This window comes from Paenibacillus nuruki (assembly GCF_001721045.1).
GTDB classification, from domain to species: domain Bacteria; phylum Bacillota; class Bacilli; order Paenibacillales; family Paenibacillaceae; genus Saccharibacillus; species Saccharibacillus nuruki.
The window spans coordinates 1-57,671 of the sequence record NZ_MDER01000045.1; the positions used below are offsets into that span (position 1 = coordinate 1).

A 57,671-nucleotide genomic window follows, 5' to 3' on the forward strand; every position below is an offset into this window, starting at 1 on the left:
AATAATTTAATAACTGATATAAACTTTGATACATATAAATAATAAATTTTTAAATTGTATGTGCAGAAAGTATTTGCATATATAAATCCGTTTACATGGCTGTCGTATATGCTAAAATTGATATATTGAATACATAACTGATAATAATGGTAAAATGGTTTATCATAGTTAAAAACAATGATAAAAGTTGAAAAAAATAATCATTTTACTTCTCATTCTGAGATTTAGGAAAGGAATACGTATGGAAATTAGACAACTTGAATATTTTGTAGCCGTATGCGAGGAGTTACATTTTACCAAAGCCGCTGAGCGTTTAGGTATTACTCAACCTACACTCAGTATTCAGATTCGTACCATGGAAGAAGAAGTGGGAACATTGCTTTTTGATCGTATAGGTAAAAAGATCACTCTGACCGAAGCGGGATTCATTTTGTTACGTCAAGCTCGAAGTATTTTGTTGAAGTTACAAGATGCGTTTGATGAGATTAATGGGTTACGCGAGTATACAGGCGGTAATTTGGTCGTTGGAGTGATGGCGGCAGAGCTGGATTATCGGATTACACCGATTTTAATTGATTTCCATCATCAATTCCCTAATATCCATTTAAAAATCTCGTCAGCGATCGAAGTCGCAGAGATGGTGATCAATAATGTAGTAGATATTGGAATTACGTTGATCGAATTTACTGATCCTAGACTGGTGACCACTCCACTATATACAGAAGAGTTTGTACTTGTCGTTTCTGAAAATCATGAACTGGCAGATCAGCAATCGATTTCCCTAGAGGCATTACCTTCTATTCCGCTGGTTCTTTATCCTAAAGGATTCAAAGGACGTGAATTGATAGAACGTCACTGTAAAGAACATGGCTTGAACTTGAATATTATTATCGAGACTTCTACAGCTTCTTCTTTATATGGATTTGTAAAATCGAATGTAGCCGCTTGTATTCAACCTTATTCGTTATCAGCTTCTCTCAACGATCCCACTCTTCGTTTGATTAAAATAGCTGACTTCCCACCTACCCGTCAGATTGGTATTATGCATCGTACCGATAAGTATCTTGGTGTGGCGGCTTTAGAATTTATGAAAATGCTTGAGAAGCATTTAAAAATGTAAGATTATAGACAAAAAGAAGGAGCAGCATGAGGATATGCTCTCCTTCTTTTTTATTTCTATTTTACTTTTTTACAATTTATGTTGAGGACTTACTAACGTTATACTGCCATGCTTCTTCAAGCAATTCACTATTGATACTGATTCCAGCCATAGAACCTGAAGCTGCCGCAGCAACGACCTGATATTTTCGTGAAGCCGAATCGCCTGCGCTGTATACACCTGGTATATTGGTTTTACCAAACTCGTCTACAATGATCATGCCTGTATCAGCAGATTCGCATCCTAACATTTGTGGAACATCTGATCCAGTGACAAGTTCTGGTGTGAAAAAGATCCCTGTACATAAAAGAGAATGACCATCTTCAAATTGAATATGTTCTACGATCCCCGATGCTGAGTGTATATGTTGAATAGGTGAATCGATGATTGAGATCTGGTGGTTTATAAGTTCCTCGTGTTCTTCTGCTGTCCAATCATTCATGCCATTGGTGCAGATAGTGAAATGAGAAGTCCACCCTGAGACCGTCTTAGCTAAATGCAGTGCTGTTGCTCCACTAACGATTAATGCTAACTTCTGATCTCGAAGTTCCCACCCATCACAGTAAGGGCAGACAAATGCGCTTTTTCCATAGACTTCTTGTAGACCGGAGATAGCAAGTGGACGATCTTTCATTCCTACTGTAAATAGTATTTTTTTGCTAGTATACGTATGTCCTTGAGAGGTAACCACTTCAAATTGACCATCACTACCATTGGCACCGATAACGGTATCTGTGGCAAATTGAACAGTAGGATACCTACTAATCTGTTCTCTAGCGATTTGGCGAAAATCAGCAGGTGTAATGCCATCTCGAGTTAAAAATCCATGCGATTCTTGAGTGACTCGATTCCGTGGAAGTTCTTCATCTATAATCAGTACATGTTTACGTGCTCTTCCCAAAATAAGCGCAGCACTTAAGCCAGCAGGCCCTCCACCAACGATGATTGCATCTTGTAATTGTTCCATATGATCAGTACTCCTTTAATGTATATTTTTAAGCAAGTTCTATATTGTTATATCTTTTGCTTTGGAAAAAATAACGTTAGATATCGATGATTGTTTTCGATATTTTATTTCGAAACTATAACTATTGGACAAATGAAGCTGATATATTTTGAATAGCAATTTGATCTATTCTTCTCTATTCCTCCCTTAATAATAAAAGACTTTAAAGACTACCATTATCTATGATTGTTATAAAAAAATACGTAATACAGTAAAATTTAAGATTATAACTTAATTGTAGACTTTGTTTATCTATAATATACTTAATTATGATCAGAAGTCAACAGACCAACTGATTTCTCCTTTTCGTAAACTAGAAATAAATACGAATGTAGCTAATGATTCGATATTTTTATACCGTTTGAGTGTAAATACATATTCTTCTATAATTTTATATAATTGCCTATTTCTTTTTTGTAAGCGCTATCTTATAATAAGTTGCGTAAACGTTTGCACAAACTATAGGCACAGGAGGAATGGTTATATTGATATCGGGTAAACCACATTTTAAAAAGATGATTTTGATTGTATTCGGGGTATTGCTTTTATTTCCTTTGCTGTTCAGTGGTTCGTATACAACCACTCATGCAGCAGATAATTCAGTAACCGTGTATTACAAAAAAGGGTTCACAACACCTTATATTCATTACCGTCAAGCGGATGGTAATTGGACAGCTGCTCCGGGTACCAAAATGGCAGATTCTGAAGTCAGTGGATATACCAAAATTACTGTCAATATCGGTTCTGCTGCTCAATTAGAAGCTGTCTTCAACAATGGTAACGGCACATGGGATAATAACAATTCCAAAAATTACTTATTCAATCCCGGTACATCGACCTTTACACCGAATACTAGTAATACCGTAGGTACGATTACAACTGGTGCGCCGGGTGGTACAACACCTACGAATCCTACACCTGCTCCCGATAATTTCGGTCCAGTTGATTGGAGTAAACGTAGTATTTATTTCATCATGACCGATCGATTCAGTGATGGGGATACTAGCAATAATAACTATGGCGGCTTTGCTTCTAACAAAAGTAATCCTTCTCAATGGCACGGTGGAGATTTCCAGGGGATTATCAACAACTTGGATTATATCAAAAACCTTGGATTTACAGCGATCTGGATTACACCTGTAACGATGCAAAAAAGTGTAAATGCTTATCATGGTTATCATACGTATGACTTTTATTCTGTAGACGGTCATTTGGGCACAATGGCGAAATTTCAAGAGTTGGTGAAAACAGCACATAGCAAAAACATCGCAGTGATGCTAGATGTTGTTGTCAATCACACAGGTGACTTCCGTCCAACCAATGGAACCGCCAAAGCTCCTTTTGATAATGCAGATTGGTATCATAATGTTGGCGATATTACGCAAAACGATTACAACAGCAATAATCAATCTCGTATTGAAAATGGTGATGTAGCAAGTCTTGATGATCTCAAACAAGAAAATGCGGCGGTTGCTACAGAGTTGAAAAACTGGGGTAAATGGATTATTGCTCAATCTGGCGTAGATGGTCTACGTGTAGATACAGCCAAGCACGTACCCAAATGGTTCCTTAAAGATTTCGATACCGCAGTTAATACATTTACTATCGGTGAAGTCTTTAACGGTGACCCTGCTTATGTTGCTGATTATTCTAATTACTCTGATGCTGTACTTGATTTCCCGATGTATTACACGATTCAAAATGTATTTGGTCATGATGGTTCAATGAATCAGATCAAAGAACGTTATAGCCAGGATTACCGTTACAAAAATACGAACTTGAATGGAACATTTTTAGATAATCATGATGTCAAACGTTTCTTAAATGATGCTTCTGGTAAACCTGGAAACGCATCAGACAAATGGCCACAATTAAAAGCAGCCCTTGGATTTATGCTAACTTCTCGTGGTATCCCGATTGTCTATCAAGGAACAGAACAAGGCTTTAGTGGTGGGGATGATCCTGCTAACCGTGAAGACATGACATTCAATACGAATAATGAACTGTACAAGTATATTGCTAAAGTGAACGCTATTCGTAATAGTCACCCTGCTTTACAAAATGGAACGCAAAAAGAGAAATGGGTAGATACTAATTTCTATGGATTCCAACGTTCCAATAGTGGTGACGAAGCGGTGGTATTGATTAACAACTCATGGGAAAGCCAAACACGTACCATTCCAAATTTAGATAATTTCTCTAACGGTACAGTGTTGCGCAATCAAATGGGTACAGATTCGGTAACGGTTAATGGTGGTTCGATTACAATCACACTAGCTCCTAAAGAAGTGAAGATTTTGACAAAATAACAGCAGTTTATGAAATCGTTATCAATATAAAATCATTGTACAAGTAAAGCGCCTCAAAGCAGTCTGCTTTCTTTTGAAAAGATCAGATTGCTTTGAGGTTATACATATGAGTCTGTAATGGCACTATTTAGCCTTTACTGTGATACTGAGCCATAAAAGGTTCTGCTAAACGGGATGGTTGTAACTTAGCACCTAATCCAAAAAGCTCACAGTAATTCATAATCAATGGATGCCATTTTTCAGGATCGATATAATCTTGATCAGGATGAAGCAAAATACTTTCTTCTACATGTACACGTATCATCCGTAGTTCTATAGCTGCAATTGTACCTGTTTCACTAAACGTGGAGATCTGTTCAACTTGAGCTTCTAATTGAATCGGACATTCTTGCACTAAAGGGGCTTGGACAAGATCTGCTGGAATAGCTGTTAGCCCTGCACATTCAAATTTATTAGGTTCATAGGTATAACCCATAGTGGCTTTGTACATTGGAATATCTTCTTTTCCAGTTGTTAACGCTAATCGATCGACATGATTGACTAACTGAGCAGAAGGCAGATTAAGTACACAACTTTTTTCTCGTATTAGATTCTGTACGGTCTGGGATTGATAGCTCATGCCTAACATACAGGATTGATTAACCCACCATGCCGAAGACATCGGTGCTAGATTAGGAGAACCATCTGGATTGATAGTACTAATAAGAACGACAGGTGTTCCGAAGTAAAATACTTTAGGCTGTACAATTTTGTGCATACGTCACTTCCTTTATAGAATTAGAGATCCAGAATGATGAATAGGATCAGGCGGTGTCCTTATTATAAAAGAAGCCTATAGACAAAACTTTCGCTTTATTGCGCTCTTATTCGAATCTAATGTTCATTATGTAGTAGATGATGTATAACCTAGCATCGATAATGTAAAATGGATAACAAAAATAAAGCAAGAAATAATCTGCATCCATCACAGACTATTTCTTGCGTATTGATTGGATGTGACTTGCTCTTTATCATACATATTTCGTATATATCTTTTAACATTACGATTGCAACTATGCCTCATCTATCTCAATAACATGTTTGCTATCGACTTAAGAATGTAGACTTTGAGCTAGCTCTGTAAAAATAACACCAAGTGCATGTGCACCTGCATCAGGATATCCGATACTACGTTCTCCTACAGCTCCTGCACGTCCCATGCGAGCGACAATATCTTTTGTACGTTCTGCACCTTGCACTGCGGCAACCGCACCTTTATTCAATGCTGTATGCATATCATCGCCGGCTTGCGCACTTTCTGTCCACGCATCTGCGCAAGGTACAAGGGCATCAATTAATGTTTTATCGCCGACAACTGCGCCACGTCCAAAGGAACGTTCGCCTGTCGCTTGAATCCCTTTAACAGCAGATTGCATCATTTCAGCAAATTCGGCTACAGTGATTTCTTTTTGCTCACCTACACTTTTTCCTGCTGCGCGGAAAGCAGATCCCCAGATAGGACCGGATGCTCCACCACAAGATTCCATAATAACCAGTGATGACTGATCCAAAAAGCTACCGATCGTAAGATCCGGTTCAGCTAGAATTCGGCTCCATTCATGTTTTAATTCACGGAAACCTTTAGCAATACTCATTCCGAAATCCCCATCACCTGCATGAGAATCGAGATCACAGAAAGGAACTTCATTTTCAATAATCACTTCACTCATTTTATCGATCAAATAAATCATATTATTTAATGTTAATGTATCGCCTTGAAGTTGGGCATATTTAGGATCGGTTTGTACTTTGTACGATACTGGTGCGTCTGGCACTTCTTCAACTGTCGCCGCTTCATAATGCACAGGTGCTACAGCTCCCGATACTTTAAAAGCAGGTGTATCGCTTTCTTGAGAAAGTAATGTTTTGAGTTCTTCATCTAATTTCATTATCGTTACTGAAATACCGTCCATATCAATACTGGTCATATAGTTACCGACAAATTCACGATTGATCTGGATACGACGCTGTGCCAGTTCACGAGTAACTGCATGATTGAACAAATACAATTCTTGTAAAGGTGTTCCTCCGAATCCATTAATCAATAATGCAATCTCACCTTCATGTCCATCTTCAATCTTCATATCTCGCATCAGATCATCGACCATACGTTTGGCAAGTGTATCTGCTGAGGCCATTTGTTCACGCTTGATGCCCGGTTCACCATGAATACCGACACCATATTCAATCTCATTCTCACCAAGTTCAAAAGTCGGACTTCCTTTAGCAGGTACGGTACAAGAAGTTAGAGCGAATCCAAGACTTCGTACATTTGCCGCCGCTTTCTCCGCAACAGCTTTGACACCTTGTAGATCACGACCTTCTTCTGCTGCCGCTCCTGCAATTTTATGTACCAATACCGTTCCTGCAACTCCGCGTCGTCCTACCGTATATAGACTATCTTCGACCGCAATATCATCTTCCACCCGTACATAGTCTACTTCAATACCATCTTCTTCACATAGATACGCAGCATTTTTGAAATTCATCATATCGCCACTGTAGTTTTTGATAATTAGCAATGTTCCTTTTTCCCCGGCGGTTGCTTTGATTGCTTGATAGATCTGAATCTGAGAAGGTGATGCAAAAATATCTCCACAAACAGCGGCATCTAGCATGCCTTTACCTATATATCCTGCATGAGCCGGTTCATGCCCACTACCACCGCCACTGATTAAAGACACTTTTTGTGGGTTTAATTCTTTCTTTTTAATGACTTTATATTTAGAAATGAGTTCAAGTTCAGGATGAGCAAGCACCATACCTTTAGCCATTTCCAACACCATATCTTCTGCTTTATTCATTACTTTTTTCATTGTATTGACCTCCTGCTCTTTCGATTTGTTCTTTTTTCTCCATCTTACGTTATTACCCGAAACGGATGAATTCAAAAAAAGCCATACAGATTGTAAGTTCTGCATGGCTTTTGATTACTTGAATAATCGCTGAAATAATGATTTCTTAGCTACTATGACTCCATCCAACATACTGTCCGGACGATCTACAAATTCATTCAGTAGACTATACATATTTCATTTTCCGCTAAAATGAGGATTCATCCCGATACATTCATTTTTCTTATTTACTTATACCCAGAAACGTTAAATCCAATCGATGTCATATGATTAACCATCATTTTCTCTCCCTACTTTTTCAAAAATCTATTTTTATAATGCTACATCTAACGATAGAGCAACATAATAAATGTATTACAAACTTCTAGCCTAATCGGTTTCTTCCTCTTGCAAAGCCATCTCTATAAATTCAAAAAGACTTGTAGCTTCGACAGAACGATACTCCCAATCATGCCAAAAATATAACACTTGTCCGACTGTGCCTTCTTCCGCAGGATCGGTATCGATACATAAGTAATCTCCTCCACCATTAGAGGCGATCGGAATCCATTTGGCATTCCATGCGAAAGGTTTGACTCCCGATTGAGCATCTACTTCTAGATCTTCAGGATCGAACTCTTCTTGTAAAAACGTCCAATTTTCTATAATTTCTGTAATTGAAGATAAGGTTAAGTTACGCAAAAAACAGGTGTTTGCTTTATTTTCTTGTTGCCCATTATGTATCCGATAAAATGATTGAAGCTGTGCAGGAACTTGAACGCCAAGTGTATGTTCTAATGTAGCAAAACCTTCTCCTGTAGCCCCTTCATACAAATAAAGTTTCTCTTCAAATAATGGATTACGTTCTAATCCTTTGGCTATAATACGATTCCATAATTGTTGTGCTTGAGTATCCATTACCATTCTCCTCGTCTATAAACTCAGTTATGATGACACAGGTAAGTAAATACGATCTAATTCCTTATAATATAAGTGCTTATCAAATATGAGTGGTGGTATATGTTCGAACCATTCCACAGTATGACCGATGTTGTGATAACTTCGTTTAATATCACTTTGATCGACACCGATTCGGTTCCACCATATTTCATTTTGTTTTTGAATTACTTCTGCAACGATAACTGTACACCAAAGATCACAGTCATCCGGACACATCAATATAGGTAAGACAACTACGTCTTGTCTATCTGTATAACGTTTAATAACTAATTGTTGTTCAACTTCAGTATCCATCCAATCTGTAATACAAGGAATAAGTCCAAGATAATTATGATTAGCATACAACTGATCTAACCAACTATCTAATTCTACTCTATCAATAAAGATACAGGGATGATCTACATCAGTATGTATACTTTGCTTTACTTCAACTTTTAATTGGTTCATCTATCATTGCCCCTTCCATTTACAACATAATACATTTTATAATAAGCTAAATAATCTCAATCATACATTTACAGAATTAGTCACCGACCGAATCCCTAATATAATCGTTCTCGATATGGTCTTATTTTGTATAGTAATCATTATATCCGTATTTATGATTTCGAACGCAAAGATAAATATAATGCACAAATATATAAAATAAAGTCACCTTACTCTATACAAATCATTGATGATCTATATGCACATCAATAAGATACGATTTATAAAAAAAGCCAACACAGTTTTAATTTAGTGTGTTGGCTTTTTATTTTGTTATCTAGAACAGATAGCTTTTTGTTATTTAAATACTAAATACCTCGTACACAACGCCATCCCCGATCCCCAGCATATTCAGATAATTTTCACCGATATATGACCAGATTTCTATCGTGTGTCCGTTTTCTTTGGTAATCGTCTTTTTATCAGGTTTGCCCCATGATAGTAATGCTTGTTGTGTATTCATCCCTTCCACAACTTCTGCATTAATAATTCGGTTCCATGCTGCTTGTGACCAATTATATTTGCTCCGAATATCATAATTGAAGAATTGTTCTTTATCTGATAATAAGGCAGTAATTTCTGAAGCTGTTAATCGATCCGACAAATACTCTGTACCTTTCTTATCACGAAATTGAACTACGAATCTCATTCTGTTATAAGGATCTTTTTCTGCATAAATGTCTTTGATATTTACTTTGCTGAATCGCTCGCCAGCTTTATGATAGTAATTCACCCAATAGGATTTACCAAGTAATCTTGTTAAATTTCCAATTTCTTCTTGCTTCATCAATTTTAATGTTTTGTCAGATTGAATGGTGATGTTGGAACCATTAACTTGTATAATTGCCTGTTGATATTTAGAATCCCAAGTGACTTTGGCATCTTTCGAAATGCTAGATAATAAGGTAGCTGGAAATACAGTCTGACTTCCAGAAGTTCGTACTTTACCTTTCATCGTAACTGGTTGATTATTCATTTGAGCTACTGCACTATTTTTATTTAATTGAATAGTTTGAGTTCCCCAATTGATTTGAAATTGATTACCATTTACCAGAATAGTTCCACCCATAGCTTTAAATACAGTCTGTACTGGCAAATACACAGAACCTTCTATTAGAACCGCACCTGTCAAAGCTTCTTCTGTTGTGCCATTCAATGGAGATTGGGTCGTTAATGTATCTGTAGTCAAAGTAATCGTTGCATTACCGATAGCTTTAACTTTAATCGTACCATCACTTAGTATTTCTGCAATTTGAGAAAGATCAACTTTCAATTCATTGGCACTAGCCGGGCGTGTATGGATAGAACCATTAGAGTATATCTCTTGAATTTTTGCATTGATTTTATCGCCAACTACAGCATTTGTTTTAGATAAGATTAATTTCAAACTTGTTATTGAAGGTACTTGAAGCGGACTCACTATTTTGTCGGTATCTTGTACCCAAGAACCATCTTTATGTTGAGCATATATACCTGTAGGTGAATATACCACTTGTACAATATCTGTGAGTTCACTTAATACTTGAGGAGCGAATCCAGTAGAACGGCTATGTGACCATACAGATCCGTCCTTTTTGACGACTAGCAAAGTTCGTTTAGATCCTTGCCATGCTATCGCTACAGCATCATTAGCAATGACTTGAGGAATATCACCGGATAATAAGTCAAGTAAAGTTACAGTACCGTCGCTACGAAGAACAGCTATCGCAACTCCATCTTGCTTGATTGATATAGCATCTGGATAAGAACCGATTTTGCGTCCTAGACCATTTTGATAATCTTTATAGTATAAAATATCTCCTGACTGCTTCAATATTGCATAAGAATCTTCGAATCCATCAATTAGTTTCACACTGTTAGGTAATGTATCTGGCTTACCCGAGCCGATAACATCTACTTTGCCATCTGTATGTAGAACAATACCATCACCTGAAATATGAGCAACATTATTCATTCCCGGAATAACATGAATCTCTTCGGTTATATTGTCCCAACTCATTGCCTGTCCAGTGGTAGTCCAGCCATAATATTGATTGTTGGAACCTGCTGTTATACCTGCAAATTGATATTCTGAATGCCATGCCCCTTTCATCGATTTTGCCCACATAGAACCATCGGATAATAAATAGTTGTCTTGATCAATTACACTTACGATTTGAAGTCCAGAAGTATTCGCTTCTGCTGATACTGTCAACATAGATGCAAATGGCGAAACTGTACTTCCCAGAAAAATTCCTGTTGCTAATACTGATGATATTACCAATGGATTAAACCAAGCTTTTTTTTCGAACATGTAATAACCCCTTTAGGTATGTATAGTCACTCATTGATCAGCTTATATACATATAAGCCCTTCTTTATATCGGTATATTGACCTATAAATTGTAATCATATACGTAGAAATTTCTATTTGACAAAAGGGTTTAGATTTTTATAATTTTCTTTTTATAGATTTTAGTTTTATTATTGTGAATTTTTCATATGTTGAAATTTTAATTTTAATGATTATAGCGTTGTAAAAAGGGAACGATTTGAGAAGTGCTTCTCCTCCTATTTTTAACGCAAAAAAAGGATCATACATTGATCCTTTTTCGTATTTTACAGCTATTCTGTTACAAAAACAGCGCTTTGGTGATACGTATCTTGCTGAAGTTGTTGGATCATAAAATCAGCCAAGTTGGCACGAGATAGCTTTTTTTTACTAGATATGCCTTTATTGATGTGTTGTTCATGTATATAGTTCCCCGTCTTTGCACCTGAAGTTAGAATCGGCGGTTGGACAGCGACCCAATTCAGTCCACTATTTGCGAGTACTGCTTCTTTTTCTCGATGATCCGCGATAAGATTCTTCATGACTACAGGTGCAATATATTTATACAACATGCCAAGTGTACTGGATTCTTTGCGAACTCCTATAAAGGAGACATGGATAAACTTATCAATATGATTTTCAGCTGCGGCTTGAATAATATTTTTTGTAGCTTTAGTCAGGATAGGTTCTCGTTGAAAGGGTGTTTTGGCTCCTAATGCTGAGAAAACAGCATCATATGGTTGTGCTTTTACTATCGTAGTCACATCGGTGTAATTCGTTAAGTGCCCCTGCTCAATCGTTAAATGAGGATGGGTTATTGTCATCTTCGTTGGATTACGCACAACCGCAGTCACTTTGTAGCCTTTCTCTAGCGACTGTGTAACTAATTCATGACCTGTCTTGCCTGTTGCTCCAAAGATTATAATGTTCATATTCTTCACTCCTTTATAATTCCAATATTCTAATACTTATTTTTCATTTTCTGTTGTGAATTTTTCATGTATTGAAATATTTTTAAAATTTCTATATCTGGCTGTAATGATTGGCTCTATCTTTTTATAATTCTCTAAAGAATCTTGAACATGGTATTCACTAGGTAAGTGTTTGGTGAAACAATCAATATAATCTTTTAGATAGAGGTTATCATCCTTATTAAGATATTTATATGCAAAAGCGTTCCCTTCTTCAGATAAAGCGTTTGAACTCAATGTACCATCAAGATATATTTCAAAAAATTTAGCGCCACTCATTGTACCCTGCTTTACTGAATCAATACTGGAACTATAGTTTTCTATATATTGAGCAGATATCAAATTATTTAGGATAGCCCAAGTGATAAACATTCCAGTATGTATATAAGCTTGAAAATCATCTAAATGTTTAGGATAGTCATTATCATAGTGCCATTTAGCTTTGTCATAGACATAACTTTTCTTTCTTGTTCTCAAGTAAGCATATTGAATATCTGCCTCTTCCAAAAATTTAACATTTTGCTGGCTAAAGCCTTGATCTATCAATTGTTGAATCAGTTCATCTACACGAATTTTACTGTCTTCAACGTTATTATAATGCTCACTTGTTTCTCTTTCTGTTCTCATTAATTCAAGTAATCGTCCTTTAACAATATAAAGTATCCTCTGATCAGATAATTTTTCTAATTTAAAATACATATATTGCGTAGATTTTTCGCCAGTTTTGGTAAAAAATTTTTCGAGTTCTACCTCATATCCCATAAGTCTAATGACTCCTTAGTGTATTTTTATATAGCATACTCCTTTTATCCTTTTTTCACATCTTCACGCCTTCTCTTCTAAACTTACAAATCTCGAACCAAATAAAAAACCTAGACTAACTACCAGTGTATTAGACACCAATAATCACTCTAGGTTTTCCCATCATCAACCTATTAATCCCAAGCTGTAGCAATTTCTTGTTTTCGTTCTTCTAGTAGCTTTTCTTTGTCATCCCGGTAAAAGAGGTTGTACGTATCAAATGGAATAATACGTCCATCTGGATGTACGATGTGCACACAAGATTTTTTTACAGAACGAACATCAAAGTTATAGGCATCTAAAAATTGCATAATAATGACGCGGAATACATTATCGTAGTTGATTTCTTTCGGTACAGCTGCAAGTGGTAGACAACAAAGTAAGCTTTTTAGCGATAATGCAGATGAAATCGGTGAATGACCGGTCGATAAAAGTTCAAATAATTTACCACGAATAACAGGGTCTTGTTCAAATACAATTGTATTGCTATCTCCTTCTAACAAGATCGAAGGCTCAATCATACGAGTTAAAGGTAGAACTTCACGTCCTAATTTCAAAGCATATCCCATCGCTAGGCAATCGGGATGACAAGGAACTGGTAAAATATCATCTTCCTGAAAGACTTCGGATTGATCAATAATCATTTGTCTCACTTCACTTACTGTTAAGCGATCTGTCGCTGGATCGTACCCTTCCAATCGCCCTGCGGCTTGAATCGGTTGAATCGTTACCCCACGAACCGCTTTTTGCTTGAGACCATATTGAATAATTTTACCGATTTCTGTATCATTCAAGCCTTTTTTTAAAGTAACTACAAGTGTAGTGGATAAATTATATTTATTAAGATGTCGAATTGCATCTTCACGGATACGTCTTAGATCAGCACCCCGTAACTCTTTTAATACATCGGCTTCAAAACTATCGAATTGTAAATAAATTTCAAAGCCTGGCATATAGGAAGCTAATCGTTTGGTAAATTCACGATCTTGCGCAATCCGAATGCCATTAGTATTTAGCATAATATGTTGAATCGGACGGCTTTTACACATGTCTAAAATTTCAAAAAATTGCGGATGAGTTGTTGGTTCTCCTCCACTAATCTGCACAATGTCCGGCTCTCCTTCATTTTCTACAATCCGATCTAACATAAAAGCAATCTGTTCTAACGAACGATAAGAAGTGCGATGTGGAGAGGATTCTGCAAAACAAATCGGACACTGTAGATTACAGTGATCGGTAATTTCCAAAAGTGTGAGACAGCTATGTTGCTCATGATCTGGACATAATCCACAATCGTAAGGACAACCGTACTTTATCGGTGTATTCCAGACTAACGGCATTTCTGAAGGCTTAATAAATTCGCGTGTACGATGATAATAATCGACATCTGTAGAGATCAATACTTTCTCAGGGCCATGTACAAGACAGCGCTTGACCATATAAATACGTCCATCTTCTTCGATAATCTTGGCTTCGACTTTGCGATAACATGTTGTACAGATACTGTTAGTCAATTCATGATATAGATACGGTCGATTTTTCGGCATAATATAACTCCTTTTATAGTGAATATCTCAACTGCCTATTCACTTATTGGGTATAGATGCTGTTGCTTGGTCGATGGTATAGCCCTATGTAGCCTAATATCCAAAACAAACTTCTCGAAGTGTGTAACCAGACACTATTGCATCTAGCGATTCAGATAGTAAATCCTATCCTATGGCTTTGATAGAAGATGAAGCCTTTCTGCCTCTGCCCCACATGATCCAACTGTAATAGACCAAGCCTGCCAGACAAGCTAACTGAATATTATTGTGGCCCCAATAAGGATGTAATGTAGGCTTAATATATTCAATCAGAAAGCGAAATAAAAGATAACTCGCCATAAACCATTGGAACATTCGACCGGATACATACGAAGTATACGGTGCCTTAGACTGAACTTCAGTAGATAAGACAGACATCAATCGACTTTGACGATATAACGGAATCAAGCAGATCGCGAGTATCATAAGAAAAGCAATCTCGTAGAGCTGAGTCGGATGACGCATAATCCCATCCCCAAAATCAATGCCGGTAATCCATGTGGTTGCTGTTCCATACGTATGATCATCTAGTCCAGTCAGAAAGCATCCAATACGTCCCAAGCCTAGTCCTAACATCAAAGGATAGACGAAATCGTCTCCTGTCGAGCTTTTCCAACCGATCCAGCGTTTGGTGAGTTCGACTCCTATCAGTCCACCTAATAGTCCGCCTACAATCGTTTTTCCACCCCATAGAAAATGAAACTGACGCAATTGCTCCCAAGTTGCTAGCGGATTCTCGAACCAGAATAATAACTTGGCTCCTAATGCTGCACCTAGAATAGTACCTGCTAATATTTGCAGACTCATTAGCTTGGTCATCTCACTAGGACGACGTGTCCATAAATAGAGTCGGAACCCTAGAAAATATCCCAGCGATTCAAATAATACATGCGGATGAATACGCCATGATCCTAAATAAAGATACACAGGAAACTCCATTCAAGCACTCCTTTAATAAGAATAAATCATCGCTCCACATATAGCGGCTAACAATAATGCCAATGCGCCTACAATAGCTAACAGTGCCACAATCACTTGCCAGAATGTGTTTTTAGGTCGAGGATCAAGTGTTGGTTTTGTAGAAAGAGTATTACAATACTGACGACAAGTCTGTGTTTCAGGATTGTAGCATTCGTCACATAAAGGCTTACCGCAACGAGTACATTGATGAACAGCTTGGCGATCTGGATGGTTTATACAATGAAACTCTTCCATTTCAGCACCTCTCTTGTCATTTATTTCTATTGTAAGCGTTGATACTTAATTGATCTACCAAAAACCTTATAGACTCACCACATTTCTAATTTGTAATGATTTGGTGTAGTATTAATATATATTTGAAAATGGATGTAAACGATTCATTTCTAACAAAATGATTGTCTATACAGCTGATAGGGTAAAATGGTAATGAGACTATTTCAAGGAGGAACCATCGTTATGTCTATTTCACTAAAAAAATTAAAAGATCAAGTTATCGTAATTACAGGTGCTTCAAGCAAAGTGGGTATCGCTACAGCTAAAATGGCAGCAGCTAAAGGCGCAAAAGTTCTACTAACTTCTAAAAATGAAGATGCGCTCCTCCAATTAGCGACAGAACTTCGTTCAAAAGGATATCCAGCTACATGGGTTCCCGCAGATATTGGAAGAGAAGAAGATGTTCATAAAATTGCAGAAGCGGCTATTCGTACATTTGGACGTTTTGATACATGGGTAAATAGTTCGGATGTATCGTTGCTTGGTGAATCGACAGAAGCGACTCAAGACGATATTAAGCGTATGTTCAATATGAATTATCGTGGAATTATTTATAGTTCTCAAATCGCTATTAAGCATTTCAAAGAAAGAGGCGTTCCTGGTGCACTGATCAATATGAGTGCTGTCTGGAGTGATCGTGGTACTGTCATTCCTGTACCTTCGTCTGCTTCTAACTTCTCTGTCAAAGAATGGACAGATAATCTAAGAGCTGATATTGCTAAAGACAAATTACCTGTATCGATTACTCTTCTACATCCGGGTAAAGCTGTGACTCCATATAACGAAACCATGAAAAAACATAAAGTGATGGTATATCCAGCAGGTTCTGTAGCTGAAAATATTATCTATGCAGCTCAACATCCGAAAGAAGATATCCATGTTTATGTGAAAGAAAGTAAACATCCAATCCTGTCTTCTCTTGCTGTTGCAGGTTTAGGTGTTATTGTATATGCTTCAATTAAGCAAAAAGATCAAACACCTACACCCAAAAATTGATCCTACTGGATCTATACTTATTTCACAATCATCCTGACAGATACTTATGATATTCAAAAGGCGATCTTATTCTGTAGATCGTCTTTTTTGATACAGAAAGGAATAGCCTATGAATTCTACACGTTCAAATGATCTCAAACTATACAAAAAGAAAATCAAAATCTTGCAAAAGTTATATCATTATCAAAATGGTAATTATGATGCTACCCGTCATGTGAGTATCTATCAAGAAGATGTATTAACAACGGAAGAACGTCAACAATTAGAACAAGACCAATGGAAAATTAATGACATCCTAGCTGTCGATCATAATTCTCTTATACAATCGATTAGAGTCTGGGGACAACATGAGGCATTATCGTTAGAACGTGCAACCGCTGAATTTGTAGCTGCTGTTGGTGGCAGTTATCCTCGTGGAATGACTACCTTACATAGCACACTTTTTGCACATCATGTACCTGATCATACCTATGAATCGGCTCGTCGACTGCTTGCATGTGGAATTTGCGGTTTTTCGGGAAATAAAGCCTCAGCAGATGATGAGAATTGGGAAAATATCGCTTCGATCCGTTATTCGTTATATCAAGGACGGCTGTATAACAACGTTATTGGAGTTTACACTGATTTGGAAGAACGTATCCATTTACCAGCGATATCACCTACCGAAGAAGATATCACTATTTTTCGCAATCTATTACAACACTTAGATCAAGCCGATGAAGATATGACTCCTGGTTCTTATGAGAAAAGTCTGACAGGAAGCAAATTAATTAAAGGCAATGCGGGTATTCGGCGTGATATTCTACAATCGTTGTCACTTGTAGGTATTCTACCTAATTCACAAATTCAATTGGATCACACTGCATGGACTGCATTTGAAGATATTATCGATCCTGAAGTGAATTTGAATAATACAAAAGGTCGTTCCGATATGGAAATGCCGTGGGCTGGATGGGAAGGAAAATTAGGCGTAGATTGGGAAAAAGCGCATCAATTATTCGGGGTTTATTTGTAAACGATGATATCAAAAAACGAACCTGCCACTATAGAAGTGTGCAGGTTCGTTGCTGATGAAGATGATCCTTATAATCCATAAAAAAGTTATATCCTATTGGTGTTTATCATGTTCTTTTTCCATGCGAATTTTATCGGGTGTAACATCATTTCCTAATTCATCCACAACAGTCAAACCTGAGAAAGTACTCAGTACCTGTCCACGGATTTCGCTTAAATATTCTTTACGCAAGACTTGCTGTTCAGCTTTCTCTTCAGCAGTCAGACCTTCTTCACGCTGTTTTTTAGCTAATTCATTGATACGACTCAAACTTACAATCATCTGTACTCTCTCCTTTCACTTCCTCATTCCTATTATACACAAACATACACTGTATGCGAAGTTGTATATAGATTAGGAATATCTGTTTCTCTTTATATATCTTAATATTAAGATAATTAAAATATACTATATATTCCTGATAAATACAAGTCTTTGTTCTATTCTACTAAAAAAAGCATACGCTATCTGTGAAAGATAACGCATGCTTTGTATCTACTCTATTCTTTTATTCTACAACGGTTCGATCTACTTCTATCGCTTGTTCCTCTTCTTGTTCACGCTTTTTGAATGCCAGAGGATAGGCAATTAGGGCGATCAATAAGCTGATTAGCCCAATAAGACAAAGTGCTAATAGATCAGGTACAATCGCTACCATGCCCTGTCCTTTTAACGTAATCGCTCGTACTGCATCTAAATAATAAGTTAAAGGTAATGCTTTGGCGACCATTTGTAAAAAATTAGGCATCGCTTCTAGTGGCCACGTATAACCGGATAGCATAAATGAAGGCACAGCAATTAACATTAATGTTTGCGTAGCATCAACTTTGGTACGTGAGAATAGACTAAACAAAAACCCGAGTCCACACAAGGCTAAGTTAAATGCTATCGCTAGCAGAATAAAAGGTAACAATTGCCCTTTAAACGGAATATGAAAAGCAAAGGCTGCGATACTAAATACAGTCAATACATTAACCATCCCTGCTAAGAAGTAAGGGGTTAGCTTCGCGATCGCCAGTCTCCACGGTGTATGCCGCCATTGGTAAAAGCGACTCCATGTGCCCTGCTCTTTGTCTCTTGTGCAAGACAACGCAATACCTAACAACAGACACTGCTGAAGCGCTGTTGAAATTACACCAATCGGCATAAATAATTTGTAATTATACACTGGATTGTATAATACACGTGAGCGGAAAGGAATGGTACTGAATACAGAATTAGCTTGATCGCTATTCATACCTTTTTGCTCTAATGCTTTCATAGATGCTCCTGCGCTAACACTACTAATGACCTGGTTCGCAATTCGGCTTGCACTATTGGAGTACATAAGATTGCTACCATCAATCACTGTCAAAATCGGTACATTTTCCCCATGCTTGAGTGATGCTGAAAAATCATTCGGAATAATTAGCCCTACTTTAAATTGTCCTTCTTCCACTTGCTGAACAATATCATCTTGATTCCAGCTTTGTTTGGTTACAGCAAACGTATCTGTAGCATCGAACGCCTGAATAATTTGCCGGCTTAATTGCGAATTATCACCATCGTACACAACGACTGGAATTTCTGTTATCCGTTCATGGGAGTATAGAAAGCCAAACAATACAGAATACAAGATAGGTGTAATCAGCAAAATAATAATTAACTTCTTATCTCTAAGCATCAAGCCAAGTTCTTCGCGGAATACCTTTCCTATAGTAAGCCGCTGCATATTACTGAACTCCTTTGCCATGGAAAATCACGGTTGAACCTGTAGGAATGGTATTCGGTAAATCTAGCAACTCCACTTTGACTCCAAATGAACGAATATCCGTATCGCCAGAAGTCTGACTTGGTTTTTGAATCGCAAAATCAGCGGCGGCATCGATCACACTCACTTTTCCTTTGACCGTAGTATTTCCGGATAATAAAGTGACTTGAACAGGATCGCCTACTTTTAATCCATTGAGTTCAGTTTCTGTAACATAAAATTTAGCCCAGCGCTGACTGGTTGTCTCTAACGCATAGACCGGGAAGCCTGCACTTGCCATTTCACCGATATTCAGTGATTTGGACTGGATCAATCCATCCACAGAAGCTCGTAATACAGTATAACTGAAATAAGTTTGTGCTTCTTGCAAAGCCGCTTTGGCTTGACTGACTTGAGAACGTGCTGCTTTGACTTTGGATTTGGCTTGTTTCAGTGTCGCTGTCGCTTGCTCAATCGCTCCGTCTGCTTGAGCCACAGCGCCCTGCGCCTGCGCTACTGCACCTTGTGCTTGATCGATCCCTGCGGAAGCGGCTTTGACTCCTTCTTGTTGCAAAGCAACTTGACCTTGTCCGGCTTGCGCTTCTTTGACACTTGCTAATGCTTGTTGGTACAAGGCTTCAGCCGCATCTATTTCTTGTTGACGACTTCCCTTTTGTACCAATTGTAACTGTTGCACAGCGGCATCGTATTTCGCTTGAGCTTGCTTTTGTTCAATCGTTGCCTGATCAAGTGCCGCTTCGGTCGCCAGACCGTTCGTATGTAATAGCTGCACACGTTTCAGACTTTTATTTACAGTAGCCAATGCTTCTTTGGTAATCTGCATATTCACTTTGGCTTGTTGAATTTCTTCCGGTCTTGCTCCACTTTTCAGTGCTTCCCACTTTGCTTTAGCTGCTTTGGCGGCGGCTTGTGCTTCTTCTATTTTGCTAGAAGCGGTATTGGCTGTAACATCGACTGTCATTTCGCCCTGACTTTTTTTGACTTGTGCTGCATTAACAGCCGCTTGCGCTTCAGTCACACTTGCACTGGCTTGTACTTTGCCTGCTTGTGCTTGAGTCACACCAGCTTGCGCCTGAGCCACACCTGCTTCAGCTTGAGCGACATTCGCATTAGCTGTTTCGACAGCGGCTTTAGCTTGAGCGACTTTATTTTGTAATTCTTTACTTTCCAGACGCGCAATCATCTGCCCTTTTTTCACTTGTTGTCCTTCTTGAACTACCATTTGATCCACTCTTCCGGCTACTTTAAAGCTAGCATTAATCACATCAGATTCTACATAAGCTGTCGGTGTAGAGCTTGATGCTTTGGCGTTTAGTAAATGCCCTTGTCTCCCCCATGTAAATACCGCATAAAAGCAAAGTACGATTGCTACTACAATCACACTATATATTGCGTATTTTTTGACTTTCATAATAACACTCCTCCTGTAGATCATAATCGTCATATACAGTAACCCATAAATAAACCAACCTGTTTACGCATAGGTTGGTTGTAATTATTCGCTTAGCTGGTAATAAGATCTAAGTGAATAATGAAAGAATAGCTATGTAGTTTCAATATAACATATACTTGTAGTACACTATATCTACCATAAGTAGACTTGTGTAACCTTTTAGTCAACTATAGATTTTGCAGATATAAATGATCTAGTTATTAGAAGAAGAAAGTAGGAAAAACACCTATGAATATAGAGCAATTGGAATATATTATTGAAGTCGCCAAATGCGGATCGTTAACCAAAGCGGCTGAGAATTGCCATATTACTGTAACGGGAGTCAGTCGAGCGATCTCTTTATTTGAACAAGAAATTGGAATGCGGATATTTATTCGCTCTCGCTCTGGTACAACGGTTACGCCTGAAGGACAAAGTATTATTACCAAAGCCAGTCGTATTCTCAAACAGATCGAAGAACTAAAGTCTGAAGCACAGAGCTATGGAGAAATGAATAATGCCAAACTGCGTATTTCGACCATTCCAGGTCCAATCTCCTTACTGATCGACGTAATTACTGAACTGAAAAAAGAATTTCCAAATAGCCGTATTGAGATCAAAGAAAATAGCACCGATGCTGTCATTGATGATGTGATGAACGAACGAAGTGATATCGGCTTCTTTCTATTAAGAGATATTCATTTACCATCTACACCTAAGCTTAAATTTGAACCGTTAATGAAAGATAATATGGTGTTAGGGGTTAGCATGCATTCTCCTCTGGCGACTAAAACATCTGTCACTTTACAAGATTTGAAAGACTATCCATTTGTGTTATACAACGATCCTTATATTGTGGCATTTGTGAATACGTTAGATAAACCGGATATTTTATTCCAAAGTAACAATGTGGAAGCTATTCTCAAAGCGGTGAAAGAAGATATTGCAGTGACGATCGGTACCGATTATTCTTTTCGTGGATATACCATGTATCAGAATCGGGGAATCGTAACCATTCCTTTTGAAATTGTATCGGAAGAACCTTCGTATCTCTGGTCTGTAACGTCGAGCAACAATACAGTGTCAGAAGCAGAACAACTTTTCGTCAAACGTGTCAAAAATCTATTATTGATTTAACCTTTCTGATCTCAAAAAAAGTAGAACAGCTGTTAAAAGACACTGTTCTACTTTTTATATCATATGAGTATAAGGCTTATATGATGCGAATATAGGATGCTTATTCATCATCTATGGGTGTGATTAAGACGATGTGCTTGTAGCTCATTCTTTTGTATACATGCGTTGATCTTGTAGTCGAATCAATACTTTACCAAAACGTCCACCTTGCTCCATCGTAACCGTACCTGAAGGATACTGCCGATCTAGATAATTGGAAATCACTTGTTCCGCATTCGGGCGTATATCCACTTGATGTAAGCCAAGCATCATGATCACGTGTTCTAAGGCATCCTGCTTAGACATTTCAACTGTTTTCATTTCATGTGTAATGATCGACTCATAGGCATACCCTTTAAGATATAATAGATGAAGTAAATAGCCCATATCTGAACTTTGATGTCGAATTTGAGGTTTGATCGGTTGATTGTGATCACTAACCAGCGGTAGTACTTCATTCATCAAACTGTGTTCTCTTGGTCCTGCTGTGGAGCTAATATAGCAGAATTGACGAGCACAACTTAGAATTTTCTCAACACTAGCCCAATCGACAAGCACCGGACACATGGATACAAATACTAGATCAAATGCCTGCTTCCACCCTTTAGCTTCTATATCAATATCTTGAAATTCTTCATCAACGATCGTGACACTTCCTGATGTTAATGTATCTGCATTTTCTTTTAATAAATCAAGCAAAGGTATACATGGTTCAACCGATGTCACTACTCCTCCTCGCTCTGCAAATGGAATCGAAAACCCACCAGATGCTGCTCCAATATCCAGAATGGAAGCATTCACAAAATTCACATCTTGTCCTTGAATCCAATTAAGGATTCGTTTGGTTCTTTGTTGACCTTCTTCTGAAAATACCTGTTGATTGAACTCGGCGGCTTTGTGGTCAAACGAATGAGCAGGGTCCATACCTGCTGCTCTCATTTGCTTCACAGCTGTAAACGAATCATTTTGCCATGCTTGTTCCCATACAGAGGGATCAAAGAAGTCATTTGTGCTTATATTTTTCATGTATATTCCTCTTTTTAGTGTATTTTAAATCTATTATAGATATATAATGTCTATAATGTACGCAATAGATGTTCTTGTCAACTATTATTGTTATTGATCTACTCTATCAATCGCTATTCTCTTCTATAATAAGGATATAATAAGATGATAAAAAGCATATCTATTGGGATCGTGATGATCCTTTTTTAGCACGGAATCGTCTGACTTTCATCAGGTTTCCACATGTTTTATCTTCACAATACCGTTTGGTTCGGCTACGTGTATCATCATAAAATACCCAGCGACAATCTGGATTATCACAGATTCGGATCCGCTGGATATCTTGATCCAATACAGTATGCACGAAATCCGATACAACCTCAGCCATCACGCTATTCCAATCTTGGACTAACGGTATATACGTTACATGTCTATTTTCTTGATCATCTTTATTCCACTGTCTGATCACAGGAGATTGTGCCATGATGCGATTCAGTTCATTCCAATCGATGAGATCAGCTGATGATTCTTTAACGATAGCTAATGTATAATTATGCAATAATTTTCTTAAGGTTTGGAGCGCTTTTAGCTCAATATTTGTAGCCGGAACAGAAGATTTTAACTGCCAATCATGCAAAAATTGCTTTTGCCACGAAGAAAGAACTAAGCGATCTTCATGTTTACCACTTTCTCGAAAATCGTGCCAGTCACTGTTGATAAAATCGGTCCATAATGTATCCATTGATCTGTACTCCTTTTGCACTTTTCTATATAGCTTCGAAGGTGTAACGCTCTTTAATGTATAAAGGTGGTTACAACTCTTTATTTTGTGGTATATGTATTGTAACGCTTTAATATCTCTTTAGCCAGTTACATCAACTACTCATGAGGAGGATCATATGACGAATACCAACATGTTAGATCTACTTCTTTTGCAGAAAAAAGATATTTGGGAACATGAAGATTGGATTGTGCCGTTATCTGTCGCATTAGAAGGGGTTACAAGTGAGCAAGCCGCATGGATTCCAGCTGGTGGTGGTAATAGTATCTGGCAATTGGTGCACCATATTAATTATTACAATCATGAATTACTCTGTCATATGCAAAATATTGATCCAGGTCCTCGTGCTGACAATAACGATCAAACATTTGAAATTACTGATGAGACTGACCAAAATGGTGAATGGCAACACACTCTTCAGGAAACAAGAAGACTTGCTACCGCTATTGAACTTGAACTTACCAAATGGGATGAAGTTAAACTGCAAGAAATGCGTCCTGCTGGAGATCAGACATGGGGACAAGCAATTGCACGCTGGCTTCCTCATGATGCTTATCATGCTGGACAGATTGTACTGATTCGCAGACTGCAAGGAAGCTGGAGAATCTAACAATAGGCAAAATAAAAATCCCTTATATTAACCAAGGGATTTGGAATATTCACAGCTTATGTGATTCATATACGTATACATTTAAAAAGGATTGCGACCAAAATCGCAGTCTTTTTTTATTTTTCTTCCATCATACTTTGATATGCCCATTGACTAACAACATGTCTTCCAGTAACATAACGATTTTGGAAATAAGACTCGGACAAACTACTGATCGTTACACCATGACTTGTTGAAGCATGTGCAAAATTTCTACCATCTACCATAACGCCTACATGAGATATTCCACGTCCACTTGTATTGAAGAAAACAAGATCACCAGCACTCAAATTACCTTTTGACACGTATGTACCCATTTTGGCTTGCACATTAGCTGTGCGTGGTAATTCTATATTAAATTTATTAAAAACGTAGCGTGTAAAACCGGAACAATCGAATCCGTTGGTTGTTGTACCTCCCCAAACGTAAGGTGTTCCTATTACACCGCTAACGGCTTGATCAAGATTAGATGTGCTAGCAAAAGTATTTGTTGGCTGAGCTGAGAAAATGATTGCAGCGCCAAGTAGCGATAATACGACTTTCTTCACTAAAAAAATTCTCCCTTCGATGCCTTTAGAGTAAATCAATTTGGAATTCAAATTTGAAACTCGGCAAATATTAATATTTTGTAACTATTGACCACTTTAAGGCATAAGGATGCATCTTGTCAAACTTTATAATAAACTTTTTTGCCGATTTTTCGCTAAAAATGTGTATATTTCGTGATTTTCAGGACTTTTTAGAGTAAAGGTTACAAATCAAAAAAGATGACAATAGTAAATTTATTGTCATCAATTATTTCACAAAAAACTGTTTCAAAACCAAAAAGCCTTCATCTAACTTCGAAGGCTCCTGTTGTTTTTACTTACTTTTGAGTACTCTTAAACTGTTTAAAATCACCAATAAAGCGGCTCCCGTATCGCTCAGTACAGCTACCCATAATGTAAGCCAACCCGGGAAAATAAATATTAAAGCAACGCATTTAATCATAATCGAAAACCAAATATTCTGTTTGATAATACGCAACGTCTGACGGCTCAGTGTAATAGCATACGGCAATTGTTCTAAATGATCTGCCATTAATACAATATCCGCCGTTTCGATCGCTGTATCGGTACCTGCTCCACCCATCGCTATACCTACATCTGCTGTAGCTAGTGCAGGTGCATCATTAATCCCATCTCCTACCATCCCTACTTTTTTCCCTTGTAGTTGATACTCTTTTATTCGATTCATTTTATCTTCAGGTAATAAATGAGCAAAGTACTGATCCACCCCAGTAACTTGAGCTACTTGATGCGCAATCTGTTGATGATCGCCTGTTAACATAACCGTCGATGCTACTCCTGCTATTTTCAACTGCTGTAATGTCTCTGAAGCTGTAGATCGAACTTGATCAGCAACAGTGATAATGCCAACAATACGGTTAATTGAACCCACGACCATAATAGAGACACCTTCATGATGAAGTCTATCTATATATGCTGTTACCTTAGTGACAGGTGCTCCGATTTCTTCTAGCCATCCGACATGACCAATATAATAAGTCTGATTATCTATAGAAGCTTGTACGCCTTTGCCTGCTATTGTCTGTACAGAAGTCACAGGTAATTGAGGGATTGCATGCTGATTGGCATAAGCCGTAATAGCTAAAGCAATCGGATGAGAAGATTGTTGCTCTATCGAACTTGCAATACTCCATAATTCAGCTTCTGTAGCTTCTATCGGATACGTTCCCACCACATGAGGCTTGCCTTCCGTTAATGTACCTGTTTTGTCGAATGCTATGATCTGTAAACCTGCTATCGCTTCTAATGCAGATCCACCTTTGATCAACACGCCTTTCTTGGCTGCAATCCCTATCGCAGACACAATCGCTACAGGGGTAGAAATGACTAATGCGCAAGGACAAGCAATCACCAGTAATTCCAATCCCCGATAAAACCATTCAGACCAATCACCATTGAATAACAAAGGCGGTACGACAGATACAACAATAGCGACCCCAAAAACAATCGGTGTATAGATTGTAGCAAAGCGATCAACGAATGCTTGCATCGGTGCCTTATTCGCTTGTGCTTCTTCAACCATATGAATCATACGGGCGACTACTGTATCTTTAACTGTTGTCGTCACCTGAATCGTTAACAGTCCTTCTTCGTTTAAAGTCCCTGCATATACAATATCGCCGTTTGTTTTGGTAACGGGTTGCGATTCTCCTGTTATAGGAGCTTGGTTCACATAAGATTGTCCATCTATAATAATTCCATCCAAAGGTATTTTATCGCCAGCCCTAACTATAATGGTCTCACCTATCTGTATATCTTCTACAGGATGCTGTATCATCTTGCCCTGTTGCATGATCCAGACAGATGCAGGTGCCAGATTCAGTAATCCTTTGACTGAATAACGTGTGCGTTCTAAAGACTTCTGTTGAAGTGTGTTCCCCAGTGCAAATAAGAATACGACTGTTGCTCCTTCCCCCCATTCTCCGATCCATACAGCACCTATAGCAGCTACTGACATCAATACATTCATATCAAGTGATCGACTTTTGACTGCAAAAAAAGCACTTTTGACTGGTTTAGTTCCGCAAATAATAAGTACAGCCCCATATAATACTATCGAGACTACTGGCAAGACTGCTAACCATGTACATACCAAAGCCGTTATCAGCAAACCACCCGATAGAAACATCGGTAACCAGCTTTTCCAAAAGGAAGGCTCACTCGATCTCTCTTGCTCCTCACCCATAGGAGAAATATCAAATCCGACTCGCTTCACTTCACGCATAATTAGATTGGGTTCAGCCGTAGCTGCAATATTCATTTTACTGGTTGAGAAATGAACTTCTACAAATTCTACGCCTTTCAACTTTTTGAGACTTTTCTCAATTGTAATGGCACATGAAGGGCAATCCATTCCTTGAATTCGATATTCAGTAGACTTAACGGTATGAGTATTACGCTGATCATAAGGTATACGATCATCAGCCACAATATGTCCAGATAGCCCTTGATCGGGACTGACTATGGGAATTGAATTTTTAGCGGTAGACGCACAACATGATTTGGATTCTTGTTCTTTATTCTCCATGCTCTGCACCACCCTGTGCAGGAATCAACACTTCATTTTGTTCACAACAAGCGACTTTAGATTCAACTTCTACCAACGCTTCATCGAACATAGCAAGAAGTAATTTGATTTTGGCATTGGCAAGTTGGTAATAGACATATTTGCCTTCTTGTCTTCCGGTGATAATTCCGCACCCTTTAAGACAGGATAAATGTTGAGAAATATTCGATTGATTGCCTTGAATCGCATTTACGATCTGACTGACTGTTTTTTCTTCTTCTAATAAACAATCTAATATTTGCAAACGTGTCTTATCTGAAAATCCACGAATAAATTTAGTTCTCGTATCGATCGATATGTTAGTGTCTGCGCAATAGTTATTTTCCATAGTGTTTGTATCTCCCTGTTATCATATTAGTGAACACTGATACGTTATATATTAGTATATACTAATATGTTTGGCAATAGAGTACTACTATTTATCGAATATCGCCATACTAATGCATGTCTGAATAGTAAATCATAAAAATAGAAATATTCTGCTATTCGTAATCTCAACGATCTTTGGTATACTGTATGTAGATATTTTGTTGCATCACAGCATTTCTTTATTGAATCATAGTACTTCTATTAATTCGTGTTAGGAAGGTGAGCATATTGGAGTCGGATGCTATTATAGACGAGTGTAACCATAGCAGTGAAGCTTCACAACAGATGCTTGCACAGATAAAGAATGAGCTTATTGACGGTACAACCGCTAACGATATGGCTGAATTGTTCAAAGCATTAGGAGATCCAACACGCATTAGATTAATCTATGCTCTTTCACAAAAAGAGCTATGTGTACATGATCTATGCAGTGTATTAGATATGACTCAATCTGCAATCTCGCATCAACTTCGGTATTTACGTAATATGCGAATTGTGAAGCGGCGCAAAGTAGGCAAAACCGTTTTTTATTCGTTAGATGATTATCATGTAGAAGAGATATTTTTACAGACGCATGAACATCTGACTCATAAGTAAAAGAATCATTTTATCATATGAAGCTAGTGGTTCATGATTAACATGAATACAAAAAGGGAACTACACCGTTATGGTATAGTTCCCTTTTTTGTTTATACTCACTACTGATGCGCAATATTACATTGTATTCCCGGTGTATCAATCTGGATGGTAATATGGTTAATCTCATATTGCTCTTTGATATATTTCTGAGCTTGCTCCATCACTACGCTATAGTAAGCCTGATCTTCAATGACAATATGGCAACTTAGCAAAATAATATCTGAAGATAATGCCCAGACATGCAGATCATGTACTTCTACAACATGATCAATCTGTAGTAAAGACTGTTCTACTTCTTCAGTATGAATATTAACTGGCGTACCTTCCATCAAGATATGGATAGAATCGCGAGTCACACGGTACGCACTTAGAACAACCAGTACCGCTACAATCACACTTGCAATAGGATCGGCTAGATTCCAGCCAAAGAACATAATCAATAAAGCAGCTACAATTGCACCGACTGAACCTAATAGATCACCTAATACATGTAGAAACGCACTACGAATATTCAGATTTTCTGAAGTATCCCCACGCATCAAAATGAAAGCTGCTGCTATATTAACTAGCAAACCAATAACCGCAATTGTTAACATCCCTGCACTCATAACGCCAGGTGGATTTGCAAATCGCTGAAAAGCTTCCCAAAAAATATAGATCGAAATAACAGACAACGCCAAACCATTAATAAATGCTGCTAATACTTCAAATCGCTTATACCCGAATGTTTTGGACTTGCTCGCTTGCTTCTGTCCCCACGTCATTGCTAAATAACTAAGCCCCAGAGCCGCTGCATCACTGAGCATATGCCCTGCATCTGATAATAAAGCTAGACTGTTGGTCATTAATCCACCAATCACTTCGATAATCATATAACTGGCAATCAAGAAAAAAGATAATTTCAAAGCATTTTTATTCGCTCCATGCCCGTGAGAATGGGAATGTCCGTGTCCATGAGAATGCCCATGACTGTGAGAATGATTGTGCTTTTTGCCTTTGGAATGTTGATGTTCTTCATGATCATGATCGCATGCAGTATGTTCGGTATGGGTATGACTTTTATTACTCATTGACCTGCACCTCTATTCTTATTCAGTAGGTAATATCATAATTAAAAATAACATATGAGCACTTATTCATATATTATAGTTTAACCATGTATAATCTGCAAGTTCTACAAAGTAAATAGGATATCATTTAACCACATAATCTATTCATGTTCACTATTGATGAGCAGATTGATAAATGAAGACAACGTTGTAGAAGGTGTATTACGCTTTGAAATTACGAATTGAATACGTGCTTGTTGCAACGATATTGGCAATATATGACTATGAAGCTGTGAATAAGAATGAACGATACGTTCAGGTAATAAAGATATCCCTAGTCCTTCAGTGACTGCACGAATAATAGCTTCTACTGTATCTACTTCTATCACACGAGGTGGTTGTTGAATAGAATGACTTTTACTTTTGGTGTGATACCACTCTTCTAAATATCTTCGATACGGACAATCCGGAAATGTATTAACGATTAACCGTTGTTGAAGTAATTCTGATTCGGTCTGAATATGGTTAGCAGATACAATAACTAACTGTTCATTATATTCAAATACAGATTGAATATCTTGATGATGGTATTGACTACTAATAAAAGCTCCATCTAACTTTTGATCTATAACTTGATTCATTAATTCAATCTGTCCAAGCGTTTGAATAGAGACTTCTACATCCCTATTTTCTTCATAATAAGCAAGTAACCACTGCGGCAATCTAGAAGCCGCTACAGTCGGTGTCGCTCCTAATTGTAATTGATACGAAGGTGATTTTGCTTTTAACATGCGAGTAGCTTCATCTAACAAATCGACAATCTGATCTGCATAGCTCCACAATTGTTGCCCTGCTTCTGTAATCGTTATGCCTTTATTACTACGCTCAAATAGCGATTGACCCAGTTCTTTTTCCAACTTCTGAATACGTAATGTAACATTCGACTGTACATATCCCATTTTTAGTGCCGCTTTGGAAATAGACTGCTCTTGAGCCACAATCCGAAAAATACGCAAATCACTACTTTCCAAATCCGTTGCCACCTTTCTTTACTCGTTTTCTTATATGTAAAAACAGTAGATTTGGATATCATTATTTTTAATATCCAATATCATTTCTAACTATTATACAGACCTTTTGTCTTCTTTTACACTATCAATAGAAACAACAAACAAGTACGAAGGCTAAAGGAGCGCTATACATGGAATGGATCAATAAGGTTGTCATCGTTACAGGCGGAGGTACAGGAATAGGACAGGCAACTTGCTTACAACTTGCTGAACAAGGAGCAAAAGTAATTATTAATTACTCCCGTTCACAGCTACAAGCAGAAGAGACTGCTCTACAAATTATACAAAATGGTGGACAAGCTATCACAATTCAAGCCGATGTATCTAGGCAACATCAAGTACAAGACATGATTACAAAAGTCATCCATACGTATGGTCAAATCGATGGCTTGGTGAATAACGCCAGTATCACCAGACAACTGCCTTTTGCTGATTTGGAACAGATCACTGATGATATCTGGGATGAGCTATACAATATTAATGTCAAAGGAATGTTTTATTGTGCTCAAGCTGTAGCGCCATGGATGAGACAAGCACATCAAGGATCTATTATCAATCTGGGTAGTATTGCAGGCACTACAGGCTACGGTTCTTCTCTTCCTTATGCCGTCTCCAAAGGCGCTGTGCATACGTTAACCAAATCGTTAGCAAGAGCACTCTCTCCACATATACGTGTCAATTGCATTATTCCGGGCGCAGTAGATACACGTTGGTGGGCTGGAAATGAAGAGAAAATGGAACGTTTGACCACACAGTCATTGTTAGAGCGAGTATCGACTCCTGCTGATATCGCTTCGCTAATCTGTGCTATTTTACAACAACAATCCATGACCGGTCAGCTAGTGACTGTTGATAATGGACAAACGTTATAATTTGTCGATCATGACAAGATCAGTATTATTTAAAAAAGGCAATGAGTCGTTGACTTACTTCTGCTGGCTTATCATGTTGTATCCAGTGTGTTGCATCATCATAATGATGAATCTCTGTATTCGGTACCCATTCCGGTAGTGGATCAGCAAGGTCTTTGGATAAATGCGGATCAAGATCACCAAATAAAATAAGTACAGGTTGCTCAATTTTGCGCATCTGTGCTTTTTTGGTTGCTGATGATCGACGGAACATCGCTCGATAATAATTGATTGCTGCACTGAGCGTTTCTTTTTGCTCAAATGCTTTGAGATACACTTGCACTTCTTGATCGGAAAACGGTTCTTTCGGTTCTTTTTTGAAAATAGTCCGTAGCATATGATTGTTGTCTCTTGCCAGTGCTTTCTCTGGTAATTTAGGAATTTGGAAAAAGAACATATACCAGCTTCTCCGCAATTGCGGTAATGTACGTAATCCTGTCTGCAAACGTTCAGGATGTAGCATATTGAGAATCGCTAAACGGCGAACACGATGCGGATACATCATCGTAAAGTACCACGAGATATTACCGCCCCAATCATGCCCTGTTAAATAGACTTGTTCTTCCCCTAAATGTTCTATTAATCCATTGACATCTGCACATAACGTATCAATACTGTAATGATCTACCCCTTCTGGTTTGGAAGACAAATTGTATCCTCGTAGATCAGGAGCTACCACACGATAACCAGCTTCGATCAACATCGGAATCTGATCTTTCCATGTATACCAGAAATCAGGAAAACCATGTAGCAACATCACAGTAGGTCCTTTTCCTCCGATCACATAATGCAATTTAACTCCATTAACTTCAGCAAACTGATGTTCGATCATCGTTTCTACTTTATGGCTCATCTCTATTTGCCTCCTTAGCATGACATGTCATTATCATTTTTTTAATATACCTATTTCAACATATCTCTTCTAAGCATTACCCATAATCAGATCAATGTTACCTTTTTGATCCAAAGTCTGTTTAGATGTAAGCATGTCAAAAAAGCTATTTACCGATAGATACCGATAAATAGCTTTTTGCCAGCGTTATAATTGACCTGTATTCAATGATAAATAGCGACTAAGATCAATGGCCCGATAAAAGAAGAAACAATCGCGCTAATCGTTAATGCTAATGATCCCATAGATACAGCGATTTCCCCATGTTCAAGTGCCTTTGCGGTTCCCAGAGCATGAGAAGATATACCGAGCGCTATACCAACACTTATTGCATTTTTAACTCGAAATAATTTGAGACATCCTAGCCCTAAGATGACCCCTGTAAATCCAGCAATCATTACAAATACAGAAGTTAACGAAGCTTCTCCGCCTAGATTATTCGAAATCTGAAGCGCGACAGGTGTGGTGACTGATTTGGGAATAATCGAGATAATATAAGGCTCACTGAATCCTAATACAAGCGCCATTCCTACTCCGCTTAACATCCCGACCACGACACCAATCAAGGCGCTTCCTAGAATCGATAATCCATATTGCTTGAACAAATGACGTTGTCGATATAGCGGATAAGCAAGAGCTACTACGGCTGGGCCCATCAATTTACTGATCCATTCTCCACCCGCCATATAGGTAGAATACGAAGTATGTGTAAGCAATAAAATAACAACAATCATAAAAGTAGTCGTTAACACTGGAATAAGAACTGATACACGAACCTGTTTATACAGTAGGCTTGCTAAAATATACAAACATAGCGTCATGACAATCATCAATAGAACGATCCATATATTCATTTGGGCTGATCTCTACTTTCATAGATCAGTTGATGATCAGGGATCGAAGTAGAGGATGCTTTATTTTGATTCGAGCGATCAGCAAGTGTAATAAACCACTGTGCTACATAACCGGTCACTCCAATCGTAAATAGCGTACTGATCACAACGATAAGAATAAGCAATAATCCTTTACCTGCAAATAAATCTAAATGCTCAATCACACCAACTGTAGCGGGTATAAAGAAAAGCGGTAAATAGAATAACAGCGTATTGGCTCCTGTCTGTATCCACTTTTCAGGAAACACTTTTAACATTAGCAAAGCAAATAACAATAACATACCTAATACACTACCCGGTATAAATAAATGGAAGTATTGCTGAATCCATGTACCGATCAGATAAAATAGGTACAACACAGCAATTTGAAGCAACATTTTAACTATTTTCATCAGTATAGCTCTCCTTTGTCTTTCACTCTCTATCTCTGTTTTATCTTTATCATATCAAAAAGATCATCCTCCTTGAAAAAGAGTGATGACCTTTTGTGATTGTAAACTTTATTGTGCCTATTACGTTTTAGCAGACTTATTATTTTTCGCTTGATTGGCTTGTCGAGCTAACTTTTTAGCTTTTGTATTGCTAATCTTAGCCGGTTCTAGCATTTCAGGCTCAGGTTCTACTTCGATCTCAAGTGCTGTCTGTACAGGAATACTATTCGGATACATTTTGCGGAATAATAATGTCTGTACTAACAAGAACGATCCACTAACCATCCAGTATAATGGCATTGCCGCAGGAGCACTGAATGAGAAAAATGCCATCATAATCGGCGATAAATAACCCATTATTGCAAACTGTTTTTGTTGCTCAGGTGTCATATTGTATTGCGATACTTTAGCTTGCAGCATATACAGTAAAGCTACAATAATCGCCATAATCCAGTTGGGCTCTCCCAATTTGAACCAGAGAAAAGAGTGAGAAGCTAGTTCAGGTGTCGCACGAATTGCTGTATACATTCCGGATAGGATAGGCAATTGAATTAAGATTGGCAGACAACCGATATTTAACGGGTTAAAGCTATGCTTTTTGTAGATTTCCATCATTTCTTTTTGTTGATTTTGCTTGTCTTCTGCACCCGTTTTGTTTTCATATTTCTTTTTCAACCTGTCTAGTTCTGGTTGCATAATACTCATTTTGCGTTTCATACCTTGTTGACCTTTAGCTTGACGCATCATCAAAGGGAATAAAGCAAAACGTACAGCAAGTGTCAAAATAATAATCGCCAGACCGTAACTTCCACCGAACCATGTAGCAATATGTTCCATACTATAGGTTAATGGAAAGACAACATAATGAGTAAAAAATCCTGGTGTTGTTGAATTTACTTCTTGTACAGATGTGGTACCGCATCCTGCTAATAACATCATCATGATCAAGCCAAGTGCTAAGCCGTAAAGACGACCCTTTTTCCCCGTAAGTGTGAATCCCTTGAATAATTGCATGTTGTTCCTCCTCGTTGATGTTGTTGCTTATGGCTCAACGAGGATGGGCAATCTCCTGCATCTTCATCAGGAGCTTCCTTGCGGCGTATCATGCGCGCCAGTGTAATCGGTGTACGATGTATTGTTTTTAAAATCAGTAAAGGTAGATCGTAATGTCCACGCACTTGCCTGCTACTGATCCAAAACTCAGTAATCCCACAATAGAGATGAGCAATATATCCGTAGCTGACTGTAATCAATAGACCAATCGAAAATAAATACGGAATCCAATCATGCATTTCAAACAAGGAATTCACCTCCTTTTCCTATCCTACGATAGTTGATATGTTAATTATAACATTACTACATCCTTTTTACATAAGACAAATTACGACAATATCATGTTATTTGACGACTAAAGTATAAACGTTACAAAAAATCTGTAAATCGCTCTTGTAATCGCTTTTATTATATACTACAATAAAGTCAGTTAAAGGATTGTGACCGGTCAAGCGGGCAATGCCTGAGATTATTGTAATATCATTTTGTAGAAAAATGGTATTGGAATGATTTCGGGCATTTTTTATATCTATATTCATGTATAGCTATATCCTTTGCATTCGATTAGCCCGTTTATTTTAGAATTGTAGGTGGAAGATTATGATTATAGAGAAAATATTAAATAATAATGTGCTACTGACCAAAAATCAAAAAGGCAAAGAAATTATCGTGATGGGTCGAGGGATTTCTTTTAAAAAAGTTATTGGCGATACAGTTGACGATCATAAAATCGATAAAATCTTTATGCTAAATGAGAACGAATTTACGGCTAAATTAACCGAGTTATTAAATGAAATTCCTGTCTCCCATTTGGAGCTGGTGAATGAAATAGTGAACCATGCGAATACAGTTCTAGGTACCACGTTGAGCGATAATATTTATCTTACGTTAACAGATCATATTCATTTTGCACTAGAACGTCATGAGAAGAAGCTTCATATCAAAAATGCATTGCTTTTTGAAATTCAACGCTTTTACAAAAAAGAATATAGTGTAGGTCAAGATGCGCTGCAAATGATCAAAGACAGCACTGGCATTTCACTTGGCGAAGATGAAGCTGGTTTTATCACTCTTCATATTGTGAATGCACGTATGGATGGGAACGAAATGCAAGCTACAATTAAAATGACCGAGATTGTACAACATGTACTAAATATTGTGACTTACCATTATGGAATTGTACTGGATGAATCGTCACTCAACTACTCTCGCTTTGTGACACATCTACAATACTTTGCGATGCGACTATTGCGTAAAGAGATTCATTATAGCGGTGAAGAATTCCTTTATAATCAAGTCAAAACAGCATATGTCAAAGCATTTGAATGTGTAAGTAAAATCAATGACTATTTGGAAAAAACGTACCAGCAATCTTTAAGCAAAGACGAATATGTATATCTTACGATTCATATTCACCGGGTGACGGAGCGCACAACGATTGAAGAAGAACAATCATAATTGAATACATTCCATCCACTAGGATTGTGACTGGTTATGCAGGCAAAACCTAAACTGATGGTGAAAAGGACGTGCTCAAGCGATGTCTATTTCACCACGAGTTTAGGTTTTTCTTGTTCATAAAAGAAAATACGAGCGCCGGCAACTTCTCTTTTTTCTTTTATTGTACAGTTAAGCTTTCCTTCCACACATGTCGGCCAACATGTAGTGAGGATATTATTATTAGCGATGTATTTATTAACCAAAGGAGCTATCAATCATGAGTAATCAAGATTTATCCAAACAAATTATCAAACTGGTCGGCGGAGAATCGAATGTCAATTCGGTATTCCATTGTGCAACACGTCTACGTTTCAAATTAAAAGATTCCAGTAAAGCAGATAAAGCTACTTTAGAAAAAACACCGGGTATTATCACCGTTGTTGAAAATAGTGGACAATTTCAAGTGGTCATCGGCAACTCGGTAAGTCAGGTGTACGATAAAATCATGGCGGAAACCAATCTACAAGATGTAGAAAAATCAACTGAAGCGCAAAACACTTCTACAGATAAAGATACGAATGTTCTAGGTAAAGCGGTTGATATTATTTCCAGTATCTTCTCTCCTCTCCTTGGAGCATTAGCAGGCGCAGGGGTACTGAAAGGATTAGTGGCTCTTTTTCTAGCACTTCACTGGTTAGATAATACATCTGGAACATACCTTGTTCTTAATGCAGCTTCAGATAGCGTATTTTATTTCTTACCGATCTTCCTAGCTGTTACAGCAGCTCGCAAATTCAAAACCAATCAGTTTGTGTCGATTGCAATTGCAGGTGCGCTGGTCTATCCTACGATTCTGACAGCGTTAGATAGTGGTATAAGTCTATCGTTCCTCAGTATTCCTATTGTACTGGTTAACTATACATCCAGTGTTATTCCGATTATTTTGGCGGTATGGGTACAATCGTATGTTGAACGATTTGCAAGTTCGTTTATCCATGAATCGGTCAAAAATATTTTGGTACCGATGGTCGCTTTGTTAGTTGTTATTCCGTTAACATTCTTGGTATTTGGACCTGTAGGTCATTTGGTCAGTCAAGGATTAGCTTCTGGATTTACATGGATTTATAATTTGAGTCCGATTCTAGCAGGTGGTATAGCCGGTGCATTCTGGCAAGTATTTGTTATTTTCGGCGTACATTGGGGCTTTGTTCCGATTATGCTTGGAAATATCGCAGCAAATGGATTTGATCCGATGTTGCCGATGCTTACGGCTGCTGTTATGGCTCAAGCCGGTGCAACATTAGGTGTATTTTTCAAATCTAGAAATAAAGATACCAAAGCATTAGCAGGTTCTTCGACGCTTGCAGCTATTTTTGGAATTACAGAACCAACGATTTACGGAATTACATTGAAATTGAAAAAACCGTTTATCTATGCTTGTATCGCTGGTGCTGTAGGTGGCGCTATTATCGGTGCCGGTGGTTCTAGAGCGATCGCATTTGCTTTACCAGGTTTGCTTGCTTTGCCTACGTATATTGGTACTGGTTTTGTTGCTGTTATTATTGGACTGTTGGTCGCTTTTGTACTAGCTGGTCTTTTAGTATATATTCTTGGATTCAAAGAAGAAGCTACCGTAGCAACTGTAGATAATACTCCTGCTCCAACAGGAAACACATCTACTGCTACCACTGCTTCTGTGATTGCAAAAGAAGTGATTATCAGCCCACTACAAGGAACGATCCTACCGCTTGAATCGCTTGAAGATCCAGCCTTTTCTTCAGGTGCGATGGGTAAAGGGATTGCGATAGAACCGACTTCAGGTCTATTGACTTCACCTGTGAATGGTACGATCACAACTGTTTTCCCGACAGGACATGCGATTGGAATCACTTCTAATGATGGTGCTGAAATGTTGATTCATGTTGGTATGAATACCGTTCGTCTGAAAGGTCAATTTTTCGAAAAAATGGTTAAAGAAGGCGACGTGGTGGAGCAAGGACAATTGTTGCTCAAATTCGATATCGAGCAGATTCGTGCCGCTGGTTATGTACTAGCTACGCCTGTTATTGTAACCAATGCAGCCAGCTATCTTGATGTCCTCAAAACGTCTGAAACAGAAGTGAACAATCAAGACTATCTGTTAACCGCAGTTGTCTAAGATTCACGTTAGATTTATGGTAGGTGCTTGAAAACGCTATTCTTGTGTATTACAATAAGGATAGATAATTAAATAACTCAGGATTGTGACTGGTCATGCAGGCAAAACCTAAATGGATCGTGTACAGGTGCTCTTAATAAGAGACTTCCTTGCATTTTCTGTTTAGGTTTTTGTTATGTATAGGGTATTTTCGCTTGATCAGCATTATTCTCAATTATATTTTTTATACTCTATGACGAAAGAGGTAATGAACATGACGAATGTACAACAAGGATTTCCTAAAGACTTCTTATGGGGCGGAGCAACAGCAGCGAACCAATTAGAAGGCGCGTACGATGTAGATGGTAAAGGTCTATCCAGTGCGGATATGATCGCTTATATTCCAAAAGAAGAACGTGGTATTACAAACCATGCTATGGAAATTTCTTCTGAACGTATTGCACAAATTCTAAGTGGTGAATTTGAAGCACGCTTCCCTAAACGTGATGGTATCGACTTTTATCACCGTTACAAAGAAGATATTGCTTTGTTTGCCGAAATGGGCTTCAAAGTGTTCCGCCTTTCGATTCATTGGGCACGTATTTTCCCAAATGGTTATGATGAGCAACCAAACGAAGCAGGTCTACAATTCTATGACAATGTATTCGATGAGTTGCGTAAATATAATATTGAACCGTTGGTGACTCTTTCTCACTATGAGACTCCACTCGGTCTAACTGAAAAATATAACGGCTGGGTTGATCGTGAAGTCGTAAACCATTTTGCACGTTATGCGGAGACGGTATTTACACGTTACAAAGATAAAGTTAAATACTGGTTAACGTTTAACGAAATCAATGTGTTAACGATCAGTGCTTTTACCGGTGGCGGTGTTGTTATTGACCGTGAAGAAAACAAACTACAAGCGATGTATCAAGCATTGCATCATCAATTTGTAGCTAGTTCAATCGCTACTAAATTGTGTCATGAAATTATTCCAGGTTCGCAAATCGGTTGTATGTTAGCACGTATGGAGACTTACCCGTTCAGCAGTAACCCAGAAGATATTCGTCAAGCGCAACATGATAACCAGATGAATCTATTCTTTACAGATGTTCATGCACGTGGTGAATATCCAAGATTCATGAACCGTTATTTTGCTGAAAATAATATCGTGATTCAAAAAGAAGCTGGCGATGATGAAATCCTCAAAAAATATACTGTCGATTATATTTCGTTCAGTTACTACATGTCGATCACGGTAACAACAAGTACAGAGGGTGACAAAGCAGCTGGAAACTTATTCGGCGGTGTGAAAAATCCATATTTGGAAGCTTCAGATTGGGGCTGGCAGATCGATCCAATCGGTCTACGTGTCACGCTTAACAACTTCTATGATCGCTACCAAAAACCACTATTTATCGTTGAAAATGGTCTCGGTGCATTTGACAAAGTAGAAGAAGATGGCTCCATCCATGATACGTATCGCATCGAATACTTACGTAAACATATCGAACAAATGCGTGAAGCGATTGCTGATGGTGTAGAATTGATGGGTTATACAAGCTGGGGTCCTATCGATCTTGTGAGTATGTCAACTTCTGAAATGTCTAAACGATATGGATTTATCTATGTCGATCAAGATGATGATGGTAATGGTACACTCAATCGTTCGAAAAAAGATTCATTTGAATGGTACAAAAATGTCATTGCTACAAACGGTGCAGAGCTATAAGACCGATGATATAAAGATGATACTATGATACTCTTTCTGAGCGATTAGCTGACTAGATCATCAATCTTCAGGTAACTAACAAGAAAGAGTATTATATTTCATATTAAAAGACGTATCCTCTTTTCAAAGAAGATACGTCTTTTTTATGTGTTGATATCCATTTACCTATGTTTAGCTAACATTCTTTCACTAACGACAGCATCACATTCGTGATTGTGGATATCTGGATTTTGATCTGTTTCTATATAATGATCTATCGTATATTCCAAAAAGCGTTGTGTCTCCATCAACTCGGCAATACTTTGTTTAACTTTGAGATGATGCTCTTTGAGTATTTGTAATCTTGTGTCTAATGTGCTGTTACCGACTACCGCTAATTCGCGATAATTCTTCATCTGTTCCAACGTCATCCCTGTCGCTTTCAGTCGGGTTAGAAAAATGATTCCTTGAATTTGTTGCTTACTGTATGCTCGATGTCCATTGGGCTGACGATCTGCATAAGGTAGTAACCCAATCTTTTCATAATAGCGAATAGTGTCTTCGCTCAATCCAGTCAATTCAGCAGCTTCCTTAATAGATGTCATGTGTTCAGGAATATCGATCATACGTCTATTGTCATCTCCTTGATTAAATGTATATCACCACGGTACAACACCATTTTCATCGAAAAATTGCCCTGTTGGACCTTTTTCATCCAGAGTAGCCAGTTCTACGATAATAGTTGCCGCTTGTTCTACAGAACGTGGCCCTGTATTGTCGTTAAAATCAGTTGCTGTATACCCGGGATCAGCTGCGTTCACTTTAAGCGTAGTGTCTTTAAATTCCTTCGCAAACATTACGGTTACAGCATTTAAGCTTGCTTTTGAACTGGCATAAGCTAATCCGTTAAAAGCAGCATATTCATAATTAGGATCACTATTTTGAGTCAAAGAACCTAATCCACTGGATACATTTACAATGCGTGGAGCAGAAGATTTCTGTAATAAAGGTAACATATGTTGGGTTAATTCAACGACTCCGAATACATTGGTATCATACACAAGACGCATATTTGCTACTTTGTATTGACTTGGTGGTGACATAGCATCTATCGAAACACCAGCATTATTGATTAATACATCTAACGAACCAAACTGTTGCTCAATGTATTTGGAAGCTGATTCAATCGTTGCTGTATCTGTAACATCTAACTGTATAAAATGAGCTGTTATTCCTTGCGTCAACAAGTTTTCGACCGCTTCTTGCCCACGAGATTCATCACGAGCTCCTACCAGTATTGTATATCCTTGACGGCCTAATTGTTGCGCTGTCTCATAACCGATTCCTTTGTTGGCTCCTGTAATGAACACTGTTTTGTTCTGACTCATGTATATACCCTCTTTTCTAGTAGTAGATGAAGTGGTTCTATACACACTCTACTACTTGGAGTATACTCCAAGTCAAGTCGCTTTCTCGCAAAAGAATAGGTAACTCGAATAGTTCTCTATTTTTAACTATTCTAATAATGATAGATTTCTTTCATCTTTATGGCATATTGCTTGTTTTTGCTCTCTTTCTCTGCGCGTGATGCCATAGGGCTTGAACAGCAAGTCCAATTTCGATCACAAGTAATATACTAATGATCCATGAACCACCTGTCAAAATCCAACGATACATTTCAAGCGCCCATCGTGATTCAGTATACTGCTGATATAACGGGTAGATACGCAAAGTAAAGAAATAAAACATCCCTAATGTAAATAAACGAGTCCATTGTGCAGTATTATAGATGCCAATCCCTTGTCTCCATCCTTTAGCTTGAATACGTCTTATAGCACGAACCACTTCTATTCCTTCAACGATAATCAATATTATCCACGTGATCCACCATAAATAAATAATCGCTCCATCAGACCAAGCATGAACGGTTTGTACAGCCGCTCCGGTAATAGCAAGTGCTCCGTATAGAATACAGTTAGGATCTGTCCACTCCTCTACTATAGGATGACGATGATGCCAATAACGATAGACAATCAACACTACACTCCATACATAAAATATCAGCCCTATAATAATAAGAGTCTGATGAAGCCATAACAGATTATCGATCTTAAATATTTGATGTAATAAGAGCACGATAGACTGCGTGGATACGGTAGACAGCAATATTATGCCATGTACACGGTGGATCTGAGATTGATGCAGGATTTGGTACCAACCCCGACACATTACATATAACACAACTAACCATAATCCTATATTGAGAATAGTTATAATGCGAATAATTTCATTTAAAATAAAGTGATTAAATGAGGCATGAATAGCAATTAATAATGTGGATGTACCTGCCACCCACGTTCCAGTAGCAAACCGCATAACAGGATCAGCTAGATGGTCTTGATACAAGCGACCCCGGCGAATAGAACCGATATAGCTTACTAACAAATATAGCCAGATCCCTACAGTTATTATCACTAACAGAGAAGTCCATATACTCTTTGGACTGTAACCTGATAGCTGTTGCCAGGCTCCTTGTATAAAAATACCTAGAGCCATGACAATACTACTAGTGGCTGTTGGTACAACAGGTACATCCTTTTTGCTACTCCATGTGATCATAATCGCAATGATAAAAAGTAGTAGCAAACCTATAAGCATGATTATTCTCCTTTATCTATGATCGAAATAATCTATATGCTGTGATCTACAAAATGCACGTTTAACTTTTACTTCATTCTTATTAATTATGCTCGACCTCGTTGCGGGATATACGGTGGAACAGGTGTGTTAAGAACAGAGATCGGTACTTCTAACGATTGTCCCATTTGAATATCATACGGTGTATTTAAGCGATTGGCTTGTAACAGATGCTCTACAGTCATATTATATTGTTCGGCAATATATTCAGCCGATTCTTCGCCGATTACGATATGTTCTTTGCGTAACTTTTCGATTCGACAAGCGGCTTGTTTGAATGTAGGCTGTTTGGACAATGGATCTGTGAAATCAGCAGTTAACTCGTTAGCCGCTTGATTACCTTCCCAGCTTCCATAATGAAAAGGTACAAATACCAATCCTTTTTGCACCGCTTTACCAATCCGAGCAGGTACTTCAATCCAGCCCCGTGGGGATCGAATCCGTACCACTTCCCCTTGTACAATAGACATCGCTGCGGCATCATCTTCATGTATTTCTACATAACCATTTGGTGCAGCCATCTGTAGGTGGGGAGCACGAGCTGTTTTGGTACGGGTATGCCAGTGCCATACTAACCGACCAGTTGTAAGCCACATCGGATAATCTTGATTTGGTTGTTCCGTGGGTGCCAGATAGCGAGTTGGATGTAGAATTGCCCGTCCATTCGCTTCTTTTTTGACAAATTCATCATGAGATAAGGGTCGCCCACTGAATTGATCTTTGGTATAACTTTGCGCATAATCAGCATGTGTGGGGAACTTATAATCACTGTACAATCTTGGTGTCCCTTCTGGATGTTGATCATTGGTAGGCCAGCGTAGTCCATTGGATTGCTCAAGCTTATCGTAAGTCATACCTGTCATATCACATGGACGACCGCTAGATACTGTTTTCCATTCTTCAAAACATTCTTCAGGTGTAGAATAACCAATTAACGGTTGACCATCTTTGTCTTTTAACTCCATTCGATCAGCAAAATCAAGCAAAATCTGTAGATCACTTTTGACTCCCTGAGGTGGTTCTACTGCTTTACGCAAAATGTTGATTGTACGATCTGCATTTTCCATCGTTCCTTCTTTTTCTCCCCATAACGCCACAGGTAGAATAACATCTGCTACTTTTGCTGTTTCTGTTAAAAAAGGATCTTGTACAACCACAAAAATCTTTTCTAACGCTTTGCGTGCACGACGACGATTAGGCAAAGAAACCATAGGATTAGTGCCAATATTCCAGAAAAAAGTGACTTTTCCTTCTTCTATCATATCAATCTGCTCTTCTATTCCTTTTTCCGGACCTGTCGGCAATGTATCTGGTTCTACATTCCATAAAGTCGCCATCTCTTCAATATGCTGAGGATTCATCGGATTACGTTGTGCTGGATAAGTACCCACTCCACCTGCTGTCCGATTCGCTGAGGAACTTGGTTGTCCTGCCATATGTAAAGGCCCACAACCAGGCTTACCAATCAGCCCTCGTAACAAGTGCATATTGTTGATCGCTACACAAGCAGTTGTTGCATCTGCACTTTGAAAAGTACCTTGTAATGTAGTGGTTACCATAGAAGTAGTCTGACCAATCACACGCCCGGCTTCCTCTAATTGGTCCACAGGGATTCCTGTCACTTCAGAACTACGCTCTGGTGTCCAATCCTGAACGGCGGCTGCCATCTGATCATAACCAATCGTATACTGATCAACAAATGACTGATCCACATAACCATCTCGAATCAAAATATGCGTCAATCCATTTAATAAGGCTACATTAGTACCCGGACGAAGTTGTAAATGTAAGTCAGCATTGCGAGCTGTCAATGTCAGGCGAGGATCAACAACAATAATATAAGGATGACCTTCACGCTCTTTACGTTGCATAATTCGTTCATGCAATACTGTACCTGTCTCTGCTACATTGTGTCCAAATAACATTAACGTATCTGTAACATCTACATCATCAAAAGAAGCCGGTGTACCGTCTGCTCCAAAAGATTGCAACAAACAAAATTCTGTTGTCGCTGTACAAAGACGAGTATTGGCATCTAGCAGATGGGTATGCAGACCAGCACGTCCAATTTTGGCAATTGTATAATAGTCTTCTAGATAAGCCTGTCCTGTGGAATAGATAGCGATACTATTACTACCTTGCTTCGCTATAGACGCTTTGGCTTTGGTCACAATCAGTGCCATAGCTTCTTCCCAACTTGCTGGTTCTAATTGTCCTGCATGATTCCGAATCAAAGGAGTTAATAATCGATCGGGACTGTTATTGGCATACCATTGATTTTCACCTTTAGGACCTAATCGTCCACGGTTAATAGGATGGTTCCCATTGCCTTTAATTCCAACAATCTGATTATCTTTGACAGCGACATGACAGCCACAACCTACCGAGCAAATATTACATGTACTGTATACCCAGCGGTCTACTTCACCTTGAGAATATACATTCATATCAATACGTTCGTCTTGCCAGCTCATACTTGCACCCCCAGATAAAAAGATGGAATAAGATATTTGATAGCTGCTTCACCATAATGTTGTTTCATAAGATCGGCTATATTATTAAGCTGTTCTCGAACACTACGATATAACGATTCAATCTCTTCAACATATTCAGTCTCAAAAGAAGGCATCCATTCTACCGCTCGAACCCAAGCGCGCATCGTTGGCTCACTCACCTCATTATTTTGATAAATGATCGCGAGATAAGGACGAATTTTATCTAAATCAGGATTAGAATGCTGGTCTGATTCTTGTAGAGGTAGTAGATGATCTAGCGCTTCACGCTGTTCATGGGTGGTGTAGCGAATCAGCTCGATAAGCGGGTGTTTCATCGGTTCTGTTTTTTCTAATATCTGATTGACATCATGCGATATTTGCTCTAAATGTGTTGTCAAAAAATTCATTATGTCCCTCCATCATGATATGAATTAGCTTACCTTTCTAGAATAAAGCTCAAATTATTTCTATATTATTACCCACAATCACTCACATATATGTCTATATATACATTTTTTATGATCGATTTTCTGTAACATAAACAAAAAAGCGTATAGAGCACCTTCGTTAGAAAGTCGTCTATACGCTTTTGGCTATGATTATGATATTACTTCATTTTTCTTGAATGTACATGTGGGATACGTTGAACTGGCACTTCTGCAACGACAGGACGATGTACAAATGCATCAACCGATAGTACACATTGCCAGATTAACAAAATGACCATCATACCAGCAGTTATGATAACTACACTCATCTGTAGATTCGCTAGTGATGCATTCATGATTGAACTTGAATTCATACTGATGAGACGCCATGTAAATAGATTAAAAATACCGATCGTAAATATCCGACTCCATTGTGTCACATCGTATGTCCCTACCGCTGTTTTCCAGCCATGTCGTCTTATTCTCATCACAGCACGAATCATCTCAATACATTCCACGACAAGTAATACAGCTAGCGATATCCACCATAATATCGATACACTACTCGGTGTCCAACTAGATGTCTCAATAACAGCCACTCCTGTGATGGCTAATGCACCGTACATCATTACATTATTACTTTGCGATTGATCTGCTGTATTCCAAGCATACCGTACATATCGATAGATCATTAAGCTAGCTAACACTACATATAAGACCAGTCCCCAACCAATCAGCAGACGGCAAATAATCAACATCGCTTCACTATGTCCAAAAATATCATACAATAACATCGCAATCGATTGTGTTGCTACAGTAGCCAATAATACAATGCCATGAACATGCCGTCCAGCTTGCATTTTAGCAATATCGATCATACTTTTCACTACCCAATACATAAAGAATATCCATAATCCGATAGTCATGACTGCTAGAATCAATACCGTTTCATAGACCCATGAAGATGGAAATGAAGTATAGATCGTGATCAGTAAAATAGAAGTTCCCGCAATCCATGTCCCTATTGCAAACCGACCTACTGGATCAGCTAAATGGATAGCATAAAATTCGTCTTTACGAATCGAAGTGATATAACCCAGTAATAGATAGATCCAGATCGCAATCAAAAGAATCACTAATGCCGATGTAGCATAAGAGTATACAGACAATCCTGTTAATTCACCCCAAGCTCCTTGTATAAAAATACCTCCAACCATCAGTATACTTCCTGCGGCGGTTGGCATATCTGATTTACGCCTATACGTATGTGTAGTCATTAATCCGACAATGATGCAAGCCAGCATCAAAATAATCAGCATCCCTATTGATCTTCCTTTCGAGTGATACAGAAATAAAATATATTTCAGTAAATAGTACCTATATCTAAGTAGTAGTAACCTGTTATTTCAAAATAAATAGTAGCTTTAGTATAGCATAGTATGTAAGTAATGTTAGGTTGAGATTAGGTAAGAAATAATTTACTTTCTATATAAAGTATACGTATTCTTTTTAAAATGCAAAAAAAGAAGGTCAATAATATATCGACCTTCTCCTTTATTTGATTTAGCGAAGTCATACGTTTTTATTGATTTTCTTTCGTTACTAATTTCAATGGAGCTGGAATAGATTTTTCAACTGTTTTACCTTGTAGAACATCGCGAGCCGCATCGACTGCCATTTGTCCGATCAATTCCGGTTGTTGAGCGACTGTTGCTGTTAATTTACCATCTTTAATCGAATTGAGCGCATCTTCGTTACCATCGAATCCGATCACAGGAATATCTTTGCCTGAGCTTTGAATCGCTTCAATCGCACCTAGTGCCATTTCATCATTATGAGCAAATACAGCTTGTACATCTGGGTTACCTTGAAGTAGATTTTCCATAACGGTTAGACCTTTAGTACGGTCAAAATCTGCTGCCTGACTAGCGACTACATCTAACTCTTTATCTGCAATATCGTGGAACCCTTTACCCCGTTCACGAGTAGCCGATGCACCCGGTACGCCTTGTAATTCGATCACTTTAGCATCTTTACCTAGTTCTTTGACAATGTATTCAGCTGCCATCTTACCGCCTTTGACATTATCTGAAGCGACTAGAGCTTTGACATCTCCCTTGTCAGCTGAACGGTCCAAAGTCACAACCGGAATATCTAAAGTATTTGCAGATTGAACAGCGGCTGAAATGGCGGCTGAATCAGTCGGGTTGATCAATAGTGCATCGACTCCCTGCTGAATCAAATCATCGACATCATTACTTTGTTTAGCTGAATCATTTTGTGCATCCACAACGATCACTTCAATATTGAGTTTTTTGGCTTCTTTGACTACACCGTCTTTAAGTGATACGAAAAATGGATTATTTAAAGTAGATACAGAGAGACCAATCTTAATCTCGCCTGCATTTGCTGATTTTTTTGATTTTGCCCATGCTGGAGGTTGAAGTGAACACCCTGCTAGTAAAATAACAGTCATGACAATAGCAAGTAAAGGTATAACTTTTTTCATACTGGATTCCTCTTTTCCTTTTAAAATCAACGGATTATGCAGATTTTTTGCGATCAATCAATACTGCGATTACAATAACGATCCCTTTAACGACCATTTGATAGAACGAAGATACACCCAACAAATTCAGACCATTATTCAACGTACCGATAATAAGAGCACCAATCAGTGTACCTACGATTCGTCCACGTCCACCGGAGAGGCTTGTCCCCCCCAATACAACAGCTGCAATAGCATCCAGTTCATACGATGTACCTGCTGTCGGTTGTGCTGAATTTAGACGAGAAGTTAAGATTGCTCCTGCTAGAGCAGACAATGCACCAGCAAGTGAGTAGATCATAATTTTAACACGCGGTACTTTGATACCAGATACGATAGCGGCTTTTTCATTACCACCGATTGCATACGTTTTACGACCAAAAGGAGTTTTGTGAAGAATGACCCACAATACAATAAATGCAAGTGCCATCGTGATCGCTGGTACAGGAATTCCTAAGAAATATCCACGACCGAACAATTGAAATGCCATACTATCTCCAAGCCCTGTTATAGGATTACCATTAGTGTAGACAAGTGTTAATCCACGGAAGATGGTCATTGTGGCTAATGTTGCGATAAACGGAGCCATTTTACCTTTAGTGATCATCAATCCATTGACCATACCCATGACGCCACCTGCTGCACATCCGATAATAATGGCAAAAATCGGATCTACACCTGCTAACATCAGATTCGCTACAAATGCACTGGATAAAGCAAGAATCGAACCTACCGATAGATCAATACCGCCTGTTAAAATAACAAAGGTCATACCGAAAGCTATCAGCGCATTAATCGCTACCTGACGCAACAGATTCAAAATATTAAGCGGTTCCAAAAAGTCTGGATTCAATACAGATACAATAATCACTAGAATAATAAATCCAAGTAATGGACCTAATTTCTGCGTTACATTTGATAATTTGAAATTTTTATCTGGTTTTTCTTTCGTTATTGTTGTCATATTACTGTCCTCCTGTAGCTAACGTCATAATATTTTCCTGTGTAGCTTCTTGACTGGATAGTTCGCCACTTATCTTGCCTTCGTGTACGACTACAATACGATCACTCATCCCTAATACTTCTGGCAATTCAGAGGACACCATAATAATGGCTACACCACGATCGGTAAGTTCATTCATCAATTGATAAATCTCACGCTTCGCTCCTACATCGACTCCGCGGGTAGGTTCATCTAAGATCAATACACTAGGTCCAATACCAATCCATTTTGCGATAACAACTTTTTGCTGATTACCACCGGAAAGGCTACGTGCAGGCGTTTCTGCGGATTGGGTTTTGACCTGTAAACGTTTGATTAATGTATCTACAAATTCAGCTTCTTTTTTAGTTGAAATAAATCCTTTGGAAGAGAAACTAAATAAGTTAGGTAGCGCCATATTTTCACGAATCGAAAAGTCGAGCACTAACCCTTCGTCTTTACGATCTTCGGTAATAAAGCCAATACCATGTTTCACTGCATCATCCGGTCTACGAATATTGACTTTTTTACCACGTATCCAGATTTCTCCGCTATCTAGCGTGTCCAGTCCGAATAAAGTGCGCATAATTTCTGTACGTCCTGAACCCATCAGTCCAGAAAAACCTACAATTTCGCCAGCTCGTACCGAAAAGCTTACATTCTGGAACTGCCCTTTTTTACTAGCATCTTTCACTTCCAAAATCAATTCGCCAGGTTGTGGTGTACGTGCAGGATAACGCTCAGTCAGCTCACGCCCAACCATTTTTTTGACCACTTCATCAAAATGAGTATGCGGGATTTCTTTGGTATCGACTGTTTTACCATCTCGCATAATCGTAATTCGATCACAAATCGCAAATATTTCTTCCATTCTGTGCGAAATGTATACGATTGATACGCCTTCTTTTTTGAGCGCTATAATCACTTCAAATAACTTCTGAATTTCACGCTCCGTTAGAGCCGCAGTCGGTTCATCCATTACGATCACTTTTGCATCCGTCATTAACGCTTTGGCGATCTCAATCATCTGTTGTTGTCCAACTGAACAATCTCCTGCTTCGCCTTGTAACGGCAAATCCACTGCTAATTTACGTAATTGTTCTTTTGCTAGCGTTTTCATTTGTTTAGTGTTCAGTAAACCCCACTTAGACGTTAGCTCTTTACCGATAAATAAATTCTCAAGCACCGTCATATCACGCCAGATATTAAGCTCTTGATGGATAAAAGCGATCCCTTTTTGTTCAGCGACTTTTGGATTATCAAAATACGTTTCTTGACCATCTATAACAATCGTTCCTTGATCACGCTCATGCAGACCAATCAAAATGTTCATTAATGTTGATTTGCCAGCTCCATTTTCACCCATCAGTGCATGAACTTCGCCTGCGCGGAGATCAAAATCGACTCCGCTCAAGACTTGGTTTGTACCGAAGGATTTGTAAATACCATTCATTTGAATCTGCATATACAATGCCTCCTTTAAATCTGCTGTGCTATTTCTACTTTATAAAGAAGTTATACTTTTAACGCGCTGCCGTTCCAAAATGTACACCTGCATGCAAAATACAATTGGCATACGGTCTAGACTCACCCGTACGGATAATCACTTTAGCCTGTTGACTGTAGCGCTTAAACTCTTCATGACTGCATTTCAACAATGGGATATGATCAAACTTTTGTTGCATATACAAAAATGTATCTTGATTCTGCGCTACCATTTCTTCAGCAATGGTGATCTGTTCAATTGCCATATCTTCTGAGATAACATGAACCACATCACGAAAACTGGGTACTCCATAAGTCAATGCCAGATCAATCTTAGGTACTCCATCAGGTACAGGCAATCCTACATCTGCAATCACGATATAATCCGTATGACCAAGATCAGCCAACACTTTCGAAATATGACTGTTCAAAATTCCATTCTTTTTCATTACAATTGTTCCTCAACTTCCTGACGTGTTGGCATTCCACCTTGTGCGCCAAACTTGGTAACGGAAAGAGAAGCGGCTCGATTACCAAAACGTAATGCATCTTGTAAAGACTGCCCTTCTGCTAGAGCCACGCCAAAAGCTGCATTAAAGGTATCGCCTGCGCCAGTGGTATCTATAGCTTCTACTTTATAAGTAGGTACAACTACTTCTTGCTGTCCATCATAATAACGAACCCCATTACTACCTTCGGTTACGAATAAGCGATTAGGATGTTGACGTAATGCTTCTTCTAACGTCTGTCCTTCAAAAACAACAGCTGCTTCATGTTCATTAGGAGTGATGTAAGACAAGTTCTTAATCACAGTGTCATTCACAGGGCGTGCTGGTGCAGGATTTAATAACAAAGGAACATTAGCATCCGCACAAATTTGACTAACATAGGTTACTGTTTCTTCTGGAATTTCTTGCTGAATCATAACGATATCTGAAGCTTGAATCACTTCAATTGCTTGAGCTACATAATCTGGAGTGACATGATCATTTGCCGCTTTCACTACAATAATACTGTTATCTCCATCGGCTAAAATAATATGTGCTGTTCCACTTTCCATATCTGTAACCGGTTCCACATAGTCTACATTGACATTGTTATCTTTGAAATTTTGTAAAATGGTTGCTCCCAAATGATCATCGCCTACTCGGCCGATCATTGTAACTTCTGCTCCTAAACGTGCAGCAGCGACAGCTTGATTAGCACCTTTACCGCCAGGAACGGTTTTGAAGCTTTCTCCAAGAACCGTTTCCCCCGCAACTGGACGTTTGGATGAAGTTACTACCAAGTCCATAGAACAACTACCGATTACACAGATTTTAGCTTTAGAAGAAGCTTGTTGAGATTGAGTCATAATACAATTCCACCTTTCTATTTCTACTTGATCAGATTAAAGTTTACGAGTTGTTTCCCGTTCTATAAATTGCACAGGCATTTGAATGATTCGTTGTTCTCCTGCTGTATCTTCAATCAATTGAATTAATAAATCAGCTGCCGCTCTGCCCATATCGTATGCCGGTTGGCGAATCGTAGACAATGCTGGCGATAATAGACTACTTAACGGAATATCATCAAATCCGATAATTTGTACATCTTGAGGTACTTTTTTACCTAAGCGATATGCTTCTTGAATAACAGCCGTAGCTACAATATCATTACTTGCAATCACTCCATCGGTATCAGGATATTGCTCAAACAATTCTTTTGCCCAGCGATCTGCATCTGTAAATGAAAAAGAAGAAGTCTGTGTTGTATGATAATGGATGCCCATATCTTGCAACACTTCTATCGCTCCTTGAAAACGGTCTTGAGCAGGACGAATATGAATCGGCCCTTGCATCACTGTAATCTGCTGACTTCCACGCTGGATCATTTGCTGGGCTGCAAGTCGCCCACCTTCTCGGCCATCTGCATAGACAGCAGGACGATCACTCGATATCCGATCTAGAAAAACAACGGGAATTTTGAGTGAACGGTAAGAAGCTGTTCCTGGATCATTGGTAGATGAGATCACACCGACTACATTATTTTGTACAAAAGTCTGTATGTAATCTTGTTCTTTGGTTTGACTTTCATCACTATTGCCAAAGATTAAGCGGAATCCACTTTCCTGCATCCGATCCTCTACTCCGCGAGCTAACTGTGGGAAATAAGGATTCGTAATATCAGGGAGCAATAAACCAATTAATCTGGATTTGCGTTTATATAAAGAACGTGCCACTTCATTAGGTGTGTAGTTCAATTGTTGAACAGATTCTTCTACTTTGCGCCGTGTATCTTCATGTACATAGCCTGTCTCATTAATAACACGTGAGACGGTCGCAACAGAAACACCTGCATGGCGTGCTACATCTTTTATCGTTGTCATTTTCTTTTCACCTCAATGTGTAACCGGTTACAGATATAAATTATCATATCCTTTTGCATTTGACAACTATTATTTTAGATTTTAATTTATTTGATGAAGGTGGATAGTTATGATTTTCCTTTTTTCGTTCTTTGTGTAGAGTTATGTATAAGTGTGCATAATCTGTACAGTAACAAAACAAATTTATTTTTTTATTGTGAATTTTTCATGTATTGAAATTTTATTTATTGCAGATATTTAGTTAAATGATCATTTAAATTAGATTGTTTCACCTGCAAAAATAGATAATCATCCAGTGGACTTATTATACGTTTAAATAAACCCTATTCGTTGAGCAACGATTCGATTGATTGAATATTCCATACACAAAAAAGATAACAAAAAAGCTATCCTCTTATCATGTCATAAGAAGATAGCTGAGTACTTATTTAGTATAACTACAAGATGGGAAATCTTTATTTTAACCGTTGATGTACAGATTCACAGTTTAGCTTTTCGAGTAAAATTTATAAGTTTACGTCTGTCCAACCCATTCTGGCTCTGCAATTTCTTCCCAACGACTACGTATCGCTTCAAAATGTTCTTTAGGTAATGCACCTTCTTTAAGCAAAGCAGCATTTTCTGTCCAGCGACTTGGCTTCGTTGTTCCGACAATTGCTGTATCTATACCTTCAATACTCAACGTAAAACGTAAAGCACGTTCTATACTTTTTTGAACTTCTTCATCTTGCAAAAATCCATAATTAAGATCACGTAAACGATTCCAATAGACAAAAGGATATTCTTGTGGACCTACAGTTTCAAGAGTCCATGCTGCATTTGCTATCGGACGCTTCGCTACAATCCCCATACCATGCTTACGCGCTTCTGGAATCGTAAGTGCAATCGCTTCTTGATCTGCAATATTAACAGATGTTTCTAGACTATCAAAAAGACCTGTATTAATCGCATATAGTGCATTCGTATGATCACCGCTGTAACCAATATAACGTGTTTTGCCTGCTTGTTTGGCACGTTGTAAGACTTCGATGACTTCCCCACGGCGCAACACTTCTTCAGAACAACTATGTAAATGGATAACATCGACATAATCGGTTTTGAGTCGTTTGAGACTGCGGTCTATACTTTGTTCCAACATCACAGGGTCCCAATCAGGAGCATCGAAATCTGCGGCATGTCCGCATTTAGTAAACAAATAATAGTCATCTCGACGATGAGCTAATGTATTACCTATCAATTCTTCACTTTGCCCGTAGCATTCTGCGGTATCAATCACATTCAAGCCTGCATCGAGTGCACTATTGAGCAATTGTTTAACATCACTTTCACTAACTCCGCTTCCTATTTCAGAACCACCAAATCCGAGCACACTAACTTCCATATCCGTTTTACCATATTTACGTTTTTCCATTACTGTAACCTCCTTGGTCATATCGATTCGCTAATTTATTACCCTTCAGCTGTAAGCGTAATCACTCATTTGGAAAATGATGTACTTTGGTTATTCTAGTTCCAACTCAAGATCATCATCTTCTAGTCGTTCTGGATTGATCCAACTCATTTGCTGAAGGTTCAATATTTCTTTAAATTGATCCACCAGATCATGCATAAATTCCAATTGATCTTCATGCTCTGGAGTCATTATTGTTTTTAATTGTTGAATTTGTTCTGCACTTACTTCAAACAGACTAAATTGTTCCACGTTGCACTCTTTAAAAAGGTTATTGATCTGCTCTTGATAGATATCACTATTATGTAATTCATCTAGCAATTGTTGACGAACCCCTTCAAAATCAGGGTTTGTATATAACAATTCCACTGGATCTTCTTCTGGATAACGATCTAATGCTAATTGATATAACGCCATATCTTCCATTTCATAATTGTAATCAAACTTAGCTTGCGATTTGCCTTTAAATACAATCTCATAACTCCACCCATGATCTTCTGCGTTATCAAAATGTAATACAGGTATCGTATTCGAAATATCATAAATAGATTCGGGAATCCTTTTATAAATCCCTGTATCTTTCATAAAAAACAGTGTCCATTCGTCATTCAGGTGACCTATAAATAAAGGATTAACATCCTGCAATAGATCGCTATGTTTGCGTTGAATTAAATGTCCAATCGTAAATTCGCTCATTAGATCACTCCTTTTTATACCTCAATATTTTAGGAAAGCTGTAACATTGCTTTAATCATCGCCAGATATTCACGTAGCATATTCTGCGGTAGCAAATACCTTAGAGATGGACTTGCTATGCCGTGCACGTTGTATCCAAGCGTAGAAGCAATCATTTCAGCACGATAAAGATGATAATTGCTTGTAACAATTATAATGGAAGCATGATTTACACCTTTCGATTGCAAAATATCTTTAGAAAATGTTAAGTTTTCAAACGTGCTGGTCGAACGATTTTCTTGAATAATACGATTCTGATCGATTCCTTGATTGACTAGGTACCGACTCATTGCTTCTGCTTCCGGGATATCTTCACCTGGACCTTGACCACCTGATACAATAACAGGAATATCAGGATGCTGTTTGAGATATACGATTCCTGTATCTACTCGTTGTTGTAAGATGATCGAAAGCTCAGAACCTCTAAGCCCGGAACCCAGAATAATCATATAATCTATATCTTTGACTTGAGTATCATTGATCTTAAAGCCAGATATAATCATAGATTCAATGATACTAAACGAAAGTATAAATACAAACATTCCTGTAACGATCAATCTTTTGAATAGGTCATGCCGGAATATTATTTTTAACCTTTTAAACATGATTTGCTCCTTATACAAGCTTAGCTGCTTTTTGAAATAATTATGTAAAACCTTTTTATAATTGCTAAATAGCTACTCCAAAAGCAATTAAAATAATGATTCCTGTCACCCAATACATATATGCCAATGTTTTTCTTTGATCTTGAAAAACAAATATTCCAGTAGAAATCATCATTAATCCGAGAAATAAATATGTATAGCCAGTATACTGTTTGGTAACAAATTCCCAAATACAAAGACCAATAACTATTACAACGAAAACCATACTAATAATCCTAAAAGTTAATTTATTTCGTAACATGTTCCCCCTCCTTTATCTTTTAAAATTATAACACCATTAACCGACGCTTGTGAAATTCACTACTTTGCACGCTATCCATCCGATTCTACATAGCAAAGACTCTATTGCTAATCGATTAACAATAGAGTCTTTTTTATATAGGACTTATTTTATAAAGCACATGTATTGCTTTCCCAAAAATAATCAGGAACCTTCAGGATTCATCTGATGAACCACACGTAACAGTTCTTTACCTGTACCCAGTTTGTATCCTTGCAAACTATAGCGAACCCGATTTTGTTGATCTACAACAATCACCACAGGTAGCTGGTCTCCATTTAAGGAAGGAAGCAGCTCAGACCATTGTGACAGTGATTGATGACGTGGATCTATCTCTATATGGGATTGTGCAGGTAAAGGATCAAGGGTTACGACTGCTTGCTCTGATGGATCTGCGATCAATAGGCAAATATCCCCTGTCCACGATTCAAGTTCTACTCTAAGTTCCGCTAATTCACGTAACAAATGCTTGGTAGGTTCACGTTCAGGTTCAAGCCATGCCAAAATGCTACCTGATGTTACATCTACTGCTGTATTCTTTGTTTGTACGTTATGCAATTGATGTTGTAGATTTTCTGGTAATTTTTCTAGCAGAATGGGTATCTGTTGCTGTTCTGTGCGGAATACTAATTCTACAGCTACTTCTTGTTCAGGTTCTACTGTGAAATAAACAAATGTGCCTAACACACTTCCATCTTCCAGACGCGTACCTGTTGTCAAACGGTACTCTCCTGCTAAAACTGTATACGGTTGATCATACACATCTTTTTCACCATAAGGAATATCTAATGTACGATAATGACCTTTTTTCAAAATAGCGACTGTAAAATTATGCTGGTATTCTGCAACCACTTCTAAAGAATCTACTGTACGTGTGAATATAATATTGCCTGTATTGGAAGCAGATGAGGTAAGCGTATCGGTCTCTTCTGAGATAGACTGATCTTTTGACCATTGTACCGAATGCCATACTCCTTGTACTTGATATTGAGGCATTGCGTTCAAAGGTTCTAAACGTGCAAAGATTCCTAGACTACGTGCAGCCGCTACAAATACAATATCCCGACTAACCGAGTCAGTCGTTCCTAACTGATGTGCTTTGGCAGGTGTAGCCATTCCTGTATAACGATCCACATCATCATTTATAATCAGTTCTTGTTCTAATACAGCGGCTAACTGCATTGGATCTGAGCGAAATTGATCTTGTTGCACTTTACTCCATTGCTTACTGAAATATGCTCGATAA

The 57,671-nt window shown here is 38.2% G+C and carries 52 protein-coding genes and 2 pseudogenes (1 of these 54 running past the window's edge); 11 read left to right on the forward strand and 43 right to left on the reverse strand.

Going from position 1 to position 57,671, the window contains the following annotated elements; genetic code table 11:
- Nucleotides 1-241 precede the first annotated feature (241 nt).
- Nucleotides 242-1,120 carry a LysR family transcriptional regulator gene (locus PTI45_RS13250; RefSeq protein ID WP_069328075.1) on the forward strand — a complete coding sequence of 293 codons (879 nt, stop codon included), beginning with the start codon at nt 242-244 and terminating at the stop codon, nt 1,118-1,120.
- Between the two features lie 76 nt (nt 1,121-1,196).
- On the opposite strand, the gene PTI45_RS13255 is transcribed toward PTI45_RS13250, so the two are convergent.
- On the reverse strand, nt 1,197-2,126 hold the full coding sequence (locus PTI45_RS13255; RefSeq protein ID WP_069328076.1) for an NAD(P)/FAD-dependent oxidoreductase: 930 nt from the start codon (nt 2,124-2,126) through the stop codon (nt 1,197-1,199).
- A gap of 635 nt (nt 2,127-2,761) precedes the next feature.
- On the opposite strand from PTI45_RS13255, the pseudogene PTI45_RS13260 reads away from it, so the two are divergent.
- Nucleotides 2,762-4,474: pseudogene (locus tag PTI45_RS13260) on the forward strand (alpha-amylase family glycosyl hydrolase); the annotation flags it as partial.
- Between the two features lie 127 nt (nt 4,475-4,601).
- Here PTI45_RS13260 and PTI45_RS13265 read toward each other — a convergent pair.
- From PTI45_RS13265 to PTI45_RS13310, 10 genes are all read right to left on the reverse strand, one after another.
- On the reverse strand, nt 4,602-5,231 hold the full coding sequence (locus tag PTI45_RS13265) for a flavin reductase family protein (RefSeq protein ID WP_069328078.1): 630 nt from the start codon (nt 5,229-5,231) through the stop codon (nt 4,602-4,604).
- 334 nt (nt 5,232-5,565) lie between these two features.
- Nucleotides 5,566-7,329, reverse strand: coding sequence for a dihydroxyacetone kinase subunit DhaK (gene dhaK, locus PTI45_RS13270; protein ID WP_069328079.1), 1,764 nt, complete (start codon nt 7,327-7,329; stop codon nt 5,566-5,568).
- A gap of 408 nt (nt 7,330-7,737) precedes the next feature.
- Nucleotides 7,738-8,265: an SMI1/KNR4 family protein gene (locus tag PTI45_RS13275; protein ID WP_069328080.1), complete on the reverse strand. Its 528-nt coding sequence runs from the start codon at nt 8,263-8,265 to the stop codon at nt 7,738-7,740.
- Between the two features lie 27 nt (nt 8,266-8,292).
- Entirely contained in the window at nt 8,293-8,754 is a 462-nt protein-coding gene (locus PTI45_RS13280) for a hypothetical protein (protein ID WP_069328081.1), read from the reverse strand.
- 340 nt (nt 8,755-9,094) lie between these two features.
- Entirely contained in the window at nt 9,095-11,086 is a 1,992-nt protein-coding gene (locus PTI45_RS13285) for a stalk domain-containing protein (RefSeq protein WP_069328082.1), read from the reverse strand.
- A gap of 311 nt (nt 11,087-11,397) precedes the next feature.
- On the reverse strand, nt 11,398-12,036 hold the full coding sequence (locus tag PTI45_RS13290; RefSeq protein ID WP_069328083.1) for an NAD(P)-dependent oxidoreductase: 639 nt from the start codon (nt 12,034-12,036) through the stop codon (nt 11,398-11,400).
- Between the two features lie 36 nt (nt 12,037-12,072).
- Nucleotides 12,073-12,837 (reverse strand): DUF7832 domain-containing protein, encoded by a 765-nt coding sequence (locus PTI45_RS23725; protein WP_083243528.1) that lies wholly within the window; start codon nt 12,835-12,837, stop codon nt 12,073-12,075.
- Between the two features lie 173 nt (nt 12,838-13,010).
- A complete protein-coding gene (locus tag PTI45_RS13300; protein ID WP_069328084.1) occupies nt 13,011-14,423 on the reverse strand; it encodes a radical SAM protein in 1,413 nt (470 codons plus the stop codon).
- 165 nt (nt 14,424-14,588) lie between these two features.
- Entirely contained in the window at nt 14,589-15,401 is an 813-nt protein-coding gene (locus PTI45_RS13305; protein WP_069328085.1) for a prolipoprotein diacylglyceryl transferase, read from the reverse strand.
- Between the two features lie 12 nt (nt 15,402-15,413).
- The gene (locus tag PTI45_RS13310) at nt 15,414-15,677 is read right to left on the reverse strand and encodes a hypothetical protein (RefSeq protein ID WP_069328086.1); all 264 of its coding nucleotides are present in this window, start codon (nt 15,675-15,677) and stop codon (nt 15,414-15,416) included.
- Between the two features lie 222 nt (nt 15,678-15,899).
- Here PTI45_RS13310 and PTI45_RS13315 point away from each other — a divergent pair, with 222 nt between their 5' ends.
- Both PTI45_RS13315 and PTI45_RS13320 read left to right on the forward strand, forming a co-directional pair.
- A complete protein-coding gene (locus PTI45_RS13315) occupies nt 15,900-16,712 on the forward strand; it encodes an SDR family NAD(P)-dependent oxidoreductase (RefSeq protein ID WP_069328087.1) in 813 nt (270 codons plus the stop codon).
- Between the two features lie 109 nt (nt 16,713-16,821).
- Nucleotides 16,822-17,727, forward strand: a complete 906-nt coding sequence (locus tag PTI45_RS13320; RefSeq protein ID WP_069328088.1) for a hypothetical protein — start codon at nt 16,822-16,824, stop codon at nt 17,725-17,727.
- A gap of 93 nt (nt 17,728-17,820) precedes the next feature.
- Here the strand turns inward: PTI45_RS13320 and PTI45_RS13325 are convergent, their stop codons facing one another.
- The 3 genes from PTI45_RS13325 to PTI45_RS13335 all read right to left on the reverse strand — a co-directional run bounded on the left by PTI45_RS13325 (nt 17,821) and on the right by PTI45_RS13335 (nt 20,927).
- A complete protein-coding gene (locus PTI45_RS13325; protein WP_069328089.1) occupies nt 17,821-18,048 on the reverse strand; it encodes a DUF896 domain-containing protein in 228 nt (75 codons plus the stop codon).
- 226 nt (nt 18,049-18,274) lie between these two features.
- Nucleotides 18,275-19,477 (reverse strand): ABC transporter permease, encoded by a 1,203-nt coding sequence (locus PTI45_RS13330; RefSeq protein WP_069328090.1) that lies wholly within the window; start codon nt 19,475-19,477, stop codon nt 18,275-18,277.
- 1 nt (nt 19,478) lies between these two features.
- Nucleotides 19,479-20,927: an HlyD family secretion protein gene (locus PTI45_RS13335; RefSeq protein ID WP_069328091.1), complete on the reverse strand. Its 1,449-nt coding sequence runs from the start codon at nt 20,925-20,927 to the stop codon at nt 19,479-19,481.
- Nucleotides 20,928-21,197: 270 nt separating this feature from the next.
- Here PTI45_RS13335 and PTI45_RS13340 point away from each other — a divergent pair, with 270 nt between their 5' ends.
- A complete protein-coding gene (locus PTI45_RS13340; RefSeq protein ID WP_069328092.1) occupies nt 21,198-22,085 on the forward strand; it encodes a LysR family transcriptional regulator in 888 nt (295 codons plus the stop codon).
- 144 nt (nt 22,086-22,229) lie between these two features.
- On the opposite strand, the gene PTI45_RS13345 is transcribed toward PTI45_RS13340, so the two are convergent.
- Nucleotides 22,230-23,150, reverse strand: coding sequence for a class I SAM-dependent methyltransferase (locus PTI45_RS13345; RefSeq protein ID WP_069328093.1), 921 nt, complete (start codon nt 23,148-23,150; stop codon nt 22,230-22,232).
- Nucleotides 23,151-23,310: 160 nt separating this feature from the next.
- Nucleotides 23,311-23,871, reverse strand: coding sequence for a CGNR zinc finger domain-containing protein (locus tag PTI45_RS13350; protein ID WP_069328094.1), 561 nt, complete (start codon nt 23,869-23,871; stop codon nt 23,311-23,313).
- Between the two features lie 157 nt (nt 23,872-24,028).
- On the opposite strand from PTI45_RS13350, the gene PTI45_RS13355 reads away from it, so the two are divergent.
- Nucleotides 24,029-24,520, forward strand: coding sequence for a DinB family protein (locus PTI45_RS13355; protein ID WP_069328095.1), 492 nt, complete (start codon nt 24,029-24,031; stop codon nt 24,518-24,520).
- Nucleotides 24,521-24,636: 116 nt separating this feature from the next.
- Here PTI45_RS13355 and PTI45_RS13360 read toward each other — a convergent pair whose 3' ends face one another.
- The 3 genes from PTI45_RS13360 to PTI45_RS13370 all read right to left on the reverse strand — a co-directional run bounded on the left by PTI45_RS13360 (nt 24,637) and on the right by PTI45_RS13370 (nt 28,022).
- Nucleotides 24,637-25,107: a C40 family peptidase gene (locus tag PTI45_RS13360; RefSeq protein WP_069328096.1), complete on the reverse strand. Its 471-nt coding sequence runs from the start codon at nt 25,105-25,107 to the stop codon at nt 24,637-24,639.
- 313 nt (nt 25,108-25,420) lie between these two features.
- Complete coding sequence (locus tag PTI45_RS13365) at nt 25,421-27,655, reverse strand: heavy metal translocating P-type ATPase (protein ID WP_069328097.1); 2,235 nt, start codon at nt 27,653-27,655, stop codon at nt 25,421-25,423.
- A complete protein-coding gene (locus PTI45_RS13370) occupies nt 27,645-28,022 on the reverse strand; it encodes an ArsR/SmtB family transcription factor (protein ID WP_069328098.1) in 378 nt (125 codons plus the stop codon). The genes PTI45_RS13365 and PTI45_RS13370 overlap by 11 nt, the downstream gene beginning before the upstream one ends.
- A gap of 326 nt (nt 28,023-28,348) precedes the next feature.
- On the opposite strand from PTI45_RS13370, the gene PTI45_RS13375 reads away from it, so the two are divergent.
- Nucleotides 28,349-28,660 carry an ArsR/SmtB family transcription factor gene (locus tag PTI45_RS13375; protein WP_069328165.1) on the forward strand — a complete coding sequence of 104 codons (312 nt, stop codon included), beginning with the start codon at nt 28,349-28,351 and terminating at the stop codon, nt 28,658-28,660.
- A gap of 101 nt (nt 28,661-28,761) precedes the next feature.
- Here the strand turns inward: PTI45_RS13375 and PTI45_RS13380 are convergent, their stop codons facing one another.
- Both PTI45_RS13380 and PTI45_RS13385 read right to left on the reverse strand, forming a co-directional pair.
- A complete protein-coding gene (locus tag PTI45_RS13380; protein WP_069328099.1) occupies nt 28,762-29,772 on the reverse strand; it encodes a cation diffusion facilitator family transporter in 1,011 nt (336 codons plus the stop codon).
- A gap of 140 nt (nt 29,773-29,912) precedes the next feature.
- Entirely contained in the window at nt 29,913-30,782 is an 870-nt protein-coding gene (locus tag PTI45_RS13385) for a LysR family transcriptional regulator (RefSeq protein WP_069328100.1), read from the reverse strand.
- Nucleotides 30,783-30,952: 170 nt separating this feature from the next.
- Between PTI45_RS13385 and PTI45_RS13390 the strand changes: the two genes are divergently transcribed.
- A complete protein-coding gene (locus PTI45_RS13390; RefSeq protein ID WP_069328101.1) occupies nt 30,953-31,693 on the forward strand; it encodes an SDR family NAD(P)-dependent oxidoreductase in 741 nt (246 codons plus the stop codon).
- A gap of 25 nt (nt 31,694-31,718) precedes the next feature.
- Here the strand turns inward: PTI45_RS13390 and PTI45_RS13395 are convergent, their stop codons facing one another.
- The 5 genes and pseudogenes from PTI45_RS13395 to PTI45_RS23730 form a co-directional block, all read right to left on the reverse strand.
- Nucleotides 31,719-32,585 carry an alpha/beta fold hydrolase gene (locus tag PTI45_RS13395; protein WP_069328102.1) on the reverse strand — a complete coding sequence of 289 codons (867 nt, stop codon included), beginning with the start codon at nt 32,583-32,585 and terminating at the stop codon, nt 31,719-31,721.
- 203 nt (nt 32,586-32,788) lie between these two features.
- Nucleotides 32,789-33,478: an LrgB family protein gene (locus PTI45_RS13400; protein WP_069328103.1), complete on the reverse strand. Its 690-nt coding sequence runs from the start codon at nt 33,476-33,478 to the stop codon at nt 32,789-32,791.
- Between the two features lie 86 nt (nt 33,479-33,564).
- Nucleotides 33,565-33,909: pseudogene (locus PTI45_RS13405) on the reverse strand (CidA/LrgA family protein); the annotation flags it as partial.
- A 120-nt stretch (nt 33,910-34,029) separates the two neighbouring features.
- Nucleotides 34,030-34,962, reverse strand: a complete 933-nt coding sequence (yidC, locus tag PTI45_RS13410; protein ID WP_083243531.1) for a membrane protein insertase YidC — start codon at nt 34,960-34,962, stop codon at nt 34,030-34,032.
- A complete protein-coding gene (locus tag PTI45_RS23730) occupies nt 34,905-35,249 on the reverse strand; it encodes a hypothetical protein (RefSeq protein WP_241669288.1) in 345 nt (114 codons plus the stop codon). The genes yidC and PTI45_RS23730 overlap by 58 nt, the downstream gene beginning before the upstream one ends.
- Nucleotides 35,250-35,601: 352 nt before the next feature.
- Here PTI45_RS23730 and licT point away from each other — a divergent pair, with 352 nt between their 5' ends.
- The 3 genes from licT (at nt 35,602) to PTI45_RS13425 (ending at nt 40,313) form a co-directional block, all read left to right on the forward strand.
- Complete coding sequence (gene licT, locus PTI45_RS13415; RefSeq protein ID WP_069328105.1) at nt 35,602-36,459, forward strand: BglG family transcription antiterminator LicT; 858 nt, start codon at nt 35,602-35,604, stop codon at nt 36,457-36,459.
- Between the two features lie 259 nt (nt 36,460-36,718).
- Entirely contained in the window at nt 36,719-38,599 is a 1,881-nt protein-coding gene (locus PTI45_RS13420) for a beta-glucoside-specific PTS transporter subunit IIABC (protein ID WP_069328106.1), read from the forward strand.
- A gap of 253 nt (nt 38,600-38,852) precedes the next feature.
- Complete coding sequence (locus tag PTI45_RS13425) at nt 38,853-40,313, forward strand: glycoside hydrolase family 1 protein (RefSeq protein WP_069328107.1); 1,461 nt, start codon at nt 38,853-38,855, stop codon at nt 40,311-40,313.
- Nucleotides 40,314-40,474: 161 nt separating this feature from the next.
- Here PTI45_RS13425 and PTI45_RS13430 read toward each other — a convergent pair whose 3' ends face one another.
- The 17 genes from PTI45_RS13430 to PTI45_RS13510 form a co-directional block, all read right to left on the reverse strand.
- Nucleotides 40,475-40,897 carry a MerR family transcriptional regulator gene (locus PTI45_RS13430; protein ID WP_245703483.1) on the reverse strand — a complete coding sequence of 141 codons (423 nt, stop codon included), beginning with the start codon at nt 40,895-40,897 and terminating at the stop codon, nt 40,475-40,477.
- Nucleotides 40,898-40,951: 54 nt separating this feature from the next.
- Complete coding sequence (locus tag PTI45_RS13435; protein WP_069328109.1) at nt 40,952-41,680, reverse strand: SDR family oxidoreductase; 729 nt, start codon at nt 41,678-41,680, stop codon at nt 40,952-40,954.
- Nucleotides 41,681-41,837: 157 nt separating this feature from the next.
- Nucleotides 41,838-42,950, reverse strand: a complete 1,113-nt coding sequence (locus PTI45_RS13440; RefSeq protein ID WP_069328110.1) for an SLAC1 family transporter — start codon at nt 42,948-42,950, stop codon at nt 41,838-41,840.
- A gap of 86 nt (nt 42,951-43,036) precedes the next feature.
- On the reverse strand, nt 43,037-45,463 hold the full coding sequence (locus PTI45_RS13445) for a molybdopterin-dependent oxidoreductase (RefSeq protein ID WP_069328111.1): 2,427 nt from the start codon (nt 45,461-45,463) through the stop codon (nt 43,037-43,039).
- Nucleotides 45,460-45,891, reverse strand: a complete 432-nt coding sequence (locus PTI45_RS13450; protein WP_069328112.1) for a hypothetical protein — start codon at nt 45,889-45,891, stop codon at nt 45,460-45,462. The genes PTI45_RS13445 and PTI45_RS13450 overlap by 4 nt, the downstream gene beginning before the upstream one ends.
- A gap of 200 nt (nt 45,892-46,091) precedes the next feature.
- Nucleotides 46,092-47,231 carry an SLAC1 family transporter gene (locus tag PTI45_RS13455; RefSeq protein WP_069328113.1) on the reverse strand — a complete coding sequence of 380 codons (1,140 nt, stop codon included), beginning with the start codon at nt 47,229-47,231 and terminating at the stop codon, nt 46,092-46,094.
- 263 nt (nt 47,232-47,494) lie between these two features.
- The gene (gene rbsB / locus PTI45_RS13460; protein ID WP_069328114.1) at nt 47,495-48,421 is read right to left on the reverse strand and encodes a ribose ABC transporter substrate-binding protein RbsB; all 927 of its coding nucleotides are present in this window, start codon (nt 48,419-48,421) and stop codon (nt 47,495-47,497) included.
- Nucleotides 48,422-48,455: 34 nt separating this feature from the next.
- On the reverse strand, nt 48,456-49,424 hold the full coding sequence (gene rbsC, locus PTI45_RS13465) for a ribose ABC transporter permease RbsC (RefSeq protein WP_069328115.1): 969 nt from the start codon (nt 49,422-49,424) through the stop codon (nt 48,456-48,458).
- Nucleotide 49,425: 1 nt separating this feature from the next.
- Nucleotides 49,426-50,907 carry a sugar ABC transporter ATP-binding protein gene (locus PTI45_RS13470; RefSeq protein WP_069328116.1) on the reverse strand — a complete coding sequence of 494 codons (1,482 nt, stop codon included), beginning with the start codon at nt 50,905-50,907 and terminating at the stop codon, nt 49,426-49,428.
- Nucleotides 50,908-50,965: 58 nt separating this feature from the next.
- Complete coding sequence (rbsD, locus tag PTI45_RS13475; protein WP_069328117.1) at nt 50,966-51,376, reverse strand: D-ribose pyranase; 411 nt, start codon at nt 51,374-51,376, stop codon at nt 50,966-50,968.
- Complete coding sequence (rbsK, locus tag PTI45_RS13480) at nt 51,376-52,281, reverse strand: ribokinase (protein ID WP_069328118.1); 906 nt, start codon at nt 52,279-52,281, stop codon at nt 51,376-51,378. Before rbsK ends, rbsD begins: the two co-directional genes overlap by 1 nt.
- 36 nt (nt 52,282-52,317) lie before the next feature.
- Nucleotides 52,318-53,295 carry a LacI family DNA-binding transcriptional regulator gene (locus tag PTI45_RS13485; protein WP_069328119.1) on the reverse strand — a complete coding sequence of 326 codons (978 nt, stop codon included), beginning with the start codon at nt 53,293-53,295 and terminating at the stop codon, nt 52,318-52,320.
- Nucleotides 53,296-53,809: 514 nt separating this feature from the next.
- Nucleotides 53,810-54,706 (reverse strand): aldo/keto reductase, encoded by an 897-nt coding sequence (locus tag PTI45_RS13490; protein WP_069328120.1) that lies wholly within the window; start codon nt 54,704-54,706, stop codon nt 53,810-53,812.
- Nucleotides 54,707-54,796: 90 nt separating this feature from the next.
- Nucleotides 54,797-55,441: a hypothetical protein gene (locus PTI45_RS13495; RefSeq protein WP_069328121.1), complete on the reverse strand. Its 645-nt coding sequence runs from the start codon at nt 55,439-55,441 to the stop codon at nt 54,797-54,799.
- Nucleotides 55,442-55,470: 29 nt separating this feature from the next.
- On the reverse strand, nt 55,471-55,983 hold the full coding sequence (locus PTI45_RS13500) for a YdcF family protein (protein ID WP_175425182.1): 513 nt from the start codon (nt 55,981-55,983) through the stop codon (nt 55,471-55,473).
- Between the two features lie 166 nt (nt 55,984-56,149).
- Nucleotides 56,150-56,386, reverse strand: a complete 237-nt coding sequence (locus tag PTI45_RS13505) for a DUF3953 domain-containing protein (protein ID WP_069328123.1) — start codon at nt 56,384-56,386, stop codon at nt 56,150-56,152.
- Between the two features lie 183 nt (nt 56,387-56,569).
- Nucleotides 56,570-57,671, reverse strand: partial view of a transglutaminase-like domain-containing protein gene (locus PTI45_RS13510; protein WP_069328124.1) — the end only. Its footprint extends 1,562 nt past the window's final position; 1,102 of the gene's 2,664 nt are visible here — the last part of the coding sequence; its start codon lies off the right edge, out of view — the gene reads right to left on this strand; it ends in the stop codon at nt 56,570-56,572.

What these genes read in the sequence shown, in the direction of transcription:
- PTI45_RS13435 (WP_069328109.1), bottom strand. Translation starts at nt 41,680, where the DNA reads ATGAGTCAGAACAAAACAGTGTTCATTACAGGAGCCAACAAAGGAATC.
- rbsD (WP_069328117.1), bottom strand. Translation starts at nt 51,376, where the DNA reads ATGAAAAAGAATGGAATTTTGAACAGTCATATTTCGAAAGTGTTGGCT.
- PTI45_RS13400 (WP_069328103.1), bottom strand. Translation starts at nt 33,478, where the DNA reads ATGAATATATGGATCGTTCTATTGATGATTGTCATGACGCTATGTTTG.
- PTI45_RS13370 (WP_069328098.1), bottom strand. Translation starts at nt 28,022, where the DNA reads ATGGAAAATAACTATTGCGCAGACACTAACATATCGATCGATACGAGA.
- PTI45_RS13450 (WP_069328112.1), bottom strand. Translation starts at nt 45,891, where the DNA reads ATGAATTTTTTGACAACACATTTAGAGCAAATATCGCATGATGTCAAT.
- PTI45_RS13365 (WP_069328097.1), bottom strand. Translation starts at nt 27,655, where the DNA reads ATGGAGAATAAAGAACAAGAATCCAAATCATGTTGTGCGTCTACCGCT.
- PTI45_RS13420 (WP_069328106.1), top strand. Translation starts at nt 36,719, where the DNA reads ATGAGTAATCAAGATTTATCCAAACAAATTATCAAACTGGTCGGCGGA.
- PTI45_RS13495 (WP_069328121.1), bottom strand. Translation starts at nt 55,441, where the DNA reads ATGAGCGAATTTACGATTGGACATTTAATTCAACGCAAACATAGCGAT.
- PTI45_RS13455 (WP_069328113.1), bottom strand. Translation starts at nt 47,231, where the DNA reads ATGCTGATTATTTTGATGCTGGCTTGCATCATTGTCGGATTAATGACT.
- PTI45_RS13375 (WP_069328165.1), top strand. Translation starts at nt 28,349, where the DNA reads ATGCTTGCACAGATAAAGAATGAGCTTATTGACGGTACAACCGCTAAC.
- PTI45_RS13305 (WP_069328085.1), bottom strand. Translation starts at nt 15,401, where the DNA reads ATGGAGTTTCCTGTGTATCTTTATTTAGGATCATGGCGTATTCATCCG.
- PTI45_RS13470 (WP_069328116.1), bottom strand. Translation starts at nt 50,907, where the DNA reads ATGCAGATTCAAATGAATGGTATTTACAAATCCTTCGGTACAAACCAA.
- PTI45_RS13340 (WP_069328092.1), top strand. Translation starts at nt 21,198, where the DNA reads ATGAATATAGAGCAATTGGAATATATTATTGAAGTCGCCAAATGCGGA.
- PTI45_RS13280 (WP_069328081.1), bottom strand. Translation starts at nt 8,754, where the DNA reads ATGAACCAATTAAAAGTTGAAGTAAAGCAAAGTATACATACTGATGTA.
- PTI45_RS13335 (WP_069328091.1), bottom strand. Translation starts at nt 20,927, where the DNA reads ATGAAAGTCAAAAAATACGCAATATATAGTGTGATTGTAGTAGCAATC.
- PTI45_RS13445 (WP_069328111.1), bottom strand. Translation starts at nt 45,463, where the DNA reads ATGAGCTGGCAAGACGAACGTATTGATATGAATGTATATTCTCAAGGT.
- PTI45_RS13320 (WP_069328088.1), top strand. Translation starts at nt 16,822, where the DNA reads ATGAATTCTACACGTTCAAATGATCTCAAACTATACAAAAAGAAAATC.
- PTI45_RS13490 (WP_069328120.1), bottom strand. Translation starts at nt 54,706, where the DNA reads ATGGAAAAACGTAAATATGGTAAAACGGATATGGAAGTTAGTGTGCTC.
- PTI45_RS13440 (WP_069328110.1), bottom strand. Translation starts at nt 42,950, where the DNA reads ATGCTTATAGGTTTGCTACTACTTTTTATCATTGCGATTATGATCACA.
- PTI45_RS13345 (WP_069328093.1), bottom strand. Translation starts at nt 23,150, where the DNA reads ATGAAAAATATAAGCACAAATGACTTCTTTGATCCCTCTGTATGGGAA.
- PTI45_RS13315 (WP_069328087.1), top strand. Translation starts at nt 15,900, where the DNA reads ATGTCTATTTCACTAAAAAAATTAAAAGATCAAGTTATCGTAATTACA.
- rbsK (WP_069328118.1), bottom strand. Translation starts at nt 52,281, where the DNA reads ATGACTCAATCTCAACAAGCTTCTTCTAAAGCTAAAATCTGTGTAATC.
- PTI45_RS13350 (WP_069328094.1), bottom strand. Translation starts at nt 23,871, where the DNA reads ATGGATACATTATGGACCGATTTTATCAACAGTGACTGGCACGATTTT.
- yidC (WP_083243531.1), bottom strand. Translation starts at nt 34,962, where the DNA reads ATGCAATTATTCAAGGGATTCACACTTACGGGGAAAAAGGGTCGTCTT.
- PTI45_RS13290 (WP_069328083.1), bottom strand. Translation starts at nt 12,036, where the DNA reads ATGAACATTATAATCTTTGGAGCAACAGGCAAGACAGGTCATGAATTA.
- licT (WP_069328105.1), top strand. Translation starts at nt 35,602, where the DNA reads ATGATTATAGAGAAAATATTAAATAATAATGTGCTACTGACCAAAAAT.
- PTI45_RS13285 (WP_069328082.1), bottom strand. Translation starts at nt 11,086, where the DNA reads ATGTTCGAAAAAAAAGCTTGGTTTAATCCATTGGTAATATCATCAGTA.
- PTI45_RS13265 (WP_069328078.1), bottom strand. Translation starts at nt 5,231, where the DNA reads ATGCACAAAATTGTACAGCCTAAAGTATTTTACTTCGGAACACCTGTC.
- PTI45_RS13325 (WP_069328089.1), bottom strand. Translation starts at nt 18,048, where the DNA reads ATGATTGTAAGTTTGAGTCGTATCAATGAATTAGCTAAAAAACAGCGT.
- PTI45_RS13380 (WP_069328099.1), bottom strand. Translation starts at nt 29,772, where the DNA reads ATGAGTAATAAAAGTCATACCCATACCGAACATACTGCATGCGATCAT.
- PTI45_RS13330 (WP_069328090.1), bottom strand. Translation starts at nt 19,477, where the DNA reads ATGCAGCGGCTTACTATAGGAAAGGTATTCCGCGAAGAACTTGGCTTG.
- PTI45_RS13275 (WP_069328080.1), bottom strand. Translation starts at nt 8,265, where the DNA reads ATGGATACTCAAGCACAACAATTATGGAATCGTATTATAGCCAAAGGA.
- dhaK (WP_069328079.1), bottom strand. Translation starts at nt 7,329, where the DNA reads ATGAAAAAAGTAATGAATAAAGCAGAAGATATGGTGTTGGAAATGGCT.
- PTI45_RS13505 (WP_069328123.1), bottom strand. Translation starts at nt 56,386, where the DNA reads ATGTTACGAAATAAATTAACTTTTAGGATTATTAGTATGGTTTTCGTT.
- rbsC (WP_069328115.1), bottom strand. Translation starts at nt 49,424, where the DNA reads ATGACAACAATAACGAAAGAAAAACCAGATAAAAATTTCAAATTATCA.
- PTI45_RS13390 (WP_069328101.1), top strand. Translation starts at nt 30,953, where the DNA reads ATGGAATGGATCAATAAGGTTGTCATCGTTACAGGCGGAGGTACAGGA.
- PTI45_RS13425 (WP_069328107.1), top strand. Translation starts at nt 38,853, where the DNA reads ATGACGAATGTACAACAAGGATTTCCTAAAGACTTCTTATGGGGCGGA.
- PTI45_RS13395 (WP_069328102.1), bottom strand. Translation starts at nt 32,585, where the DNA reads ATGAGCCATAAAGTAGAAACGATGATCGAACATCAGTTTGCTGAAGTT.
- PTI45_RS13250 (WP_069328075.1), top strand. Translation starts at nt 242, where the DNA reads ATGGAAATTAGACAACTTGAATATTTTGTAGCCGTATGCGAGGAGTTA.
- PTI45_RS13310 (WP_069328086.1), bottom strand. Translation starts at nt 15,677, where the DNA reads ATGGAAGAGTTTCATTGTATAAACCATCCAGATCGCCAAGCTGTTCAT.
- PTI45_RS13485 (WP_069328119.1), bottom strand. Translation starts at nt 53,295, where the DNA reads ATGACAACGATAAAAGATGTAGCACGCCATGCAGGTGTTTCTGTTGCG.
- PTI45_RS13430 (WP_245703483.1), bottom strand. Translation starts at nt 40,897, where the DNA reads ATGACATCTATTAAGGAAGCTGCTGAATTGACTGGATTGAGCGAAGAC.
- rbsB (WP_069328114.1), bottom strand. Translation starts at nt 48,421, where the DNA reads ATGAAAAAAGTTATACCTTTACTTGCTATTGTCATGACTGTTATTTTA.
- PTI45_RS23725 (WP_083243528.1), bottom strand. Translation starts at nt 12,837, where the DNA reads ATGGGATATGAGGTAGAACTCGAAAAATTTTTTACCAAAACTGGCGAA.
- PTI45_RS13255 (WP_069328076.1), bottom strand. Translation starts at nt 2,126, where the DNA reads ATGGAACAATTACAAGATGCAATCATCGTTGGTGGAGGGCCTGCTGGC.
- PTI45_RS13300 (WP_069328084.1), bottom strand. Translation starts at nt 14,423, where the DNA reads ATGCCGAAAAATCGACCGTATCTATATCATGAATTGACTAACAGTATC.
- PTI45_RS13500 (WP_175425182.1), bottom strand. Translation starts at nt 55,983, where the DNA reads ATGATTATATCTGGCTTTAAGATCAATGATACTCAAGTCAAAGATATA.
- PTI45_RS13355 (WP_069328095.1), top strand. Translation starts at nt 24,029, where the DNA reads ATGACGAATACCAACATGTTAGATCTACTTCTTTTGCAGAAAAAAGAT.